Annotated in this window: 52 protein-coding genes and 1 pseudogene (2 of these 53 cut by a window edge); 23 read left to right on the top strand and 30 right to left on the bottom strand. The window is 70.4% G+C overall.

Features of this window, described 5'->3' with window-relative positions; genetic code table 11:
* Together ACFYPC_RS02295 and ACFYPC_RS02290 are read right to left on the bottom strand one after the other, a co-directional pair.
* Positions 1-61 carry the 5' end (the start) of an ATP-dependent helicase gene (locus ACFYPC_RS02295; protein WP_388669332.1) on the bottom strand. Its footprint begins 3524 nt before the window's first position, so the window shows 61 of its 3585 coding nt (coding positions 1-61); it begins with the start codon at positions 59-61; its stop codon lies beyond the left edge, outside the window.
* Positions 62-367: 306 nt separating this feature from the next.
* Positions 368-733, bottom strand: coding sequence for an MGMT family protein (locus ACFYPC_RS02290; protein ID WP_388669329.1), 366 nt, complete (start codon positions 731-733; stop codon positions 368-370).
* A 186-nt stretch (positions 734-919) separates the two neighbouring features.
* Between ACFYPC_RS02290 and ACFYPC_RS02285 the strand changes: the two genes are divergently transcribed.
* From ACFYPC_RS02285 to ACFYPC_RS02275, 3 genes are all read left to right on the top strand, one after another.
* Positions 920-3844 carry a lysylphosphatidylglycerol synthase domain-containing protein gene (locus tag ACFYPC_RS02285; protein WP_388669326.1) on the top strand — a complete coding sequence of 975 codons (2925 nt, stop codon included), beginning with the start codon at positions 920-922 and terminating at the stop codon, positions 3842-3844.
* A 202-nt stretch (positions 3845-4046) separates the two neighbouring features.
* Positions 4047-5591 carry an alpha/beta hydrolase gene (locus ACFYPC_RS02280; RefSeq protein WP_388669323.1) on the top strand — a complete coding sequence of 515 codons (1545 nt, stop codon included), beginning with the start codon at positions 4047-4049 and terminating at the stop codon, positions 5589-5591.
* Positions 5592-5705: 114 nt separating this feature from the next.
* Positions 5706-7259 (top strand): alpha/beta hydrolase, encoded by a 1554-nt coding sequence (locus ACFYPC_RS02275; protein ID WP_388669319.1) that lies wholly within the window; start codon positions 5706-5708, stop codon positions 7257-7259.
* Positions 7260-7333: 74 nt separating this feature from the next.
* Here the strand turns inward: ACFYPC_RS02275 and moeZ are convergent, their stop codons facing one another.
* The 7 genes from moeZ to ACFYPC_RS02240 form a co-directional block, all read right to left on the bottom strand.
* Positions 7334-8512, bottom strand: a complete 1179-nt coding sequence (gene moeZ / locus ACFYPC_RS02270; RefSeq protein ID WP_388669316.1) for an adenylyltransferase/sulfurtransferase MoeZ — start codon at positions 8510-8512, stop codon at positions 7334-7336.
* Between the two features lie 63 nt (positions 8513-8575).
* A complete protein-coding gene (locus ACFYPC_RS02265; RefSeq protein WP_388669314.1) occupies positions 8576-9325 on the bottom strand; it encodes a spherulation-specific family 4 protein in 750 nt (249 codons plus the stop codon).
* Positions 9313-10272: an NAD-dependent epimerase/dehydratase family protein gene (locus ACFYPC_RS02260; RefSeq protein ID WP_388669311.1), complete on the bottom strand. Its 960-nt coding sequence runs from the start codon at positions 10270-10272 to the stop codon at positions 9313-9315. Before ACFYPC_RS02260 ends, ACFYPC_RS02265 begins: the two co-directional genes overlap by 13 nt.
* Before the next feature lie 430 nt (positions 10273-10702).
* Positions 10703-12214: a hypothetical protein gene (locus ACFYPC_RS02255; protein WP_388669308.1), complete on the bottom strand. Its 1512-nt coding sequence runs from the start codon at positions 12212-12214 to the stop codon at positions 10703-10705.
* Positions 12214-14067, bottom strand: coding sequence for a DUF3492 domain-containing protein (locus ACFYPC_RS02250; protein ID WP_388669305.1), 1854 nt, complete (start codon positions 14065-14067; stop codon positions 12214-12216). The genes ACFYPC_RS02255 and ACFYPC_RS02250 overlap by 1 nt, the downstream gene beginning before the upstream one ends.
* A 530-nt stretch (positions 14068-14597) precedes the next feature.
* A complete protein-coding gene (locus ACFYPC_RS02245) occupies positions 14598-16103 on the bottom strand; it encodes a DUF3152 domain-containing protein (protein WP_388669302.1) in 1506 nt (501 codons plus the stop codon).
* An 8-nt stretch (positions 16104-16111) separates the two neighbouring features.
* Positions 16112-17149 (bottom strand): alpha/beta fold hydrolase, encoded by a 1038-nt coding sequence (locus tag ACFYPC_RS02240; RefSeq protein ID WP_388669299.1) that lies wholly within the window; start codon positions 17147-17149, stop codon positions 16112-16114.
* Positions 17150-17534: 385 nt separating this feature from the next.
* Between ACFYPC_RS02240 and ACFYPC_RS02235 the strand changes: the two genes are divergently transcribed.
* From ACFYPC_RS02235 to ACFYPC_RS02220, 4 genes are all read left to right on the top strand, one after another.
* Positions 17535-17759, top strand: coding sequence for a hypothetical protein (locus tag ACFYPC_RS02235; protein WP_388669296.1), 225 nt, complete (start codon positions 17535-17537; stop codon positions 17757-17759).
* A gap of 291 nt (positions 17760-18050) precedes the next feature.
* Positions 18051-18692: a TetR/AcrR family transcriptional regulator gene (locus ACFYPC_RS02230; RefSeq protein WP_388669293.1), complete on the top strand. Its 642-nt coding sequence runs from the start codon at positions 18051-18053 to the stop codon at positions 18690-18692.
* A gap of 155 nt (positions 18693-18847) precedes the next feature.
* Positions 18848-19075 carry a DUF3107 domain-containing protein gene (locus ACFYPC_RS02225; protein WP_028801993.1) on the top strand — a complete coding sequence of 76 codons (228 nt, stop codon included), beginning with the start codon at positions 18848-18850 and terminating at the stop codon, positions 19073-19075.
* A gap of 212 nt (positions 19076-19287) precedes the next feature.
* Positions 19288-19557 (top strand): hypothetical protein, encoded by a 270-nt coding sequence (locus ACFYPC_RS02220; RefSeq protein ID WP_388669290.1) that lies wholly within the window; start codon positions 19288-19290, stop codon positions 19555-19557.
* A 105-nt stretch (positions 19558-19662) separates the two neighbouring features.
* On the opposite strand, the gene ACFYPC_RS02215 is transcribed toward ACFYPC_RS02220, so the two are convergent.
* Positions 19663-20529, bottom strand: coding sequence for a ferritin-like fold-containing protein (locus ACFYPC_RS02215; RefSeq protein WP_388669287.1), 867 nt, complete (start codon positions 20527-20529; stop codon positions 19663-19665).
* A gap of 463 nt (positions 20530-20992) precedes the next feature.
* Here ACFYPC_RS02215 and ACFYPC_RS02210 point away from each other — a divergent pair, with 463 nt between their 5' ends.
* Both ACFYPC_RS02210 and ACFYPC_RS02205 read left to right on the top strand, forming a co-directional pair.
* Positions 20993-23218 carry a DEAD/DEAH box helicase gene (locus tag ACFYPC_RS02210; protein ID WP_388669284.1) on the top strand — a complete coding sequence of 742 codons (2226 nt, stop codon included), beginning with the start codon at positions 20993-20995 and terminating at the stop codon, positions 23216-23218.
* Between the two features lie 460 nt (positions 23219-23678).
* On the top strand, positions 23679-24548 hold the full coding sequence (locus tag ACFYPC_RS02205; RefSeq protein WP_388669281.1) for an alpha/beta fold hydrolase: 870 nt from the start codon (positions 23679-23681) through the stop codon (positions 24546-24548).
* 75 nt (positions 24549-24623) lie between these two features.
* On the opposite strand, the gene ACFYPC_RS02200 is transcribed toward ACFYPC_RS02205, so the two are convergent.
* Positions 24624-25520, bottom strand: a complete 897-nt coding sequence (locus tag ACFYPC_RS02200) for an NYN domain-containing protein (protein WP_388670021.1) — start codon at positions 25518-25520, stop codon at positions 24624-24626.
* A 215-nt stretch (positions 25521-25735) separates the two neighbouring features.
* Here ACFYPC_RS02200 and ACFYPC_RS02195 point away from each other — a divergent pair, with 215 nt between their 5' ends.
* On the top strand, positions 25736-25888 hold the full coding sequence (locus tag ACFYPC_RS02195) for a hypothetical protein (RefSeq protein WP_388669279.1): 153 nt from the start codon (positions 25736-25738) through the stop codon (positions 25886-25888).
* A 75-nt stretch (positions 25889-25963) separates the two neighbouring features.
* On the opposite strand, the gene ACFYPC_RS02190 is transcribed toward ACFYPC_RS02195, so the two are convergent.
* The 3 genes from ACFYPC_RS02190 to ACFYPC_RS02180 all read right to left on the bottom strand — a co-directional run bounded on the left by ACFYPC_RS02190 (position 25964) and on the right by ACFYPC_RS02180 (position 28421).
* A complete protein-coding gene (locus ACFYPC_RS02190) occupies positions 25964-26569 on the bottom strand; it encodes a MarC family protein (protein WP_388669276.1) in 606 nt (201 codons plus the stop codon).
* A gap of 145 nt (positions 26570-26714) precedes the next feature.
* Complete coding sequence (locus tag ACFYPC_RS02185; protein WP_388669273.1) at positions 26715-27581, bottom strand: PHP domain-containing protein; 867 nt, start codon at positions 27579-27581, stop codon at positions 26715-26717.
* 183 nt (positions 27582-27764) lie between these two features.
* The gene (locus ACFYPC_RS02180; protein ID WP_388669270.1) at positions 27765-28421 is read right to left on the bottom strand and encodes a DUF6758 family protein; all 657 of its coding nucleotides are present in this window, start codon (positions 28419-28421) and stop codon (positions 27765-27767) included.
* Between the two features lie 174 nt (positions 28422-28595).
* Between ACFYPC_RS02180 and ACFYPC_RS02175 the strand changes: the two genes are divergently transcribed.
* Positions 28596-29894, top strand: a complete 1299-nt coding sequence (locus ACFYPC_RS02175; RefSeq protein ID WP_388669267.1) for an MFS transporter — start codon at positions 28596-28598, stop codon at positions 29892-29894.
* A gap of 51 nt (positions 29895-29945) precedes the next feature.
* Here the strand turns inward: ACFYPC_RS02175 and ACFYPC_RS02170 are convergent, their stop codons facing one another.
* Positions 29946-30530 (bottom strand): suppressor of fused domain protein, encoded by a 585-nt coding sequence (locus ACFYPC_RS02170; RefSeq protein ID WP_388669264.1) that lies wholly within the window; start codon positions 30528-30530, stop codon positions 29946-29948.
* A 581-nt stretch (positions 30531-31111) separates the two neighbouring features.
* Here ACFYPC_RS02170 and ACFYPC_RS02165 point away from each other — a divergent pair.
* The gene (locus ACFYPC_RS02165) at positions 31112-32224 is read left to right on the top strand and encodes a magnesium and cobalt transport protein CorA (RefSeq protein WP_388669261.1); all 1113 of its coding nucleotides are present in this window, start codon (positions 31112-31114) and stop codon (positions 32222-32224) included.
* Positions 32225-32249: 25 nt separating this feature from the next.
* The gene (locus ACFYPC_RS02160; protein WP_388669258.1) at positions 32250-32792 is read left to right on the top strand and encodes a hypothetical protein; all 543 of its coding nucleotides are present in this window, start codon (positions 32250-32252) and stop codon (positions 32790-32792) included.
* 37 nt (positions 32793-32829) lie between these two features.
* Here ACFYPC_RS02160 and ACFYPC_RS02155 read toward each other — a convergent pair whose 3' ends face one another.
* A complete protein-coding gene (locus ACFYPC_RS02155; protein WP_388670018.1) occupies positions 32830-33549 on the bottom strand; it encodes a hypothetical protein in 720 nt (239 codons plus the stop codon).
* 225 nt (positions 33550-33774) lie between these two features.
* Here ACFYPC_RS02155 and ACFYPC_RS02150 point away from each other — a divergent pair, with 225 nt between their 5' ends.
* The 3 genes from ACFYPC_RS02150 to ACFYPC_RS02140 are packed head-to-tail and all read left to right on the top strand — an operon-like array spanning position 33775 to position 36813.
* The gene (locus ACFYPC_RS02150; RefSeq protein ID WP_388669255.1) at positions 33775-35058 is read left to right on the top strand and encodes a magnesium transporter MgtE N-terminal domain-containing protein; all 1284 of its coding nucleotides are present in this window, start codon (positions 33775-33777) and stop codon (positions 35056-35058) included.
* Positions 35048-35632, top strand: coding sequence for a DUF1003 domain-containing protein (locus tag ACFYPC_RS02145; RefSeq protein ID WP_388669253.1), 585 nt, complete (start codon positions 35048-35050; stop codon positions 35630-35632). Before ACFYPC_RS02150 ends, ACFYPC_RS02145 begins: the two co-directional genes overlap by 11 nt.
* A 47-nt stretch (positions 35633-35679) precedes the next feature.
* On the top strand, positions 35680-36813 hold the full coding sequence (locus tag ACFYPC_RS02140) for an Mrp/NBP35 family ATP-binding protein (RefSeq protein WP_388670015.1): 1134 nt from the start codon (positions 35680-35682) through the stop codon (positions 36811-36813).
* Positions 36814-36954: 141 nt separating this feature from the next.
* On the opposite strand, the gene ACFYPC_RS02135 is transcribed toward ACFYPC_RS02140, so the two are convergent.
* From ACFYPC_RS02135 to sigE, 5 genes are all read right to left on the bottom strand, one after another.
* On the bottom strand, positions 36955-37611 hold the full coding sequence (locus ACFYPC_RS02135; protein ID WP_388669250.1) for a hypothetical protein: 657 nt from the start codon (positions 37609-37611) through the stop codon (positions 36955-36957).
* A 205-nt stretch (positions 37612-37816) separates the two neighbouring features.
* The gene (locus ACFYPC_RS02130) at positions 37817-38260 is read right to left on the bottom strand and encodes a sec-independent translocase (RefSeq protein ID WP_388669247.1); all 444 of its coding nucleotides are present in this window, start codon (positions 38258-38260) and stop codon (positions 37817-37819) included.
* A gap of 192 nt (positions 38261-38452) precedes the next feature.
* The gene (locus tag ACFYPC_RS02125; protein ID WP_388669244.1) at positions 38453-39967 is read right to left on the bottom strand and encodes a trypsin-like peptidase domain-containing protein; all 1515 of its coding nucleotides are present in this window, start codon (positions 39965-39967) and stop codon (positions 38453-38455) included.
* A gap of 138 nt (positions 39968-40105) precedes the next feature.
* Entirely contained in the window at positions 40106-41086 is a 981-nt protein-coding gene (locus tag ACFYPC_RS02120; RefSeq protein ID WP_388669241.1) for a zf-HC2 domain-containing protein, read from the bottom strand.
* Positions 41083-41784, bottom strand: a complete 702-nt coding sequence (sigE, locus tag ACFYPC_RS02115; protein WP_388670012.1) for an RNA polymerase sigma factor SigE — start codon at positions 41782-41784, stop codon at positions 41083-41085. The genes ACFYPC_RS02120 and sigE overlap by 4 nt, the downstream gene beginning before the upstream one ends.
* A 214-nt stretch (positions 41785-41998) precedes the next feature.
* On the opposite strand from sigE, the gene ACFYPC_RS02110 reads away from it, so the two are divergent.
* Positions 41999-42700 carry an O-methyltransferase gene (locus tag ACFYPC_RS02110; RefSeq protein ID WP_388670009.1) on the top strand — a complete coding sequence of 234 codons (702 nt, stop codon included), beginning with the start codon at positions 41999-42001 and terminating at the stop codon, positions 42698-42700.
* Positions 42701-42845: 145 nt separating this feature from the next.
* On the opposite strand, the gene ACFYPC_RS02105 is transcribed toward ACFYPC_RS02110, so the two are convergent.
* Positions 42846-43013 (bottom strand): DUF3117 domain-containing protein, encoded by a 168-nt coding sequence (locus ACFYPC_RS02105; RefSeq protein WP_003966491.1) that lies wholly within the window; start codon positions 43011-43013, stop codon positions 42846-42848.
* A 372-nt stretch (positions 43014-43385) separates the two neighbouring features.
* On the opposite strand from ACFYPC_RS02105, the gene ACFYPC_RS02100 reads away from it, so the two are divergent.
* A complete protein-coding gene (locus ACFYPC_RS02100) occupies positions 43386-44192 on the top strand; it encodes an enoyl-CoA hydratase/isomerase family protein (RefSeq protein ID WP_388669238.1) in 807 nt (268 codons plus the stop codon).
* Positions 44193-44286: 94 nt separating this feature from the next.
* Here the strand turns inward: ACFYPC_RS02100 and ACFYPC_RS02095 are convergent, their stop codons facing one another.
* Together ACFYPC_RS02095 and ACFYPC_RS02090 are read right to left on the bottom strand one after the other, a co-directional pair.
* Positions 44287-44868 carry a DNA-3-methyladenine glycosylase I gene (locus ACFYPC_RS02095; RefSeq protein WP_388669235.1) on the bottom strand — a complete coding sequence of 194 codons (582 nt, stop codon included), beginning with the start codon at positions 44866-44868 and terminating at the stop codon, positions 44287-44289.
* Positions 44865-45221: a DivIVA domain-containing protein gene (locus ACFYPC_RS02090; RefSeq protein WP_388669233.1), complete on the bottom strand. Its 357-nt coding sequence runs from the start codon at positions 45219-45221 to the stop codon at positions 44865-44867. Before ACFYPC_RS02090 ends, ACFYPC_RS02095 begins: the two co-directional genes overlap by 4 nt.
* A 197-nt stretch (positions 45222-45418) precedes the next feature.
* Here ACFYPC_RS02090 and folP point away from each other — a divergent pair, with 197 nt between their 5' ends.
* Entirely contained in the window at positions 45419-46279 is an 861-nt protein-coding gene (gene folP / locus ACFYPC_RS02085) for a dihydropteroate synthase (protein WP_388669230.1), read from the top strand.
* Between the two features lie 127 nt (positions 46280-46406).
* Here folP and ACFYPC_RS02080 read toward each other — a convergent pair whose 3' ends face one another.
* Positions 46407-47165 (bottom strand): TIGR00730 family Rossman fold protein, encoded by a 759-nt coding sequence (locus ACFYPC_RS02080; protein ID WP_388669227.1) that lies wholly within the window; start codon positions 47163-47165, stop codon positions 46407-46409.
* 141 nt (positions 47166-47306) lie between these two features.
* On the bottom strand, positions 47307-48386 hold the full coding sequence (gene dapE, locus ACFYPC_RS02075; protein ID WP_388669224.1) for a succinyl-diaminopimelate desuccinylase: 1080 nt from the start codon (positions 48384-48386) through the stop codon (positions 47307-47309).
* Positions 48387-48481: 95 nt separating this feature from the next.
* Between dapE and ACFYPC_RS02070 the strand changes: the two genes are divergently transcribed.
* Entirely contained in the window at positions 48482-49471 is a 990-nt protein-coding gene (locus ACFYPC_RS02070; RefSeq protein WP_388669221.1) for a heavy metal transporter, read from the top strand.
* 352 nt (positions 49472-49823) lie between these two features.
* Complete coding sequence (locus ACFYPC_RS02065; RefSeq protein ID WP_388669218.1) at positions 49824-50324, top strand: ATP-binding protein; 501 nt, start codon at positions 49824-49826, stop codon at positions 50322-50324.
* A 259-nt stretch (positions 50325-50583) separates the two neighbouring features.
* Here ACFYPC_RS02065 and ACFYPC_RS02060 read toward each other — a convergent pair whose 3' ends face one another.
* Together ACFYPC_RS02060 and fdxA are read right to left on the bottom strand one after the other, a co-directional pair.
* On the bottom strand, positions 50584-51681 hold the full coding sequence (locus ACFYPC_RS02060) for a bifunctional succinyldiaminopimelate transaminase/glutamate-prephenate aminotransferase (protein WP_388669215.1): 1098 nt from the start codon (positions 51679-51681) through the stop codon (positions 50584-50586).
* Positions 51682-51856: 175 nt separating this feature from the next.
* Positions 51857-52177 carry a ferredoxin gene (gene fdxA / locus ACFYPC_RS02055; RefSeq protein WP_019058397.1) on the bottom strand — a complete coding sequence of 107 codons (321 nt, stop codon included), beginning with the start codon at positions 52175-52177 and terminating at the stop codon, positions 51857-51859.
* Between the two features lie 140 nt (positions 52178-52317).
* Here fdxA and ACFYPC_RS02050 point away from each other — a divergent pair.
* Together ACFYPC_RS02050 and ACFYPC_RS02045 are read left to right on the top strand one after the other, a co-directional pair.
* Positions 52318-53301 (top strand): annotated as a pseudogene (locus ACFYPC_RS02050) (GNAT family N-acetyltransferase); the annotation flags it as partial.
* A gap of 326 nt (positions 53302-53627) precedes the next feature.
* The gene (locus ACFYPC_RS02045) at positions 53628-54479 is read left to right on the top strand and encodes a tetratricopeptide repeat protein (RefSeq protein ID WP_388669212.1); all 852 of its coding nucleotides are present in this window, start codon (positions 53628-53630) and stop codon (positions 54477-54479) included.
* A gap of 89 nt (positions 54480-54568) precedes the next feature.
* On the opposite strand, the gene ACFYPC_RS02040 is transcribed toward ACFYPC_RS02045, so the two are convergent.
* Both ACFYPC_RS02040 and ACFYPC_RS02035 read right to left on the bottom strand, forming a co-directional pair.
* Positions 54569-55183, bottom strand: coding sequence for a response regulator transcription factor (locus ACFYPC_RS02040; RefSeq protein ID WP_388669209.1), 615 nt, complete (start codon positions 55181-55183; stop codon positions 54569-54571).
* A protein-coding gene (locus tag ACFYPC_RS02035) for a sensor histidine kinase (protein ID WP_388669206.1) crosses the window boundary here: on the bottom strand, positions 55180-55652 show its final stretch. 721 nt of this gene lie beyond the right edge of the window; 473 of the gene's 1194 nt are visible here — the last part of the coding sequence; the start codon falls outside the window, past its right edge; the stop codon is at positions 55180-55182. The genes ACFYPC_RS02040 and ACFYPC_RS02035 overlap by 4 nt, the downstream gene beginning before the upstream one ends.

The following is a 55652-nucleotide window of genomic DNA, read 5'->3' as shown; positions in this document are numbered from 1 at the left end:
CGCGGGCCCCCTGTCGCACATTGGGGTGCGACAGGCGCCTGGTGGAGGAAGGGGAGCTCACGTGGTTCGCCGGTCCTGGTGGTTGTGCTGGGGATCGTCACTGTCGGCGCTGAGCGCCGTCGTTACGGGGGTGGTGATCGGGCGACGGGTGGGAGGACTGCCACGCGTTCGGGGCGGTGGCCGCGGGGTGAGAGGGATCCGCGTCGACGACGCTACGCCGGTGAGCACCGTGGAAGGAGGGCTTCCCCTTCTTCCCGCCAGCCCCTTGCGTCCCCCGTTCCTCGAACGTACGGCATGTCACAGATGTGCCTCACTTCCCCCGTACGGGCCACACGTTCCCCCTCCGCCCGTCCGATACCGGAAGCTGTCAGGTGTGACTCTCCGCGCGTTCACCGCCGTCCCATCGCGCCCGTCTCATGTCGACACGCGGCAGATGGTCCTCGGACGCCCTGCTCGCCTCCTTGAGGGGAGTCCCCTCGACGCGGTAGTGGCCCAGCGCCTCGAGCTCGTGGCCCGGGAGCAGCACACCGTCCGCGCGTATGACACGCCACCACGGAACCGCTCCCCCATAGAGGGCCATCACGCGGCCCACCTGGCGCGGCCCGCCCTCCTCCAGCCACTCGGCGACATCCCCGTACGTCATCACACGCCCGGGCGGGATCAGCTCGGCAACCCCAAGGACCTGCTCCGCGTACTCCGGCAGGTCGTCCGCCGGAAGGCTCTCCTCGCTCATCCGCCCCATCCTGCACCACCCCACCGACAATGTGGCGGGGTGAAGACTGTGCGTATTCCTCGCTCCGAGGCGGCGCTTCGGGCAGACTGTGCGCCCCCGCATTTGCACCCTGATGCCCCCGTGTGTCGGTGGGGCATGCCACCATCGGGCGGGCGGTGACCGGTGATACGAGATCAAGAAGAGTCCATGAGGCAGCAGGGCGTGCACCCCGAAAACGCGGAGGGCACCTCCGCGGCTTCGTCGCGCCCGGACTCCGGTGAAGCAGACGAGAAGGAGACGGGCGAGAGGACCACCGAGCCCACTTCCAGGACTGACGAAACGCCCGGTACCGAGTCGCACACAGAGCCCTTCACCGAGCAGGCGGAGCGCCTCACCAAGACGGACGACGATCTCGCCCCCAAGACATCCAAAACGTCCGAGTCATCTGAGTCATCTGAGTCGTCCAAAAAGACAGACGACGCCGAGAAGAAGCAGGTCGAGCGAGACGCCGAATGCGTGGACGAAGTCCACAACGACGAGGTCGAGGGCGACGAACCGCTGCTCCCCGCGCGCGTGCACCGTCCGTCCGATCTGATGCGCCTCCTGGTCGGGATCCTCGCGATCGTCCTGCTGCTCGCCATCGCCGCGTTCGCGCACGGCACCACATCGGGGCTCGAACAGGACATCAACAAGGGCACGGGCCAGGCACCCGATCTACTGATCAAGATCGCGGGTCTGGCATCAAGCATCGCGATCCTCCTGGTGCCGGTCGCGTTCGCGATCGAACGGCTGATCAAGCGGGACGGGCTGCGCATCGCCGACGGCGTCCTCGCCGCGGTCCTCGCGCACGGAGTGACACTCGCCACCGACCTGTGGGTCGCGAAAGCCGCCCCTGACTCCATCAAGGAAGCGCTCACCCAGCCCTCACCGGGCGACATCCACGCCCTCACCGACCCGGTACACGGCTATCTCGCGCCGGTCATCGCGTACATGACGGCCGTCGGCATGTCCCGCCGCCCCCGCTGGCGCGCGGTGCTGTGGGTGGTGCTGCTCCTCGACGCCTTCTCCATGCTGGTCACCGGCTACACGACACCGTTCTCGATCGTCCTGACGGTGCTGATCGGCTGGGCCGTCGCCTACGGGACCCTGTATGCGGTCGGTTCGCCGAACGTACGGCCTACCGGGCGGACGCTGATGGCGGGCCTACGGCACGTCGGCTTCCGCCCGGTGACGGCAGCCCGCGAGGAGGCGCATGAGGTAGCCACCGAGAACGGCGACCGCGGCCGACGCTACTTCGTCACCCTGGAGGACGGCCCGCCACTGGACGTCACGGTGGTCGACCGAGAGCAGCAGGCGCAGGGCTTCTTCTACCGCGTGTGGCGACGGCTCACGTTGCGCGGCATCACCACCCGCCGCAGCCTCCAGTCCCTGCGCCAGGCTCTCGAACAAGAGGCCCTTCTCGCGTACGCGGCCATCGCGGCCGGGGCCAACGCCCCCAAACTGATCGCGACCTCCGAACTGGGCCCGGACGCTGTGATGCTCGTCTACGAGCACACCGGTGGCCGCACCCTCGACTCGCTGCCCGACGAGCTCATCACCGACGACCTCCTGCGCGACACCTGGCATCAAGTGCAGGCGCTGCAGTCCCGGCGCATCGCACATCGCAGGCTCGCGGGAGACGCGATTCTGGTGGATCGTTCCGGCACGGTGATCCTCACCGATCTGCGCGGCGGCGAGATCGCCGCCGGCGACCTGTTGTTGCGCGTGGACATCGCTCAGCTGGTCACCACGCTGGGGCTTCGCGTGGGCGCCGAGCGGGCGGTGGCCTCGGCGGTCGGCGTACTCGGCCCGGACAAGGTCGCCAACTGTCTGCCGATGCTTCAGCCCATTGCGCTGTCGCGTGCCACGCGCGCGACGCTTCGCAAACTCGCCCGGGAGCGCGCCCAGCGCGAGCGCGATGCGGTTCTGGAGGCCTCCAGGCAGGACAGGCTCGCCCGCGCCGAGGAGGCCAAGGAAGACACCGCCGCGCCCACGCTGGAAAAGCCGGACAAAAAAGCCGTACGCGCGGAGCAGCGGGCCGAGAAGCGGGCGATCGACGACGCTCTGGACGAGGCACGCGAGGAGGATCTGCTCACCCAGATCCGCCATCAGGTGCTGCTGATCAGGCCGCAGGCACCGGTCGAGCCCGTCCGCCTGGAGCGTGTCCGGCCGCGCACTCTGATCAGTTTCATCGCGGGCGCGATCGGCGCGTACTTCCTGTTGACGCAACTCACCCATATCGAGTTCGGCACCCTCTTCGAGAGCGCCGAATGGGGCTGGGTCGCCGCCGCGGTGCTGTTCTCGGCGCTGAGTTATTTCGCGGCGGCGATGAGCCTGCTCGGCTTCGTGCCCGAGCGCGTTCCGTTCCTGCGCGCCGTGGCAGCGCAGGTGGCGGGCTCGTTCGTGAAGATCGTGGCCCCCGCGGCAGTCGGCGGCGTGGCCCTGAACACGCGCTTCCTGCAGCGCGCCGGCGTACGGCCGGGGCTCGCGGTCGCCAGCGTCGGCGCGTCGCAACTGTTCGGGCTCGGCTGCCACATCCTGATGCTGCTCTCGTTCGGCTACCTGACCGGCACCGAGAAGACACCCTCCCTGTCGCCGTCCCGCACGGTCATCGCCGGTCTCCTCACCGTCGCCGTACTCGTTCTCGTGGTGACGTCGGTGCCGTTCCTGCGGAAATTCGTCTCCACGCGCGTGAGGTCGTTGTTCGCGGGCGTCGTGCCCCGCATGCTCGACGTGCTGCAGCGGCCGCAGAAGCTGATCACCGGCATCGGCGGCATGTTGCTGCTCACCGCCTGCTTCGTGATGTGCCTGGACGCGTCGATCCGCGCGTTCGGCCACGAGGAGCCCACCACCCTCAGCCTCGCCAGCGTCGCCGTCGTCTTCCTCGCCGGCAACGCGCTCGGCTCGGCGGCGCCTACCCCTGGCGGCGTCGGCGCGGTCGAGGCGACCCTCACGGTCGGTCTGATCGCCGTCGGCCTTCCCAAGGAGGTCGCGGCGCCCGCCGTACTCCTGTACCGGCTGTTGACACTGTGGATTCCGGTGCTGCCGGGTTGGCTGTTCTTCAACCACCTGACGCGCAAGGGCGCGCTCTGATCCGACACGCCGGGCCGTCTCGTACGGCGACACGACACACCGTAGGCGCCGTCTCGACGGGCGACACGACACACCGGACGGGCCCGTCTCGTACAGCGACACAACGCACCATAGACGCCATCCCGTACGCGACAAGGCGCTTCCTCACCCACACGGCTCGCGCCCCGAGCGCCCCGCCCCGCACGACCGCAGGATGGGGAACATGCCGAATCCTCCCCAGCTGCGCGCCGCCGCCCTGACCGTCAGCGCCGTCCTGTTGTCCTCCCTGATGACAGGCTGCGGCGACGACTCAAAGGACGAGGATCTGACGGCCCAGAAGCTGAGCTGGAAGGACTGCCCGGCGCCGTCCGAGTCCGAGGGCGGCGGGGATGCTCCCTCGCCTCTTCCAGGCGGCACGCAGTGGCAGTGCGCCACCCTGAAAGCGCCCCTCGACTGGGCCGAGCCCAAGGGCGACACGATCGGACTCGCGCTGATCCGGGCGACGACGAGCGGCGACCAGAGCAAGCGCGTCGGCTCGCTCGTCTTCAACTTCGGCGGCCCCGGAGGCTCCGGCGTCACCACGCTGCCCGCCTTCGGTGAGGACTACGCGAAGCTGCGCACCCGCTACGACCTGGTGAGCTTCGACCCGCGCGGGGTCGGCCGCAGCGCCGGTGTGAAATGCGAGAGCGACGACCAGCTCGACGAGTACTTCCAGCAGGACGCCACGCCGGACGACACCGCCGAGCAGCAGAAACTGCTGGAGAACACCAAGAGCTTCAACGCGACCTGCGAGAAGAACTCCGGCAAGACCCTCCCGCACCTGCGCACCACCGACGCGGCCCGGGACATGGACCTGATGCGCCAGGTTCTCGGCGACGACAAGCTGCACTACTTCGGCATCTCTTACGGCACCGAACTCGGCGGCGTCTACGCACACTTGTTCCCCAAAAACGTGGGACGTGCGGTGTTCGACGCGGTCGTCGACCCGACACAGAACGCGGAGCAGGGCTCACTGGGGCAGGCGAAGGGTTTCCAGCTCGCGCTGGACAATTTCGCCGAAGACTGCACTTCGAAGGCCGAGGACTGCCCGGTCGGCGACACGGCGCAGGACGTCAAGGACCGCATCGCGAAGCTCCTCACCGACCTCGACAGCAAGCCGATCCCCGGCGTCTTTCCGCGTCAGCTCACCCAGACCGCCGCGACCAACGGCATCGCACAGGCCCTGTACTCCAAGGACTTCTGGGAGTACCTGACGGAAGGCCTGGAGCAGGCGTACGACGGTGACGGCAAGGTGCTGATGCTGCTCTCGGACTCGATGAACGGGCGCAACCAGAACGGGCAGTACAGCAACATCACGGCAGCGAACATCTCCATCAACTGCGCGGACGACAAGCCGCGCTACACCCCGGACTACGTGGAGTCGAAGCTTCCGGAGTTCCGGGCCGCCTCGCCGTTCTTCGGCGACTATCTGGCCTGGGGCATGGTCAGCTGCACCGACTGGCCGGTGGCGGGCGCCGCCGACCACCCCGACGTGAGCGCTTCCGGTGCGGCGCCGATCCTCGTCGTCGGAAACACCGGCGATCCCGCGACGCCGTACGAGGGGGCGAAGAAGATGGTGAACGCGCTGGGCAAGGGAGTCGGCGTCGAGCTGACGTACAAGGGCCAGGGGCACGGCGCGTACGACAGCGGGAACAAGTGCGTGCAGGACGCGGTGAACGGCTATCTGCTGGAGGGGGCCGTACCGTCGGCCGGGACCGTCTGCTCCTAGAAAGCCACAGGTCAAAGGGTTATCCACAGGGCGCGGCGGTCGCAGCCCGTCGACGCCTAATATTGCCCGCATGTGATCCGCGACTTCCGGCGGATCACGGCGAGGGGGGAGCTCATGACGCGATTCATCCGGTGGACGGCCGCGGCCGCCGCCGCGTTGCTGGTGGCCGGCTGCAGTGAAGGCTCGTCCGGTGACGGCGAGGATGAGGGGAAAAACAGCGACAGCCCGTCGGTCGCCGTGCCTTCTTCGGCCCCACCGTCCGGGCTGCCCGCGTCATTCACCTCGCAGAAGCTCGACTGGGGCCGCTGCAAGGCCACGTCGAACTCCCCCGCGCCGGGCGGCAGCTGGCAGTGCGCCACTCTCAAGGTGCCGCTGGACTACGCGAAGCCGGACGGCGAGACGATCGGCCTCGCGCTGATCCGATCGCAGGCGACCGGCGGCAAGAGCGACCGCATCGGCTCGCTCCTGTTCAATTTCGGTGGTCCCGGCGGCTCGGGCGTCTCCACAATGCCTGCGTACGAGAGTGCCGTCGGCCAGCTCCACCAGCGGTACGACCTGGTGAGCTGGGACCCGCGCGGGGTCGCCGCCAGCGAGGGCGTGCGCTGTCGCAGCAACAAGGAGATCCAGGCCGCCGAGTCGGTGGACGCCACACCGGACGACGCGGCTGAGGAGGCGGCCTACTTCAAGGACGCCACCGACTTCGGCAAGGGGTGTGAGAAGGCCGCAGGCAAGCTGCTGTCACACGTCTCGACGACCGACACAGCCCGCGACATGGACCTGATGCGTCAGGTCCTCGGCGACCAGAAGATGCACTACTTCGGCATCTCTTACGGCACCGAACTCGGCGGTGTGTACGCACATCTGTTCCCGAAGAACGTGGGACGCCTGGTGCTGGACGCCGTCGTCGACCCGAGCGCCGACACCGTGGGCCATGCCAAGAACCAGGCCCTCGGCTTTCAGCGCGCCCTGGACAACTACCTCACGTCCACAGGCCAGGACGCCAAGCAGGGCTCCCAGAGGATCACCGAGCTGCTGGACCGGATCGACGCAAGCCCGCTGCCGACCTCTTCCGGGCGCGAGCTCACCCAGACGCTGGCCCTGACCGGGATCGTCCTGCCGCTCTACAGCGAGCAGGGCTGGCCGACACTGACCAGCGCTCTGAACGCCGCCGAGGACGGGGACGGTTCGGAGCTGCTGGCGCTCGCCGACGGCTACAACGACCGCGACTCCTCGGGGAACTACGGCACGATGACGCATTCACAACGGGTCATATCGTGCTTGGACGACAAGCAGCGGCCGACTCCCGAGGAGACGAAGAAGCAGCTGGCCGAGTTCGAGAAGATCTCGCCCGTCTTCGGCGACTTCCTGGGCTGGGACACGGCGGGCTGGTGCCACGACTGGCCGGTGGCCGGTCAGTACGACAACCCGGAGGTCAGCGCGCCGGGAGCCGAGCCCGTCCTGGTCGTGGGCAACACCGGGGACCCGGCGACGCCCTACGAAGGCGCCCGCAAGATGGCCGACGAGCTGGGCAAGGATGTCGGCGTGGAGCTCACCTGGAAGGGCGAGGGACATGGGGCGTACGGCAGCGGCAGCGACTGCGTCGACTCGACGGTGAACAGCTATCTGCTGAACGGGACGGTGCCGAAGGACGGCAAGGTCTGTTCATGACGGTGGCGGGGGTTCCGGGCACCCTCGGCGCCCGGAACCCCCGCCATCGAAAGAGCGGCTGCTCAGTGGTTCGATCAGTACACGGGCTTGTCCGGCTCGATCTGGTGGACCCAGCCGATCACGCCGCCGCCGACGTGCACCGCGTCCGCGAAGCCCGCGGACTTCAGGACAGCGAGAACTTCCGCACTGCGGACACCCGTCTTGCAGTGCAGGACGATCTTCTTGTCCTGCGGAAGGCTCTCCAGGGCGGTGCCCATGAGGAACTCGTTCTTCGGGACCAGCTTGGCGCCGGGGATCGAGACGATCTCGTACTCGTTGATCTCGCGGACGTCGATGATCTCGATGTTCTCGCCGTCGTCGATCCACTCCTTGAGCTGCTTGGGAGTGATCGTCGAGCCGGCGGCCGCCTCCTGGGCCTCCTCGGACACGACGCCGCAGAAGGCCTCGTAGTCGATGAGCTCGGTGACTGTCGGGTTCTCACCGCAGACCGCGCAGTTCGGGTCCTTGCGGACCTTGACCTGGCGGTACTGCATCTCCAGGGCGTCGTAGATCATCAGGCGGCCGACCAGCGGCTCGCCGATGCCCGCGAGAAGCTTGATCGCCTCGTTGACCTGGATGGAGCCGATGGACGCGCACAGCACGCCCAGCACGCCGCCCTCGGCGCAGGAGGGAACCATGCCGGGGGGCGGGGGCTCCGGGTAGAGGCAGCGGTAGCAGGGGCCGTGCTCGGACCAGAAGACGGACGCCTGGCCATCGAAGCGGTAGATCGAGCCCCACACGTACGGCTTGTTCAGGAGCACGGCCGCGTCGTTGACCAGGTAGCGGGTCGCGAAGTTGTCCGTACCGTCGACGATCAGGTCGTACTGGCTGAAGATGTCCATCACGTTCTCGGCTTCGAGCCGCTCTTCGTGAAGGACCACATTCACGTACGGGTTGATGCCGAGGACGGAGTCGCGGGCGGACTGGGCCTTGGAGCGGCCGATGTCCGCCTGGCTGTGGATGATCTGGCGCTGCAGGTTCGACTCGTCGACCTCGTCGAACTCCACGATGCCGAGCGTGCCCACGCCTGCGGCGGCCAGGTACATCAGCGCCGGCGATCCGAGGCCGCCGGCGCCCACACAGAGCACCTTGGCGTTCTTCAGCCGCTTCTGCCCGTCCATGCCCACGTCGGGAATGATCAGGTGGCGGGAGTACCTGCGGACCTCGTCTACGGTGAGCTCGCCGGCGGGCTCGACCAGGGGTGGCAGCGACACGGGGACTCCGTTGGTCGGTCAATCACTACAGTTGTTCTCCCCGTAACACTGCCACGCCCTTCTTCATTCCGAGACACCCGTTCCGATCCGCGAGACGATTTCGTCCCAGTAGCCGGGCAGGTTCTCCCAGGGGTCGACGCGGCCGCTCCGGTCCGTGCGGTCGGTGAAGTAGATCGTCGAGGCGCCCTGCCAGCGGGCGATGCGCAGCGCCTCGTCGAGATGGCCGCGCGGCACGCCGTGCACGAAGTGGCAGAAGCGTTCGGGCGGATAGTCGGCGGTCCACTCGGCGACCTGCGACCAGCGGTAGTCGCTCCAGGGGCCGGCGAAGGTCACCAACTGGTCGGCGTTCTCGGCATATCCGGGATACGGGTGGCTGCCGTGGCCCAGCACGATGTGCGCCCCGTCCAGGAGCGCGCGGAGTGTGGTGACCGTGCGGCGGACCTCGGGGAGCGCGGCGCGTTCGGTGGGGCAGCGGTCGAGCAGGAACCCGTCGACCTGGTACCAGTCGAGATAGCGGTGCGTGTCGGAGACCAGCTCACCGAAGGTGCGTGCGCCAAATGCGGCGTCCAGGTTCCCGAGCACCCGGACGCCCGCGTTGCGCAGCCGTCCGGCGGCCTCCAGGCAGTGCGGGTCGGGGCGGCTACCGGGGCCGTTGGCCACATTCAGGACGACCCAGTGCAAGGGGGTGCCGGGGCGGGTGAGTTCGCTCCATTCCACGGGAGCGACGAGGGGGTGCGCATAGCCGGGGATACCGAAGCCGAGGCCTAAGTCGGTGCTCGCGGTGCCCGTTGCGGTGCTGGTCAGATACGGCATGCCGCCTCCATCCAGATGTCTGCGAGGGATTCTTCGAGGTTGATCCGGGGCCGCCAGCCGAGCCGGTCGCGTGCCGTGCGCACGTCGGCCTGCTGCCAGCTGCCGCAGCCGTCCGGATAGGGGTACGCGGCTGGGGCCGCGTGGTCCGGTTCGGTGCGGGGGTGGCCGATGGTGGGCCTGATGGGGCTGGAAGGTCCGTCGAGTTCGTGCAGCGCGCCTCCGTAGCCGGCGACGCGGGCGAGGACGGCGGCGGCGTCGCGGAGGCGTACGGCGCGGCCCGAGCCGATGTTGATGACGCCCTGGGCGGCGGAGAGCGAGGCAGCGTGGACGGCGCGGGCGACATCGCGGACGTCGATGAAGTCGCGCTGGACGCCGAGTCCGCCGAGCTTGAGTTCGCCGTCGCCGGACTGCATGGCGCGGCGCAGGCCCTCGGCGAGGCGGCCGAGCGGAGAACCTGCCGGGGTGCTGGGCCCCGCCGGCGAGAAGACCCGCAGTACGACGGCGTCCAGGCCGGATCCGAGGACGAGTTCGGTGGCGGCGAGCTTGCTCACGCCGTACGGGCCACCCGGGCGTGGCACGGCGTCCTCGGCCGTGGAGGAGCCGGGCTGACTGGGTCCGTACTCGGCACCGCAGCCGATCTGCACCAGGCGCGCTCCGCAGCCGCTGCGGCGCAGGGCCTCGCAGACGGTGGCGACGGCGACGGTGTTGTGCCGGGTGAGTTCGCGTGCGCCGCCGCGGGTGGCGCCGGCGCAGTTGATGACGACTCCGGGATGCACCGCGTCCAGGAAACGGGTGAGCGCGCCGGGGCTGCCGGAGGCGAGATCGAACCGTACGTCGGCGTCGTCGCCCCGGCCGAGCGCGGTGAGCTGCACGGCCGGGTCGGCGAGCAGTCTGTCGGCGACGAAGCGGCCGAGGTATCCATTGGCTCCGATCAGCAGGACCCTCATCGGGCAGCTCCCGGGGCGGATTCTCCGGTTCGGGAGGTGATCATCTGGCGTTCTCCTTCGGGGTGATGCCATGGGTCAGGGAGAGGGCCCGCGGTGTCGGCCCCGCGGGAGCAATGGGCCCGGTACGGGGAACGAACCCCGTCCGCCGGGCGGGGCTCACGGCGCTGGGTGCCACCGTGAGCCAGATTTCGGGTCGCGGCCCAGAGCAGCGATTGCGGTGAGGCGGTCGTGAGGTCTGCGCGCGAGCTGGTCCTGACGTCCGTGCGCGAGCCGGTCCTGAGGCCCGTGCGCAAGCGGGTCCTGCCGTCCGCGCGCGAGCCGGTCTTCAGGGCTGCTTGTGCGCCGGCCTTCGAGGTTGCCCGGGGGCCGGTCCTCAGGTCTGCCCCTGCGCCGGAGTTCGGGGCTCGGCGCTTCCCGCCCCGTCGGCTGCTCATGCCGCCCCGCAGGGCAGGGCGTGGGCCGAGGCTCGGGTCAGAGTGCGGGTGGAGTGGATGAGGAGGACGAGGGTGGCCGCGCCGCACACCAGGGCGGGGACGGCGGCCGGTCCCCACGCGGCGACGACGGCGTCGACTGGTACGGACAGGAACGCGCAGCCGGGGAGGCGGCCCGCGAAGACGGTGGCGAGGGCGGTCGCCTCGACGACGCCCGTGGTGGCGAGGACGACGGCCGGGGCGTGAGTGAAGCCGCGCGCCGCTAGCAGCCGGGCGAGCAGGAGCAGTGCGCCGAGGGCGCCGGCGCCGGAGTAACCGGCGGGCTCGTCGAGAGCCGCCCCGCACAGTGCGAGCAGCCCGCTGAGGGCGCAGAGGAAGAGCGCGAACACACCGAGGAGCAGGGGTTGTACGGCGGAGGCGAACTCCTCCAGACCACGGCTGGCGGTCAGCCTGCGACGGGCGCGTACGGCAAAGAGGTGGGCGCACCAAGCGGCCGGAGCGCAGGCCAGTGTGAGAGCAAGGACGGGTGCGGTGGCCAGGGGCCACGGGCCGTCGGGGCCACCTTCGACACCGGCGCTCAGAAGTCCGTCGCCAAGGAGGGCGTACGCGATCAGCCAGCATGTCCACGCACGGGTGCCGCTCGTCGTGTGGTGCGTGATGCGCAGGGGCCCGCGACGGAGGGCGACGCGCAGGCCGAGTGCCACGGCGAGGGCGCCGACCGCAGCGACCGCCAGGCGCGGCTGTCCTTCGGTGTGCCGCAGCCCGATCACGGCTGTCGCGCACAGGGCGCCCGGCAGTAGGGCGAGCGCGGCCCAGTCGGCGCGCACCCCCGGACGCCCGAGGGGCGCCGAGCGCTGCGTGGGCTCCCCGTCACGGGGCACGCGCGCGTACAACTCCTCGGCGAGCGAGAACACGTCCCGGTGCCGGAACCGCGCGGCGGTCCGGTCGGTCAGGCCGTGCGCCTCGAGGCCTGCCGCGATCTCCAGTGGGTCCACGGCCCGTTCGCAGAGCTCCCGGTGCCGGTGCATCAGGGCTTTCACCGGGTCCACGGCACCGCGTCGAGTGCCGGCTTTGCGCGCGGCGCCACCTACACCATCACGCGCCGCGCCGAATGCCTCACGAACGTCCCCCAGCGCATCACGAGCCTCCCCACGCGCATCACGAGCCTCCTCAAGCACGTCAGGCGCCTCGTCAAGCACGTCAGGAGCCTCGTCAAGCACGTCAGGAGCCTCGTCAACAGGCTCGCTCACGCCACCCGCGCCCTCGCGTACTCCCCGCGCTTCCGCGTCTGCGTCCGCGTCTGCGCCGTCCGCACCCTCGTGCGCCCCGCGCGCAAGCGCCCCCGCCGGGATGGCCTCCGCCTCTGCCTCCGCCGCCGACTCCCTCTCATCGCTCTCGACCCGTAGGCCCATTTCGCCAACCCCCGTCACAAGCCACTCCTCCGACCGCGCGTCCCAGGCGCCCGGGCTGCTCGGCCGCCCCGGCCGGTCCAGTTCTCCGAGTTCGCTCATCACGCGCCCTCCCCGGCGGGAACAGGAACCGTCGCGCGCACCGGAGCGCCCGCTGCCCAGCGCGGCCGGCCCGTGGGCATCAGGCGGGCCTCGGTCCAGCGGCCGGGCACGTGGGCCTCCGCGGGGACACCGAAGGGGAGCGGCTCGCCCGCCTCGTCCACGACCACGCGTCGTACCGGGGAGTGCGAGACGATCTCCAGGTAAATGCTGTGAAATGCTGTGATGTTCTGCTCGACGGTGAACAGTTCGAGGGCGCGTGCGCGGGCGGCCGCACCGAGGCGCTCACGGCGCTCGGGGTCGCGCAGCAGCGCCACGCACGCCTCGGCGAGCGCCCGCGGATTGCGCGGCGGCACCACAAGCCCCGTACCGCCGATGACCTCGACGACCGCGCCCACGTCCGTGGAGACGGTGGCGCGACCGCAGAACATGGCTTCCACGAGGCTGATAGGGAAGCCTTCCACCACGCTGGACAGGACGACCACGGCTCCGGAGGCGTATGCCTCCGGGAGGCCGGGGACCTCCGGGCCGCCGATCTCCTCGAACGACACCGGGTTGTCCCCGACGGCGTGCACGCCTTCCGCCTCGTCGGGAAAGAGCTGTGCGGCCAGCGCCTTGCAGTGGGCAAGGTAGGTCGCTCCGTCCGCTCCGTCGGCGGGCGCTCCGACGATCCGCAGCCGCGTCTTCGGCTCCTCCTTGCGAATCTCGGCGAAGGAGTGAAGCAGCGAGATCAGGTCCTTGGCGGGTTCGATGCGGCCGACCCACACGAGCGTGTCGGGGTCCGCGTACCCGGCGGCCTCGGTGTTCTCCCCCACCTCCGCGAAGCGGGAGGCCTCCATGCCGGGGTAGACGGTGCGCAGTTTGGTGCGGTCGGCGCCGCACCGCTCCTGCCAGCGGCGGGCGTGCGTGTTCCCGGGCGTGATGAGAGCGGCCGCGCGGTACACCTCGCCGGTGAGCCTGCCGTGGAACGCGGCGAGCAGGGAGCGCACGGCGGGGGCGTCCCCGACGGAGGCGGACGCGAGGTAGTGCGCCCGCAGTTGCACCCCGTACTCCGTGACGAGCAGGGGCACACCGGAGAAGTACCGCGCCAGGAGGCCGGGCAGAGCTGCGGTGCCGCCTGCCGTGGCGTGGCACAGGTCGACCGAGTCGAGCCCGTCGCCCTCGTACCAGTCCAGGGACAGGGGGCGCAGTGCCCGTTCGAAATGGGCTGCGGCAGACAGCAGATCGGGCACACGTGCGGTCCGCGCGGCTCGAAGTGCGCCGGGTGCACGGCACGCGCGCTCCAGCGCACGCACGGCACCCTCGGAGCGAAGCGCCCCGATCAGGCCGCCCTCGTCGCGGGCGAGTTCGGCGAGCTCGTACAGCGCGCTGCCGAAACGGTCCGCCTCAGGTCCGGCAGGAGCCCCCGTGCCACCAGAAATCCCCGTGCCACCGCCAGGAGCCCCCGCGCCACCGGGAATCCCCATGCCGCCGCCAGGAACCGCCGTGCCACCAGAAATCCCCGCACCACCGCCAGGAACCGCCGTGCCACCAGAGGCCCCGGCGTCGGCGACCGCCACCCCCGGCCCCTCACACACCGCGGCGGCCAACTCCCCGTACGCCTCGGCGAACCGCCGCCGCGCCCGTCGCCCGTACACCACGCCGTCGTCCTCAGCCATCCACAGCGGCGCCGTCCGTACCCGGCTTACCTGCGGCGGCAGTTGGATCCAGCCCTCGTCCTCCTGGCGCTCACTACGGCTGAGCGCGTAGATGTCGAACTCGTGCTGCCCGAGCCCGCGTACGAGCCGGTCGCACCAGAGCCTGGCGTCACCGCTCACATACGGATAGCCACCCTCCGTAAGCAGTCCGATGCGCACGTGTGCACCCCCGATCTCCCTTGTGGGGAGCCGCCGTTGACCCGGCGGCTCGCAGCGGGACGAACGTATGCGGATATGGCGGTGGCGCGACGGACGGTTGTCCATCGCGCCACCAAAAGGGGTGAACGGTCGTAACTTTCCCGCGCAGGTCGCGTTCCTGCGCGCTAAGAGATCAAGCAGTTACGTTTCGCTAGACCGTGGCCAGTGCCCGGTGAGCGGTTCGGCGTCGTGCCGCGATCTCCGGATCGAGCACAGGTACGGCGGCCGGCAGCTGGTGGCTGTGATGCGGCGCGCACGGACCGTCGAACACGGACCCGTCGACGAGGTGTACGAATCCCCGGGGGCCCCGCACAGAGAGCAAGGGCACTGGGCCGCTGCCCTCTCCTGATCACCGCTCGCGGGCCGCAACTGCCCGCACACGGCGATCATCAGCACCAGGCCGAACCGGGCCGATGACGAAGAGCCGATGACGAAGAGCCGATAACGAAGATCGGCGCGGCTGTGTCGGCGTAACCCCCTGGCGCTCCCGATCAACTCCCGGGATATGGCCAGGGGTTGGCCTTGCAGCGGATCCCGTCATGGTCGAGGAATTTGGTCTGCTGCTGCATCACGGGGGCGAGTTCGCCGTCCTTGTCGCAGGTGACGTGGCTGTAGCCGAGCCGGTGGCCGATCTCGTGATTGATCAACATCTGCCGATATGCCTGCATTTGGTCACCGTAGGTCTCGGAGCCCTGCGCCCAGCGGTACGCGTTGATCATGACCCGCTCGGTCGACGCGGAGTCGCACGACACATTGTCCTCGGTCGTGTCGAGCCCGGACATGGCGCACCATTCGGCGGTGGTACCCGGGCTCGCCAGCGTAATCACGAAGTCGGGCTTCCCGGAGGAAATCCGCTCAAAGGTGCGGCCGCCGTTGTGGGCCCAGCTCCGGTCGTCGTTCAGCGTTTTCTGCACGGCCTCCGCGAAGAGTGCGGCGTCGAGACCGAGCCCCTGTTCCACGTCGACGCGATAGGTGAACTTCTGCCCCTGCCCGGGCGCCTTGGCGAGCCCGAGGACGGCGTCGAACTCCCCCGATCCGTCGAGCGTCGCGCCGAGCGTGTACTTCTTGGCCATCTTCTGGTCGTACGTCAGTGGCGTCGCGCTCGGTGCCACCGAGGGGGCCGGCGCCGCCGAGACGTCGAGGACTGCGCGGTCGCCACCGCTGGTGGACTGCGCGCGCACCCCGCTGTCCTGACTCCCGTCGCCCTCCCGCCCGCTTGCCACCTGCCCGGCCACGATGACGGCGAGCACGGTGGTGACGGCGGCTGCGGCGATCCCGGTGAACGTCCGCCCCTTGCCTGCCTTTTCCTTCCCCGGTACCCCGAACTCCGGCAGTGGCTTCGCGCCGACGTCCGTGTCCCAGTCGGTGACGTCGGTGACGCCGGTGACGTCGGTGACGGAGCCGTAGTGGTCGCCGCGGCGCGGGGCGCCGGTGCGGTGAGCGAAGAGGTCGTCGTCCTCGCCGGGTTCGCCGCCGAAGGCGTCGATGTAGGCCTGCCGAACACTCGGCGCGGACATGTGACGCTGTGGTGGTATCCGCGGGCCGTAATACCCCGGATACCCGGGCTCACCGCCCTGCGGAACGCCTGCCGCCACGCCCTGAGGAGCGCCGGACCTCAACTGCCCCCAGGCACCGCCCAGTTCATGCGCCTCGGGATGACCTCCGCGCACCTGAGGGAGATCGTCCGCGGGCATCTCGTCCGGAAAGCGGGGCAGACCGTGCGCGGGCGTCCCGTCCGGGAGCCGGGGGATACCGCGAGCCGGTGCCCTGCCGGTGGGAGACATCGGGCCGAGCGCGCCAGGACCGGCGACCGGCGGCCCGGCCGACCTCGAGGCATCCTCCCCGGACGCCCTGCCGACACTGCCGACACTGCCGACACTGCCGCCGCTGCCGCCGCTGCCATGGCTGTCGGCGCTGCCATGGCTGTCGGCGCTGTCGGCACCCCTGGCCTTGTCGGCCCGCTCGTCGGACCGCCCTCGACGGCTATGACGTCCCACGACTCCCCTCAGCTCCCCGCACCGGCGACGAACGACGATGGACTGGACGGACCCGATGGAGGAGGCAACTCGCCGGTATCCGTGAGGAGTTCACGGAAGGCCGTGGCCACCGTCTCCGGATACTCCATCATCGGGACATGCCCCGCGTCCGGCAGCGTCAACAGCCGGGAGTCCCGGAAGGCACGGGCCGCTCGCTGGGCCATGCGGTAGGAGACGAGCTGGTCGCGACCTCCGTAGACGAGGAGCGTCGGCGCGAGGACCCGCTCGGCCTGGCGCCACAGCCCGTGCTGGCCGCCCAGCGTGTACGCGTTCACGATGCCCCGCGCCGACCGCGCCATGGCATCCCAGAAGTACGGGAGGGCGAGCCGCCGTTCCATCTCCTGGACCGCCTCGCGGAACCCCTCGGGCGTCACCATGCCGGGATCCCCGTAACAGAGCGACAGAACCCCACGTACGCGCTGCTCGGCGCTCCACTCCTTGGTGAGCTTGGTGAACAGTCCCGCCACCCCGGGCAGCGCGATCATCACCGTCGGCCACGCGGTGCGCTGCGCCCGGAGCTCCGGCAGCGCGGGCGCGACCAGCGTCAGTGTGCGGACGAGGTCGGGCCGTACGGCCGCGACGCGTGTGGTGATGGCGCCGCCGAGCGAGTTCCCGAAGAGGTGCACGGGTCCGCGCCCGGAGGAGTCGAGGTAACGGATGACCGCGCGCGCGTGCCCGGTGACCGAGTAGTTCCCGTCGTCCGGCGGCGGCGAGTCCCCGAAGCCCGGCAGATCGAGGGCCTCGCTGTCCACGAGGTCGTCGAGCAGCGGCATCAGCGCCGACCAGTTCTGCGAGGAACCGCCGAGGCCGTGCACGTACAACGCGGGCGGCAGCCCCGCACGCACCGGCGGCCGCGACCGCACCGTCAGCGTGATCCCGGGCAGGCCGACCGATCTCAGCCGCTCCCCCTCCGCGACCCTGACGGCGCCGACCTTCGGTGTGACGGTGGCGGCCAGCACAGAGGGCAACTCGGAGGGCAGCTCGGAAGGCAGCTCGGTCGAAGACATGCGGCAATGTTACGAGACGATCACGCAGTGGTTCGTGTGTTCGCCATCACAGATCCGTGCGGCGTCACAAGTCGCCCACATTCGGCGTCACAGATCGCCATCATTCGCCGTCGGAGACCGGCGGCCGAACGGTGGCGACCGGCGGCCGAACGGCGATCGGATCACATCGCGCCCCGATCGAGTGTCTCCTAGGCTCAGACGGGGGCACTCGCATCTCGTACAGGAGCGAATCTCGTACAGGAGCGCACGCGCACCGCTCGGGAATCCCGCGCACAGCTCGGGAATCCGGCGCACAGCTCGGGAATCCGGCGCACCGCTGGGGAATCCGGCGCACCGCTCGGGACCACGCGCACCGCTCGGGAAGAGAAATTCGGGAAGAGGAATCATGACAGTCGACCCCACAGACCCCGAGACATTCGCGAACGAGGACGAGGACGAGCTTGAGGAGCTCGACCCCGAGGCCCCGGAGGCCGACGCTGCCGAACAGCGCACGGACCTGGAACAGCAGGAGGATGATCCGGCGGCGGTCGGGGACCCGGCCGACGCGGACGAAGGGGATCTCGCCGAGCAGGCCAGAGTCGTAGCACTCGACGAGGACGACTACCGGTGACGGCCCACCGGTGACCCCGCCGCCGCGGGAACTGTCGCCATGGCCGCCGCGGGAGCTGTCGCCATGGCCGCCCTTGACGCGGTCGCCCCGGAAGCGAGCCGCTGATCAGCCCGCTCACCAGGGCACCGGAAGGTCCAAGCGCCCGCCTCGCCCCTGTTCGGCACCGTATATGCCGTTGTTGCTCGGCGTCCGGTACGTGAAATTGTGCGCTCGCACCGCGCACACCACGGTTACCGAAAAGTACGATGGCGGCGCGGCGCTCACCGCATGTGGACAATTTTGGGAGGCGGCGTGACAGCCATCGAGCAGACAGAGGCGGCGCGCCCGCGGGGCACTCGCCTGCCGCGCCGTGCCCGACGCAACCAGCTCCTCGGCGCCGCCCAGGAAGTATTCGTTGCGCAGGGGTACCACTCGGCCGCCATGGACGACATCGCCGAGCGCGCGGGCGTCAGCAAGCCGGTTCTCTACCAGCACTTCCCGGGCAAGCTCGACCTGTACCTCGCCCTGCTGGACCAGCACTGCGAGTCCCTGCTCCAGTCCGTACGGACGGCACTCGCCTCCACCTCGGACAACAAGCTGCGCGTACGGGCGACGATGGACGCCTACTTCGCGTACGTCGAGGACGACGGCGGCGCCTTCCGGCTGGTCTTCGAGTCCGACCTGACGAACGAGCCCGCGGTCCGCGAGCGTGTGGACAAGGTCACGCACGAGTGCGCCGAGGCGATCTGCGAGGTCATCGCGGAGGACACCGGCCTGTCGCGTGACGAGTCGATGCTCCTCGCCTCGGGCCTCGGCGGCCTGGCCCAGGTGGTGGCCAGGTCCTGGCTGCACAGCGACCGCAGCGTCCCGCGTGAGCACGCGGTCCAGCTGCTGGCCTCGCTGGCCTGGCGAGGCATCGCCGGTTTCCCGCTGCACGGCACGGATCACCACTGACCCGCACCGGCCGGTACCGGCCGTCCATTTGTTCCCGCCCACTGTTCGCTCCTGGCGTTCTTGGGCGGAGCATGCGCATCCCCTCACCGGGCTAATGTGTGCTGCGTACGGCGCGGACACACGCGCACATCACTGACCGTCGGAGGGACAAAGCCGTGGAGGTCAAGATCGGCGTGCAGCACGCGCCCCGCGAGATCGTTCTGGAGAGCGGTCAGACCCCGGAAGAGGTCGAGCGCGCGGTGTCCGAAGCGCTGGCCGGCAAGTCACAGCTGCTGAGCCTCGTGGACGACCACGGCCGCAAGGTCCTGGTTCCGGCCGACCGCCTCGCGTACGTGGAGCTCGGCGAGCCCACCCAGCGCAAGGTGGGATTCAGCGCGCTGTAGTTCTGGCGAGCGGACGAGGAGGGGCCCGGTGGCAGCGCCACCGGGCCCCTCCTCTGTCCACTGACAGCGGTGACCGGATGTGCCTCTGTCCGATTCAGATGTTCACCACAGATGGAGCACAGATCCACCACAAAGGAGGGTTGTATTCCGCACGTCAGGGGTAGGACCGGCTACGACCGAATCGCACCGGCCGTCCGGGAGGGACCCCCACCATGCTCTTGGAAACGCTCGGCTCCGCGATGCTCGGTCTGGCACTGGCATGGGCGGCCGCGTACCGCCTGCCGCACCGCCTGCCGAGTCGCACACTGGTCCTGTCGACCGGTGTCGCCGGAGCCCTGTTCGGCGCCTTCCTGACGCACACCGCGCTGGACGCCGGCCATCTGCTGGTGATCTTCATCGGCGCTGTCGCGGTCTCCACAGCCTTGCTGTCCCTGCTGCTGCGGCCGGCAGAAGGATTTCGCCGCCGCTCGGCGACGGCGTAACCCGCTGCGTAACCGACTGCGTAACCGACTGCGTAACCGACTGCGTAACCGACTGCGCGAGATCCGCCGGACCGACCGCCGTGCGAGGCGCCGGGCGAGGCGGCGTTAGGCAGCCAGCCCCAGTGCCGCCATTCGCTTGGTGTGCGCCTCGGTGATCCGCGAGAACATCCGGCCGACCTCCGCGAGGTCGAACCCGTCCGCGACGCCGCCCACGAGCATGGTCGACAGGGCGTCACGGTCGGCGACCACCCGCTGCGACTGGGACAGGGCCTCGCCCATCAGCCGTCGTGCCCACAGCGCAAGCCGGCCGCCCACCCGCGGGTCCGCGTCGATCGCGGCCCGGACCTTCTCGATGGCGAAGCTCGCGTGCCCGGTGTCGTCGAGGACGCCGAGTACGAGGCTGCGGGTGTCCGAGTCGAGACGGGCCGCGACCTCACGGTAGAAGTCACTGGCGATCGAGTCGCCGACGTACGCCTTGACCAGTCCCTCCAGCCAGTCGGAGGGCGCTGTCTGGCGATGGAAGCCGTCGAGCGCGGCGACGAACGGCTCCATCGCCTGCGTCGCGTCCGCGCCGACCGCCGAGAGCCGGTCACGCAGCTGCTCGAAGTGGTGGAACTCGGCCGAAGCCATCTTCGCCAGCTCGGCCTTGTCGCCCAGCGTGGGCGCCAACTTGGCGTCCTCCGCGAGCCGCTCGAACGCCGCCAGCTCGCCGTACGCGAGCGCTCCGAGCAGATCCACGACCGCCGCGCGGTACTGCGGATCGACGGAGGCCGTCTCCCAAGCCTGAGCAGCGATTCCGGTGGCCGCGGGAGCGGTGTCGTCCGAGGCTCCGGGAGCGGTGCCGTCCGAGGCTGCGGGAGCGGTGTCGTCCGAGGCTCCGGGAGCGGTGCCGTCTGTGGCTCCGGGGGCGGTCTCGTCCGCGGCCTCGGCGGGCGTGTCAGCGGCGTTGTCGGGCGTCGTCATGAAGCGCACAATAGCCCGCTCACCAGAACACGGAAGTCCCTGGTCAATCACTGTGACGACCACTACGTGACCAAATCGGCCATCGCATGTGCGCGATTCCGGGGTATGGTGGTAATGCGCCCGGCGACTATTCGACGGGCCGCATGAATGAGGATGCCCGGTCGGTGGCCCGATCGGCTCCGACCTGACAGCCCTCCAAGTCGGTACGTCACATTGCGTACGACACCCGGAGGGAACCCTCAGTGGTACGAGAGCTCGAGCGTCGGCAGTGGTCCCATGCCACTCGGCCCGCCCGTCAAGAGCGGCCGACGTCCCCGGCACGGTCCCGACACGACCCCCCGCGCTCGCCTCGCACCGCGTACACAGAACAGGCAGCACCCTGACTACCACTTTTCGAGAGCTCGGAATTCTTGCCGAGACCGCTGAGGCCCTTGAGGCCGTCGGCATCATCAATCCCTTCCCCATCCAGGAGATGACTCTCCCCGTTGCCCTCTCCGGCAGCGACGTCATCGGCCAGGCCAAGACCGGCACCGGCAAGACGCTGGGCTTCGGCCTCCCGCTCCTCGAGCGCGTCACCGTCCCCGCGGACGTCGAGGCGGGCCGGGCGAAGCCCGAGCAGCTCACCGACGCCCCGCAGGCCCTCGTCGTCGTCCCGACGCGCGAGCTGTGCCAGCAGGTCACGAACGACCTGCTGACCGCGGGCAAGGTCCGCAACGTACGCGTTCTCGCCATCTACGGCGGCCGGGCGTACGAGCCGCAGGTCGAGGCCCTCAAGAAGGGCGTCGACGTGATCGTCGGCACCCCGGGCCGGCTGCTCGACCTCGCGGGCCAGAAGAAGCTCGACCTCAAGCACATCCGGGCGCTCGTCCTGGACGAGGCCGACGAGATGCTCGACCTGGGCTTTCTGCCCGACGTCGAGAAGATCATGAACATGCTGCCGGCCCGCCGTCAGACGATGCTGTTCTCGGCGACCATGCCGGGCGCGGTCATCGGCCTCGCGCGCCGCTACATGTCACAGCCCACCCACATCCGCGCCACCTCGCCGGACGGCGAGGGCGCGACGGTGGCGAACACCGCGCAGTACATCTACCGCGCGCACAACATGGACAAGCCCGAGCTCGTCGCACGCATACTGCAGGCCGACGGCCGCGGTCTCGCGATGGTCTTCTGCCGCACCAAGCGGACGGCGGCGGATCTCGCCGACCAGCTCCAGCAGCGCGGCTTCGCCTCCGGCGCGGTCCACGGCGACCTCGGCCAGGGCGCCCGCGAGCAGGCGCTGCGCGCCTTCCGCAACGGCAAGGTCGACGTCCTCGTCTGCACCGACGTGGCCGCCCGCGGCATCGACGTCGAGGGTGTCACCCACGTCATCAACTACCAGTCCCCCGAGGACGAGAAGACGTACCTGCACCGCATCGGCCGTACGGGCCGCGCGGGCGCCAAGGGCATCGCCGTCACCCTCGTCGACTGGGACGACATCCCGCGCTGGCAGCTCATCAACAAGGCGCTGGACCTCGGCTTCCCGGACCCGCCGGAGACGTACTCCACGTCCCCGCACCTCTTCGAGGAGCTGAGCATCCCGGTCGGCACCAAGGGTGTCCTGCCGCGCTCCGAGCGCACCCGCGCCGGCCTCGCGGCCGAGCAGGTCGAGGACCTCGGCGAGACCGGCGGCCGTGGCGGACCGCGCGGCCGCGGTGGCCGTTCGGCCGCCCCGGCGTCGGCACCGGCCGCCGAACGTGAGCGCCCGGCGCGCACGCCGCGCAGCCGTCGACGTACGCGCAACGGCGCACCGATGGACGAGACGGCCACGTCTCCCGAGGTGACGACCGAGGCCGCCGAGGCACCGGCGCGCGAGGCCCGTACCCCCCGCCGCCGTCGCCGTACACGCAACGGCGCGGCGGAGCTGGTCGCCGTGCCCGAGGCCGCGGAGACCGCCGTCGCGACCGCCGAAGGCATCACGGACGAGTCGGCCGAGCCGGCCAGGCAACGTCGCCGCCGCACCCGCAAGACCGTGGAGTCGGTGGAGTCGGTGGAGTCGGTGGAGTCGGTGGAGTCGGTGGAGTCGGTGGAGACGCAGCTCACGGCCGAGACGGTCGTCGCCGAGGCTGTCGCCATCACAGAGGACGCCGCCGAGGCTCCCGCCGCACCGCGTCGTCGCACCCGCAAGGTGGCCGAGACCGCGGTCGACACGGCCGAGAGCGTCACGGAGGCCCCGGCCAAGCCGCGCCGCACCCGCGCCACGAAGGCGACCACGGTCACCACCACCGAGGCGGCCGCCGAGGCCGCTGTGGACACCGCCGAAGCCGTCGAGGCCCCCGCCGCACCGCGCCGTCGCACCCGCAAGGCTGCCGCCGCGACCGTCGAGGCCGGGATTCCGGCCCAGACGGCCGAGGAGCCCGAGGCCCCCGCCGCACCGCGTCGTCGCACTCGCAAGGTGGCGGAGACCGCGGTCGACACGGCCGAGGGCATCACGGAGGCCCCGGCCAAGCCGCGCCGCACCCGCAAGGCCGCCGTCCCCACGGTCGAGGTCACGCCCGACGCGGAGGTGACGCCCGACACGGAGGCCAAGCCGCGCCGTGCCCGTGCCGCGAAGGCCACCGTCGTGGCCGTCGACGCCGAGATTCCGGCTCAGACGGCCGAGTCGAAGCCGCGTCGTCGCACCCGCAAGGCCGCGCCCGCCGCGGAGCCCTCCGAGGGCTGAGCCCCTGCCCCACCCGATGGCCCGGTCCCACCACCCGTGGGGCCGGGCCATCGGCGTTCCCCGCCGACGCCGGCCCCGGCTCCTTTCGCCCCCCTCCGCCCCTACCCGTCCCGTACCTGGGGACTGCCGCCCCCAGCCTCCCGCGCCCCCACCATCGCGCTGAACGCGCTCGTCCTCAAACGCCGGACGGGCTGAACATCTCTCCCCAGCCGGATGGGACGTGGCTGCCACCCGCCCCGCACCCGAAAGGCGGCGGAAGGGGCCGGGGGCCGGTACATCACATGCCCGTCGCGTACGTCCGCGTCACCGGACCCCCGCGTCCTGCCCCACGTCTGATCCGGCGGCGACGGGCGGATGTACCGGCCCCCGGCCCCGACTCACCCACCCACCCACCGGGCGCACCCGGCGGCAGCAGCCACCCACCCTGCGCATCACGACCAACGACGGATAGCCTCAAGAAATGAGCAGGCCCGCCACCTTCACCCCTCCCCCCGGCGTCCACGCCCACCGCCTCCACACCGCGCGCGGCGACTTCGCCGCGCTCGAAGCGGAGGCGCAGGGCCGGCGCAGGGGCACCGTGCTGTTCCTGCCCGGGTTCACCGGCAGCAAGGAGGACTTCATCTCGCTGCACGAGCCGCTGGCGGCGGACGGCTACCGCACGGTCGCCGTGGACGGCCGGGGCCAGCACGAGTCCTCCGGCCCACAGGACGACGAAACGCCGTACGCGCAGGACGAGTTGGCAAGGGACGTACTCGCGCAGGCGGACGCCGTCGGCACCCCCGTGCACCTCGTCGGCCACTCCCTCGGCGGCCAGATCGCCCGCGCCGCCGTACTGCTGAACCCGTCCCCCTTCGTCTCCCTCACGCTCATCGCCTCCGGCCCCGCCGAGATCTCCGTCTCCCAGCAGCAGCGCGTCAAACTGCTCCGGGACGCACTCGCCGTAATGGACATGGCCCAGGTGTGGGAAGCCATGCAGGCGATGGAACCGCCGGAGGACACCGACACCGGTGGCCTCGACAAGGGGCTGGACGACCGCGCCGACCTGCGGCGCCGCTGGCTCGGCAACAGCCCGGCGCAGCTCATCGCGACCGGCCGCCAGCTCTGCACCGAACCCGACCGCGTCGCTGAACTGGCAGCGCTCCCCCTGCCGAAGCATGTCCTGTCCGGCGACGAGGACAACACCTGGCCGCTCCCGCTCCTCGACGACATGGCGGTACGCCTCGATGCGCGCCGCACGGTCATCCACGGCTCGGAACACTCCCCGAACACGGACCGCCCCGAGGAAACAGCCCGCGCCCTCGCAGACTTCTGGAACGCGATCGACCACTAGGACCACCAATCGGACCCCTCTGGCCCCAGCATTGGCCCTAGTAACTGGCCCTAGTACTGGCCCTAGTACTGCGCCCTAGTACTGCGCCCGAAGATGTTCCCAGAACCCGTCCCGGAGCGCCCGCCGCAGATCCGCCTGCCCCCGCAGGGAGTACTGCAACAGCCCCTCGGCCTCGACCAGCAGATCCTGGTCGACCGAGCCGGGCAGATACGGATGCCCGGGCAGCAGGTCGACGAGCGCCTCACGCCCCCGCGCGGCGAGCCACTTCGCGGCGACCTGCGCGCCCACGAACCGCACGTCGTCGCGGGTGGGCCGGGCCGCCGCCGTCGCGTCATACGTGGCGGCGGTCCTCCGCGCGACGTACGGCTTGAAGAAGTCGAGGTCGAAGGTGCGCTGGCTGTCGACCTCCCAGAGCAGCGGTTCGGCCTGGTTGCGGCCCTCCGGCGCCTCGATGCCCCACAGGTGGACACGCGCCCCGTACCCCTGCGCCGCCTCGACCGCCGACACCAGGTCCTCGTCACCGCCGAGCAGCGCGGCGTCACTGATGGCGCGGTGCCGGGCGAGGGACTCCAGGTCGGACCTGATGAGTGAGTCGACGCCCTTCTGCTGGTTGTTGGCGTTGAGGTTGCCCAACCGCACCTTCACGTCCGGCAGTTCGGCGATCGACTGCTGTTCCGCGGTGTGGATGCGGCGCCGGGCGCCGTCGTACCAGTAGACGCGCAGCAGCCTGCTGTCCGCGAAGATCGTGCGGGCCCGGTCGATGAGAGCCTCGATGAGTCCCTCGGTGTCCAGATCGAAGGAGCGGCGGTCCTCGGTGCCTGCGACGAGCCGTCCGGCGGCCGCGTACAGATACCCGGCGTCGACGAAGATCGCATGGGTCGAGGGCGTCTTGGCCACCTCGGCGAGCATGCGCTGGAGCAGCTCGTTCGTGCGGTCCATGCGGGCGCCGAGCGCCTCCAGGTCGTCGTTCATCGCTTCCATTGTCACGGTGGTCACGCTTCGAACACAACCGGTCCCAATCAGTCCGCTACCGGCAAGTAGTTAGCGACTCGAAAAATTTCCTTAGCGTAGGGAATGTTTGTAACACGCAACCCGTTGAATCCGTAGGGAGCGAGGGACACCGAAGCCCCACGCGCCACTCACAAGTAGTTCTCCTCAGGAGGATGACCAGACGAAGGGAGAAGCCAATGCGCTTCGAAATCATGCGACTCGACGATGTCGACGGAACCGCCGTGGACAGCACTGTCGTAGACGCCGCCTCCGTCAACCGGATCGTTCAGCAGGCTGCCGCCACAGGTCAGCGGCTCTGGATCCGCCCGGCCGACTCATCCGCTTCATAACACGCGGACAGACTTCAGAGCCCCGTACGGCACCCATGCCGTACGGGGCTCTGCTCTTGGCCGGTGCAGGGCGGTTCAGCTCCCCTGCACCACCTGCGTCACCCCGTTGATGATCTGCTGGACCGCGATCGCCGACAGCATCATGCCCGCGAGCCGCGTCACCAGCACCACACCGCCGTCCTTGATGACGCGGATGATCAGCAGCGAGTACCGCATCACGATCCACAGCACGACGTGGATGGCGAGGATCGCGGCCCACACGGACACCTGCGTGGCGACGCTGTCGGCCTTCTGCACGGCCAGGATCACCGACACGATCGCGCCGGGTCCGGCGAGCAGCGGCATGCCGAGCGGTACGAGGGCGACGTTGACGTCCTTGGTCTGCTTCGGCTCGTCGGTCTTGCCGGTGAGCAGGTCGAGGGCGATCAGCAGGAGCAGCAGACCGCCCGCGATCATCAGCGCAGGCACGGACACATGCAGGTAGTCCAGGATCTGGTGCCCGAGCAGCCCGAACACGGCGATCACTCCGCCGGCCACACAGACGGCCTGGAAGGCCATCCGCCGCTGGACCTTGGCGGGGCGCCCCGAGGTGAGCGCGAGGAAGATCGGAGTGATCCCGGGGGGATCCATGATCACGAAGAGGGTGAGGAAAAGGGAGCCGAAGACGGCGACGTCGAACACAACTGAGGCCTTGCAGATATCGGGGCGGGAACGAAAACAGGAACTGAGCAACCAGGAAGCGCGAGCCGGGAAACCAGGACGAGGAACCGAGCAACCAGGAAGCGTGAACCGGGAAACCAGGACGAGGAACTGGGCGACCAGGGACCTACCGGCCCTGGCCCCCGCCCGCCCCAGGCACCGGAAACGCCCCGGTCGCCCGCCGGGTGATCTCGCCGTACACCTCGGGATCGGTCGTGTACTCCCCGAGCACGCACGTCTTCCGGCTGCCGTGGTAGTCGCTGGACCCGGTGGTCAGCAGCCCCAGTTCGGCCGCCAGTCCGCGCAACCGCGCCCGGGTGGCCGGTTCGTGGTCCATGTGGTCGACCTCGATGCCGTCGAGACCCGCGGCCGCGAGCTCGGCGATCGCGGAGTCCGGCACGGTACGGCCCCGCTTGGCGGCCGCCGGGTGCGCGAAGACGGTGACGCCACCCGCGCCCTTGACCAGCCGGATCGCCTCGAAGGGGTCGGTCTCGTGCTTCTCGACGAAGGCCCGGCCGCCGTCGGACAGCCACTGCTCGGTGAAGGCGTCGTCCACGGTCGGTACGACGCCGAGTTCGACCAGGGCGGAGGCGATGTGGGGCCGCCCCACCGAACCCTCGCCCGCGATACGCGCCACCTGCGTCCAGGTGATCGGCACGCCGAGCTCCTGGAGCCGGGCGACCATGCCCTTGGCGCGCGGCACCCGGTCGTCCCGTACGAGCTCACGCTCGGCGAGCAGCGCGGGCTCCTCGGGGTCGAAGAGGTAGGCCAGCATGTGCATGCTGATGCCGTCCAGACGGCAGGAGAGCTCGGCCCCGGTGACCAGCGTCAGCCCGGCGGGCAGCGCGTCGATCGCCTCGGCGTGCCCGCGGGTCGTGTCGTGGTCGGTCAGCGCGACGACGTCCAGACCGGCGGCGGCAGCGTTGCGGACCAGCTGGGCCGGGGTGTCCATCCCGTCGGACGCGGTGGAGTGGGCGTGCAGATCGATGCGCACTACGCGGACTCCAGACGGTGACGGGACGAAGGGGCTCCCCCACGGCAGGGAAGGGGACACCCAAGGGTAACGGTCGGCCGACCTCTCCCTGTCACACCCGCACCCGCCCAGCGCCCCCTACGAACTACCTGTGAGCCCCTACGGCTGTGAGCCGTACGACAGAGAGCCGTACGGCAGGGAGCCCTACGACTGGGAGCCCTCAGGTTCCAGGATCCGCGGCGACAGCGCCCCGCACGGCAGCAGGTCCGCCTCGGCGCCCGCGTCCCGCAGGTCCGTCAGCACCAGTTCGTCGTACATCAGCAGCCCCGACTGCTCGGGCCACACGACCGCCCACAGCCACAGCCCACGCGCCTCGCCCGCGAAGACGGCGCGGTCGTCGGGGGCGCCGGCCACATGCCAGAGGGGGGTGGGGCGGCCGGCCGCGAGGACCTTGGCCTCCGGCGGTTTCTCGACGCTCATGTACGGGCCGGGGTCGGGCCCGTCCACTCCCGCGTACCGCGCGCCGAGACCGACGCCGAGCTCCTCGGCGATGAGGATCAACTCCCCTACGCCGCCGAGCGGTCCGGGTCCGGAACAGGCGACGGCGGTCGCGCGCCCGCCGCTGCGGTCGTCACCGGCGAAGGCTGCACCGGTGAACAGCCAGCCGACCGGCAGCGGCCACGGCATCCACACGGGCACCCGGGCACGGTGCACCACCACGCCGAGGGCTTCGACGCTGGGCGGGATCACGGGCTGCAGCGGATGCACGGTGCCGTGCAGATCGCACTGCCAGGAGTCGGCAAAGAGGCCGGGAGCCCTGACCCGGCCACCACACTTCGGGCAACTGGGTTCGCCCCTCATAAGGCCCAACGGTCCTCCCCGTCCTTCGCCGCGTCAAGGACGATCACCCGTCCGGCGCCCGCGCGCCTCACCCGGGGCCACTCGGAGAAACTAGATGTGGCTTGCATTATTTAGCCGACCTAACTTATTATGTGTATACGTCAACGATCTGGTCGAGGACTGCGAGGCCCACATATGCGCACCACCACCCCAGGAAAAGCCGCCGAAACGGACTCGATCCCGGTCGACGATCCTTTCGGCGACCCTTCCGACGATCCTTTCGACGCCGGAGCCGGCAGCATCCTGCGCCAGCCGAAGGCGGTCTGGGCGACGGCCGGGGCGTCCGTCGTCGCCTTCATGGGCATCGGGCTCGTCGACCCGATCCTGCCGTCCATCGCCAAGGGCCTTGACGCCACCACCAGTCAGGTCTCGCTCCTCTTCACGTCGTACTTCCTGATCACCGCCGTCGCGATGCTCGTGACGGGCTTCGTCTCCAGCCGCATCGGCGGCAAGAAGACCCTGCTGCTCGGCCTTGCCCTCGTGGTCGTCTTCGCGGGCCTGGCGGGCACGTCCGGATCGGTCGGCGAACTCGTCGGGTTCCGGGCCGGCTGGGGCCTCGGCAACGCGCTGTTCGTGTCCACGGCCCTCGCCGTCATCGTCGGCGCGGCGGCCGGCGGCAGCGCCGCGGCGATCCTGCTGTACGAGTCGGCCCTGGGCCTCGGCATGGCATGCGGCCCCCTGCTGGGCGCACTGCTCGGCAACGCGAGCTGGCGCTACCCGTTCTTCGGCACCGCGTTCCTGATGGCGGTCGGCTTCCTGTGCATCACGGCGTTCCTGAAGGAGCAGCCGAAGCCCGCGAAGAAGACCTCCCTGCTCGACCCGATCCGGGCACTGGGCCACGGCGGTCTCGCCTCGGCGGCCGTCTCGGCGTTCTTCTACAACTACACGTTCTTCACGGTGCTGGCCTTCACCCCGTTCGTGCTGAACATGACCCCGTACAAGTCGGGGGCCGTCTTCTTCTGCTGGGGCCTGCTGCTCGCCCTCTTCTCGGTGATCGTCGCGCCGCGCATGCAGGCCCGCTTCGGCTCGCTGAAGGTGCTCGGCGGCTCGCTGGTCCTGCTCGCGGTCGACGTACTCGTCCTCGGTTACGGCAGTCACACCACCGCTGTCGTGTGCACGATCCTGTCCGGCGCCTTCATCGGCGTGAACAACACCGTGTACACGGAACTGGCCCTGGGCGTCTCGGACGCGCCACGCCCCGTGGCGAGCGCCGGGTACAACTTCGTGCGCTGGTTCGCGGCCGCGGCGGCGCCCTACTTCGCGCCGAAGATCGAGGAGTGGAGCGACATCCACATCCCGTTCGTGGTCGCCGCCGTCACCGCGGTGATCGGCGCCGCGGTGGTCTTTGTACGACGGGACGCGCTCACGCACGACGCCGAGGAGCTGGAGCCTCGGCACGGGACAGAAGACAGTGTCAGCGTTTTTGCCAACTGACTGATTTCGGCCAGGGTCTGACCTGGGATCAGCCAGAGTCAGAACGAGACCTCAGTCCAGCGGAACGGACCTGCGCAGCGGATCGCGCAGGTCCGTTCCGCCGCTGAGCCAGCGCTCCTGAAGGGCGCCCGCGCCGTGCACCCGCTTCCACGCGGCCTCGTTCGGCGTCATGGGGAGCAGGGGCAGAAAACGTACCGGATCGGCGGGCTCGTCCAGGTCGAGGTCCTCCACCAGACCACCCGGCTCGGCGACCAGCACAGAGGTGAACGGCGCGCCCGGCCAGAGGGGTTCGCCCACGTCGAGCGAGGCGCCGGGAGCCACGATCAGGCCCTCGACCTGCGGAGACGCGGCGAGTACGGCGAGCGGCCGGAGCACCTTGTCGGTGTCGGCGGCGCCGGCGCGCACGGAAAGGACCAGCTCGGCGCGCGGGCCTTTCACCGGGTCGGCGACGACCGACGCGGGGTCCGCCATCGGCTGGGCGGACATGCCGAGCGTCGCGTAGCGGACGATGTCGCCCTCGGTGAAACGGAGCACCTCGACGCGGTCGGTACCGAGGAAGGTGACCGCGGCCCGCGCGTCGGGCTCGCCCAGCGCGGAACGTATCCGGGCCTCGACCAGAGGGAGAACATCAGCCATGAGCCGAGCATAGAACTCGTTAGGACGGGGCAAAGCGGCGCCTTGACGCTTCGGTGCGCTGATACTCTGGGCCCTCGGCCGGGGCAGCACGCAGAAGCGTCGCTCTCAAGTCCCGGCCCTCTGAGGCTGATTTCCCCCACGGGGGAACCGTCCGACTCCCCTGTGGAGGGAGCTGGACCCCCTACGGGGGATGGATCGTCCCCCACGGGGGACCGACCGGAGGAGGTGGGGCTGCAATGGACCGAAGTCACCCGTGCAGTACTACCCGCTCTTCCGGTCGCTGACTTCCCTGGCCGGCTCTGTAGCCCTGCTGGCTGTCGCCTCCTGCGAACGTGTGCATGCGTGTCAGCGTTGCCCGGTGCACCACGGAAGAGCGCTTCGTTCCCACCTGATCCGTTCGATCCGAACGCGATCCGTCTGATCCAGACGTGATCTGCCTGATCTGAATCAGTAGCGAAGCTGCCATCGCGACGGTGCGGTGCTCCCCGCTTTGTGGACGTGCCAGACATCCGCAGTCAGGACGTCCCCATTCCGGGCAGTTCCAACCGTCGCCGGCCGCCTCCGTTGCGAAGGAGCCTGCCATGTCGATGATCCGTGATCTCCGTGCCGCGGTCCGCCCCCGTCCCTCGCTCCGCAAGGACAGCGGCTCGTACGACACCACCCGTGACCCCGGGACCCCCTCCGCCGTGGTCGACTGCGCCATCTACCGCGACGGCGCCCGGGTGGAGACCCGCGAGCCCCTGACGCCGCACCAGGCGGTGCGTCAGGTGCACCGTGACGGCGGTTTCGTGTGGATCGGTCTGCACGAGCCGACCGAGGCCGAATTCTCCGGTATCGCAAGCGAGTTCGGGCTGCACCCGCTCGCCGTCGAGGACGCCGTACAGGCCCACCAGCGGCCCAAGCTGGAGCGGTACGACGACTCGCTCTTCACCGTCTTCAAGACCATCCACTACGTCGAGCACGACCAGCTCACCGCCACCAGCGAGATCGTCGAGACCGGCGAGGTCATGTGCTTCACCGGGCGGGACTTCTTCATCACCGTCCGGCACGGCGGGCAGGGTTCGCTTCGATCGCTGCGGCACCGGCTCCAGGACGACCCCGAGTTGCTCGCCAAGGGGCCCTCCGCCGTACTGCACGCCATCGCCGACCATGTCGTCGACGGGTACATCGCGGTCGCGGACGCCGTGCAGGACGACATCGACGAGGTCGAGACCCAGGTCTTCTCCCCCGGCCGCAAGGGCTCCCCGCGCGGCACGGACGCCGGGCAGATCTACCAGCTCAAGCGCGAGGTGCTGGAGTTCAAGCGGGCGGTGTCGCCGCTGCTGCGCCCCATGCAGCTGCTGAGCGAGCGGCCGATGCGACTGGTCGACCCCGACATCCAGAAGTACTTCCGCGATGTCGCCGACCACCTCGCCCGGGTCCAGGAGCAGGTCCTCGGCTTCGACGAGCTGCTCAACTCGATCCTCCAGGCCAACCTCGCGCAGGCGTCCGTCGCGCAGAACGAGGACATGCGCAAGATCACCTCCTGGGCCGCGATCATCGCCGTACCGACGATGGTGTGCGGGGTGTACGGCATGAACTTCGAGCACATGCCGGAGCTTCACTGGAGATACGGCTACCCGGTGATCATGGGCATCACGGTGACCCTCTGCGTGGGGATCCACCGCACGCTCAAGCGCAACGGCTGGCTGTGAACCCGCCCTGGTTAGGCTTGGCCCCATGACGCAAGAGCTGCTCGACCAGGCCCTCGTCGAGGAGGCCACCAAGAAGTCCGGGCTGATCTGGGTGCGGGGCAGCGAGGTGCCGGTACTCCAAGGGCAGGCCCGCGGTGTGCCCACCCGCGCCCTGTGGCATGTGTGGCACGAGGGCGCGGCCTGTCTGATCGGCGACGGGCCCGGCGAGCAGCCGCTGCCCGGCCTGGTCGACGGGGGCGACGCGCTGGTCACCGTACGCAGCAAGGACAAGGGCGGGCGCCTGGTGGCCTGGACCGCGAAGGTCGTGGAGCTGACGCCAGGAACGCCGGAGTGGGAGGCGGCGGTCGACGAACTCAAGGGCAAGCGGCTGAACGCCCCCGACGGTGAGGCGATGGCGGAGCGCTGGGCCCGCGAGTGCCGGGTGGTCCGCCTTGAGCCGACGGGCGGCACCTCCGAACTCCCCGACGGCTCGCTCTCCGCGCCGCCGCTGCCCACCCCCGCCACCACCCGACAGCCGGCGCCCGCGGGCCTCCCCCGCCTTCTCTTCAAGAAGCGCAAACGCCGCTAGGCAGGCGGGAATCTGAACGACAGGGTCCGGCTGAGGCCTACGAGGACGGCAGCTGCTGCCCGTAGTCCACCGTCTCCTTCTTGGTGGGCTCCGTCAGGGCGAAGTCCTTGCCCCAGTCCGTGAGACGGAGGGTGCCGGCGTTGCCCGCGCGGACCAGAAGGAGGGGGTACGCCGTTCCCTCCAGGGAGACGTCCAGGGAGCCGCCCGAGCCGTCGCCGCCGGTGATGCGGAAGGTCCGGACGCCGGACTGCTCGTGGTAGCCGTCGGTGGCGAGGGTGCCCTGCAGGGTGAGCAGGCCGTCGAGGAGGACGTCCTTGTCGGTGAAGCCGCTGAAGCGCTTGTAGGTGGGGTCGTCGGTGGGGACCTTCACGTACATGCCGCTGAGCTTGTCGGCGACGTCCGTGTCCGTGTCCGTGTCCGTCGAGCTCGCGCCGCCCGAGCCGTCCTGGTGGCTCCAGAAGTCCGCGTCGGCCTTCAGATAGAGGTGCTCGCCGACCCTCAGCAGCCGGAAGGTCGAATCCTTCGAGGTGACCGACCCGGTGCCGCCGTCGTCCTTGAGGCTCATGTCGAGGGTGTAGGTGGTCCCGTTGGTCACGACGGTTCCGGAGAGCCGTACCGTCTTCGCGGCCTCGGCCGCCTGTTTGGTCTTCGTCTGGATCTGGGCGGCGGTCAGCTTGCCCACTCCGTTCGTGCCCGCGTCCGGGTCCTCACTGCTGCACCCCGTCAGTCCTGTCCCCGTCACGACCAGTGCGCACATCGCGCTCACCAGTGCGGTCCTGTGGGTACGGCCCTGGAGAATTGCAGTCACAGGTGGGGCGCCTTTCGAGCGGGGGTCCGGCGGCGGCGTACGGCAGCGTACCGGTGCTTCCCCGGCCCGACGGAAGGGGTCCGTCCGGACCGCCCACCAGGGCGTATCCGACCGGGACGGGCTAGCCTGAAGCCCACCCGAGCGGACAATACGGCAGGAACAGGAGGCGCGCGCATGGTCGCAGGCGCCCCCCGGATCTTCGTCTCGCACCTCGCCGGCGTCGCCGTCTTCGACCCGAACGGCGACCAGGTGGGCCGCGTGCGTGACCTGGTCGCCATACTGCGTGTCGCGCGACGGCCGCCCCGGATCCTCGGCCTGGTCGTCGAACTGTCCACGCGCCGCCGCATCTTCCTGCCCATGACCCGGGTGACCGGCATCGAGAGCGGCCAGGTCATCACCACCGGAGTCCTCAACGTGCGCCGCTTCGAACAGCGGCCCACCGAGCGGCTGGTGTTCGGCGAACTGCTCGACCGGCGCCTCACGCTCGTCGAGACGGGCGAGGAGGTGACCGTGCTCGACGTGTCCGTCCAGCAGCTTCCGGCGCGACGGGACTGGGAGATCGACCGGGTCTTCGTCCGCAAGGGCCGCAGCGGGGCGTTCAGGCGCACCAAGGGGGTGACCCTGACCGTCGAGTGGTCCGCCCTCACCGGGTTCTCACTGGACGAGGAGGGACAGGGCGCCGAGAGCCTCCTCGCCACCTTCGAGCAGCTGCGCCCGGCGGACCTCGCGAACGTCATGCACCACCTGTCGCCGAAACGGCGCGGCGAGGTGGCCGCGGCGCTGGACGACGACCGCCTCGCCGACGTGCTCGAACAGCTCCCCGAGGACGACCAGATCGAGATCCTCGGCAAGCTCAAGGAGGAACGCGCGGCCGACGTACTGGAGGCGATGGCCCCGGACGACGCCGCCGACCTGCTCGCCGAACTCCCCGAGGACGACGTGGAGCGGCTGCTGAAACTGATGCGGCCCGGCGACGCGGCCGACGTACGGCGGCTGATGGCCTACGAGGAGCGGACCGCCGGCGGTCTGATGACGACCGAGCCCATCATTCTGCGGCCCGACGCGACGATCGCCGAGGCACTCGCCCGGGTCCGCAGCCCCGACCTCTCCCCCTCGCTCGCCGCCCAGGTGTACGTGTGCCGCGCGCCGGACGAGACACCCACGGGCAAGTACCTGGGCACCGCGCACTTCCAGCGGCTCCTGCGCGACCCGCCGTACACCCTGGTCAGCTCGATTCTCGACGACGATCTGCAGCCCCTCTCCCCGGACGACGCGCTGCCCGTCGTCGCCGGGTTCTTCGCGACGTACGACATGGTCGCGGCGCCCGTCGTCGACGAGAGCGGCTCGCTGCTCGGCGCGGTGACCGTGGACGACGTACTGGACCACATGCTGCCCGAGGACTGGCGCGAGACGGAGTTCCACCTCGACGAGGACGAGGGGGTGGCCGATGGCGCCTGAACGCGAGACGCGTGAGCGCGCCGTCCTGGGGGCGACCGCGGCCCCCCGGCCGCGCAACCGGCTCGACCAGCCGAAGCCGACGCGCCGCAGACTGCTGCCGGAGTGGGACCCGGAGGCGTTCGGGCGGTTCTCGGAGCGGATCGCGCGCTTCCTGGGCACCGGGCGGTTCATCGTCTGGATGACCGTCGTCGTGGTCGTCTGGGTGCTGTGGAACGTCTTCGCGCCCCGGGACCTGCGCTTCGACAACTACCCGTTCATCTTCCTGACCCTGATGCTGTCGCTCCAGGCCTCCTACGCCGCCCCGCTGATCCTGCTCGCGCAGAACCGGCAGGACGACCGCGACCGGGTCAACCTCGAACAGGACCGCAAGCAGAACGAGCGGTCGATCGCGGACACCGAGTACCTCACCCGCGAGATCGCCTCGCTGCGCGTGGGCCTCGGCGAGGTCGCCACCCGGGACTGGATCCGTTCCGAGCTCCAGGACCTGATCAGGGAACTGGAGGATCGGCGTCCGGACGGCCGCGTCGTCTTCCCGTCCGAGCGGCCTCGGGGACGTGACACAGACGACCTGTGACGGGGCTTTCCTGGGGACATGGGGAGCCCCGTACCATCGACAGCATGGTGGCTACGGAAGACGCGGTGCGCGAAGCACTGGCGACGGTGAACGACCCCGAGATCCAACGACCCATCACCGAACTGGGGATGGTCAAATCGGTTGAGATCGGTGCGGATGGTGCGGTCGCGGTCACTGTCTATCTGACTGTCTCCGGCTGCCCGATGCGCCAGACCATCACGGACAGTGTGACGGCGGCGGTCGCGGCGGTCGCGGGCGTCACGCACGTCGACGTGACCCTGGACGTGATGGGCGACGAACAGCGCCGCGAGCTCGCGGCCGCGCTGCGCGGCGGGACGGCCGAGCGCGAGGTCCCCTTCGCCCAGCCGGGCTCGCTCACGCGCGTGTACGCGGTGGCCTCCGGCAAGGGCGGCGTCGGCAAGTCCTCGGTGACGGTGAACCTGGCTGCCGCGATGGCGGCCGACGGCCTCAAGGTCGGTGTCGTGGACGCCGACATCTACGGCCACTCCGTGCCCCGCATGCTCGGCGCCGACGGGAAGCCGACCCAGGTCGAGAACATGATCATGCCGCCGTCGGCGCACGGCGTGAAGGTCATCTCGATCGGCATGTTCACGCCCGGCAACACGCCCGTCGTATGGCGCGGCCCGATGCTCCACCGCGCCCTCCAGCAGTTCCTGGCGGACGTCTTCTGGGGCGACCTGGACGTGCTGCTCCTCGACCTCCCGCCGGGCACCGGCGACATCGCGATCTCGGTCGCGCAGCTCGTCCCGAACGCCGAGATCCTCGTCGTGACGACGCCTCAGCAGGCCGCCGCCGAGGTCGCCGAGCGCGCGGGCTCCATCGCCGTGCAGACCCACCAGAAGATCGTCGGCGTCGTCGAGAACATGTCGGGTCTGCCGTGTCCGCACTGCGGCGAGATGGTCGACGTCTTCGGCAGCGGCGGCGGCCAGTCCGTCGCCGAGGGCCTGACCCGCACCACCGGCGCCACCGTCCCGGTTCTCGGCAGCATCCCGATCGACGTCCGCCTCCGCGAGGGCGGCGACGAGGGCAAGCCCGTCGTCCTGACCGACCCGGACTCCCCGGCGGGCGCCGCGCTGCGTGCCATCGCAGGCAAGCTGGGCGGCCGGGCACGCGGTCTTTCGGGCATGTCGCTGGGCATCACACCGAGGAACAAATTCTGAGTACGTGACTGGAGGCGCCCCTTTTTAGGGGCGCGGGGAACTGCGCGAGCAACCACGACGCACCCGCAGGCAAAAATGCTCCAGGCAAAGAGGGGGGCGCCGTCTTGACTGACGGCGCCCCCCTCCCCGTATGCCCGCCGCTTAGGCGTACGCGCCGATGTCCTTGATCATCGAGAAGCCCAGCCCGTAGGCGCTCATGCCCCGTCCGTACGCGCCCACGTGGACGCCCTCCTGGGTGGAACCCGCGAGGACCCAGCCGAACTCGGACTCGCGGTAGTGGAAGGGCGTGGGTACGCCGTCCACGGGGAGGGACAGGGAGGACCACTCGGAGCCGCTCAGGTCGTCGGCCAGGACCCACGCCGTCTCCGTCTGCTGGTCCAGCCAGTCGTCCCGCAGAGTGTGGTCCATCTGGCCGGGCCAGGTGAAGGACAGCAGCCCCACTCCCGCGAGCCAGGCCGCGGAGGAGACCGAAGTGGCCTCCAGCAGACCCGTACCGTCCGCGCTGCGGCGTACGGGGCTGGCCGCGACCGTCACCACGACCGCGAAGCGCTCCTTGTCCTCGGTCGTCTCGCCACGCACGGTGGGCTCTTCGCCGTGTCCGATCGAACCGTGCTCGACGGCACCGTCCGCCGAGGTACCGACCTGCATCAGCCAGCGCGGTCCCGTGAAGGCCTCGTCGAGGCCGTACCACGGGAAGGGCGCCAGCAGGTAACCGTCGACCGTACGCCGGGCGGAGGGGACCTGTTGTCCGCCCTCCGCGGCCGGCGCCTGCGCGCCTACCCGACTTGTCGTCTCCATCTGCCGGACGCCTCCTAGCTCTCGTCGGACCGGTGGGCCCACCCCCCTCGGGGGTCCTTTCGGTCCGCACAACAACTGGGCAGCATAGCCACACCACTCCGAGCAGCCGGGAAAGCGCCCGGCGCGTGGGGACGTTTTGGGGCCGTGTGAGACTCAGGTCACGTACGGCGAAGGCCGTCCACGGCTCGGGATGTGTCCGTACGGCTCAGGTGGCGTCCGAGTCGAAAGGCGGGCGCTCGTCCTTGGCGAGGTCGAGCTTCTCGCGCTTCTTCGTCATGTCGACGGAGCCACCTGAAGGGCCGGCCGAGCCGGCGGACGCTTCGGGCTCACGGCCGTGCACCGCGTCCGTGACCTCGGCCATCTCCTTCTTCAGGTCGAAGCCGTTGCGGATTTCCTTGAGCCCCAGCTCGTCGTTGTCGAGCTGCTTGCGGATGAACGTCTTGGGGTTGAGGTCCTCGAACTCGAAGTCCTTGAACTCCGGGCCGAGTTCCTGGCGGATGTCCGCCTTCGCGCTCTCCGAGAACTCGCGGATCTTTCGAATGGTGCGGGTGACGTCCTGGATCATCTTCGGGAGCTTGTCCGGACCGAAGACGAGCACGGCGAGGACAACGAGCGCCACCAGCTCGAGCGGTCCTATGTCATTGAACACCTGAAGCTCCTTGCGATGTCCTCGGTCCTCGGGCCCTCGGCGGTTCTTCCGTGGTCCGGGCCGTGTCCACGGTACCCGGCCATCCCGTCCGTCCGGAACTGTCCCGGGGCTTGTGGGTTCATGTACACGCCGGGTTTTCCGCGATGTTTGCCGTTCAGGGCGGACCTCCGCCGTCTTTCGGCGAGGTTCCCGTCAGTCACTGTCGGCCGAACCCAGGACCAGGGTGAGCTGTTCCTCCGTACCGCCACGCAGGAGGGTCAGCCGCAGGGTGTCGCCGGGACGGTGCGCCCGGACCCGCACGATGAGCTCCTCGCCGGAGTGCACGCGCCGACCGTCGACCTCGGTGATGATGTCGCCCGACTTGATGCCCGCCCGGGCACCCGGGCCGCCCGCCGTGACCGCCGGACCGCCATCGCCGCCCTGCGTCCCGACCTTGGCGCCGTCGCCCGCGTACTCCATGTCGAGCGTGACACCGATCACGGGGTGGGTCGCCCTGCCGGTGTTGATGATCTCCTCGGCGACGCGCTTGCCCTGGTTGATGGGGATGGCGAAACCGAGCCCGATCGAGCCAGCCTGACCGCTCTCCAGGCCGGAGCCGTTGTCCGCGGAGCGGATGGCGCTGTTGATGCCGATGACCCGGGCCCGGGAGTCGAGGAGGGGGCCGCCGGAGTTGCCGGGGTTGATCGGAGCGTCGGTCTGCAGTGCGTCCACGTACGAGACGTCGCTGCCGTCACCGCTCTCCCCGCCCGCCGTGATGGGCCGCTCCGTGGCGCTGATGATGCCGGAGGTGACGGTGTTGGCGAGGTCGAAGGGCGCGCCGATGGCGACGACCGGGTCGCCGACCTGGACGTTGTCGGAGTTGCCCAGCGGCATGGGGTCCAGGCCGCCGACGCCGGACACCCGGACGACGGCGAGGTCGTATCCGCTGTCGCGCCCCACGACCTTGGCCTTGGCGGTGTCGCCGCTGCTGAAGGTCACGGATATGTCGCCGCCGTCGGCGGCCGGTTCGACCACGTGGTTGTTGGTGAGGATGTTTCCCTGGCCGTCGAGCACGAACCCGGTGCCGGTGCCCTCCTGTTCGTCCCCGCTCACATGCAGGGTGACGACGCTGGGCAGCGCCTGCGCGGCGATCCCGGCCACGCTGTCCGGGGCGCGTCCGGGCGCCTCCTTCCCGGCCTGCGGCAGCTCTACGTCACTCACCCCGCCGTTCCGCTCCAGGTACACGCCGACGACGCCTCCGACGCCTCCGGAGACGAGCGCGATCAGCACGGCCCCGGCGACCAGGGCCTTCTTCGTACGCGTGCGCTGCTGGGCTTTCGTGGCGACGGCCGCGCCGTTCTGCTGGAGGGGGCCGCGGGCGGCCCAAGGGTCGTAGTTCTGCCAGGGGGCCGAGGCCGGGGGTTCATACGTGCCGTGAGCCGGTGTCGGCGGAGGGGGAGGCGGAGTCGCTGGGAGCGCCGGGAACGCCGCTGGGACGTGGATGCCGTGCGCGGGCGTGGCCGCGGGGTGCTGGACGGGCGGCGCGGACGCCCAGGGGCCTGGTTCGCCGTAGGGCGGGGTGCTGTGGGGGGCGGGGTCGTGGAGGGGCTCCGGACGGTCGACGGGTATCCGTACTCCCTCGGACGGGCCCGCCTCGTCAGTTCCCGGGGCGACCGGCGGCCGGGGCCGGCTCCACCACTTCGCCTTCGTGGGCTTCCCCTCGTTCATGCTCTCCCCACACCTGGCCCCCGGGCACAACTCGCCGACGGTTGCCGCAGATTGTCGACTCCGCGCCCGGGATCCCTCCTGCGAACGCGGCCCACTCCGGATTCAACCAGGTTCACGGGCCGCCGCGCAGAGGGCGGGTCAGCGGATGCGGCCGGAGGAGGGGGCGGAAGGGGCCGCGGAGGAGGAGGAGGGGGACGGGAGAGGCCCGGGGGCCGCGAGCAGGCCCGGAGTCGTGATGTCCGGCGCCGTGGACCATGAGGTCAGCGCGACTGGGTCGACCTCGGTGAACGGACGTATGAGCGGGGACATCACTGCGGCACCCGCGACCACGGGAGCCGTCAACGCGTGCATGACCTCCGGGGCACGGCCGGCCGGAGCGGGGACTCCGGGCAGCAGCGGCGCCGACACCTCGGCGGGCGCCCCCGTGTTCTGGCCGAGCGTCCGCTCGTCCTGCGCGAGCAGCGGACCCACGGACCGGCGCCGCTGTGACTCAGGAGCCGTCGAAGCTCCTGCGCCCTGCGTACGCGTGGGCGTGACGTTGCTTCCCGTACCGGACTCGCCCCGCGCGGCCGTGGTGTCAGCGGTGGTCCCGGTCGACACCCCGCCGAGCGCGACCGCGGCCAGCGACACGGCGCCCGCCGCGGCGAAGGCGAAGCGCCGCCCGCGCGAGGCCGACCGCTCAGCCTCGTGACGGCTGACGTCATGGATACGGAAGCCGCGTCCCTGAGAGGGAGGCAGCACGTCGGCGTGACGTTCGGAAGGGACGTAGCCGAAGGGCTCACCCCTCACTCCGAAGATGCCGGTGTCGCCGGAGCCGCCGGGGATTCTTCCGCCGAAGGCTCCCCCACCCAGCGGCGAGCCGGTGCTTCCGCTGGAGTCACCTCCGCCGGGGAGCCCCTGGAGACGGGCCAGGAAGCTCTCGGAGGGCGGTGGCGGGGCCATCTCCGCGAACACGTTCTTCAGTCGGCGCTGGGCTGCCGCCTCGGCCTTGCACTTCGCACAGGTGGCGAGGTGGGCCAGGACGCGCTCGCGCGACTCATGACCGAGCTCTCCGTCCACGAGGGCGGACAGCCGGTCTCCCAGGTGCTGCTCAGCAGGTGTAGGACGTGATCCACTCACGCGGACGCGCCCCCTCCCCCCAGCACGGGCACACCGGTCACCGCGAAGCCGCGGCGCTCGGCACGTGCCTCGGGAGACCTGTGCGAGAGGGCCTTGCGCAGCTGCGAGCGGCCACGGTGGATCCGGCTGCGGACCGTGCCGAGCTTGACGCCCAGGGTCGCGGCGATCTCCTCGTACGACAGTCCCTCGATGTCACAGAGGACTACCGCGGCGCGGAACTCGGGCGCGAGGGTGTCCAGCGCCTGCTGGACGTCCGCGTCGAAGTGCGCGTCGTTGAAGACCTGCTGCGGGGACGGCTCACGGCTGGGCAGACGCTCGGCCGCGTCGTCGCCGAGGGCGTCGAAGCGGATGCGCTGCTTGCGGCGCACCATGTCGAGGAAGAGATTCGTGGTGATGCGGTGCAGCCAGCCCTCGAAGGTGCCGGGCGTGTAGGTCGACAGGGAGCGGAAGACACGGACGAAGACCTCTTGTGTCAGGTCCTCGGCGTCGTGCTGGTTGCCCGTCAGGCGGTAGGCGAGCCGGTACACCCGGCCGCTGTGCGTGCTGACGATCTCCTCCCAGGTGGGCGGAGTCCACGCCTGCGACTCCGCGTCGGTGGAGAACGTCGCGGTCTGCCCGGAGTCGGCACTGTGGAAACGGTCAGCGGTGTTGGTCACGGATTTCGGCTCACCCGCCGACCTGAGAAAGCGCCGCAGCACTCCTCCCCGATCCACAGGCGCAGCCGCACCTCCCCTGTCGGCTCTGGTGGTGTCCAGCGGAGCCCCTACCATAGCCACCTCGCCCGTTAGCTCCGGATAAGCGGTTTTACGAGATTGTGATACGCGCTCATATCGCCGCGTCAGCACTTGCTCGGTGTCCTGATCCATGCGCTTCCCCCAGTGCGTTTCCCCACCCCTCTAAACGCCTGGTCCCATCTGCGGGTTCCCGGCGCCAACGGATACAGTCACGGCCAGGCATCTACGGGGACAGGAGAGCGTCATTACCGGCAACCGGCAGCCAAGCTGGGCGGCGTTCGCCGACGCCTTTGCCGCCGAGGACGAAGCGGTGCTCTGGGCCCGGGACCGGGCCCAGGACGCAGGGCTGCGCTCGGTGTCGCCCGGTACCGGCGCCGCGCTGCGGTTGCTCGCCGCCACGGTGGGCGCCAAAGCGGTGGCGGAGATCGGGACCGGGACGGGGGTGTCCGGAATCCATCTGCTCAACGGCATGCGGCCGGACGGGGTACTGACCACGGTGGATCCCGAGCCGGAGCGCCAGCAGTTCGCCCGCCAGGCCTTTCGAGCCGCCGGCTTCGCGAGCAACCGCGCCCGCTTCATCCCGGGCCGCGCACTCGACGTTCTGCCCCGGCTCGCGGACGCCGGATACGACCTCGTGTTCTGCGACGGCGACCGTCTGGAGTGCCTGGACTACTTCGCTGAATCGTTGCGCCTGTTGCGTCCGGGCGGGCTCGTCGTCTTCGAAGGCGTCTTCGCGGACGGCCGCACGGTGGACTCGGGACCGCAGCCCGCGGAGGTCGGGCGGCTGCGGGAACTGCTGCGCGCCGTGCGCGAGAGCCAGGATCTGATCCCCTCGCTGCTGCCGGTGGGCGACGGCCTGCTGTGCGCGGTCAAGCGCTGACCATGGCTCTTGGCCAGCACCCGTTGACCAGGGGTTTCATCAATGTCGCACCCCTCGGAGCACGCCTCGACGCACCCCTCGAAACAGCTGCCCCGGCACCGCTTACGATGCCGGGGCAGCTGAAAGGGTATGGTCGCGTCCCGCGTCAGCCGACGACCTTCTTGAGGGCGTCGCCAAGAGCGTCGGCCTCGTCAGGGGTCAGCTCGACGACGAGCCGACCGCCGCCTTCGAGCGGAACGCGCATGACGATGCCCCGCCCCTCCTTGGTCACCTCGAGCGGGCCATCGCCCGTCCGCGGCTTCATGGCCGCCATGCTCGTTCCCCTTCCTGAAACCAGCTCATCGTCGCCGACGGCCCCTTAGAAGGGCACGCCCGTCCCCTCATAGGACACGCGTCACCGGCATCGAACACATTGCTTCCAGGCCATTATCCCGCATCTCAGGACCCGATGACCAACATCAGTCGGCATCGCTTGCGCAACGCGCTTGAGCAAAACCACTCAATTCGGCGATGTGACTGCGATACTGCGCCGTCGCATGAGCTTCCGGCGCCACGAATTCTTTGACGCAGGTCACATGTCCGAACGGCTCCGCTGTCGGTGATCTCCGTCATGCTGTCCTCGGAAGCAGGCGTACCGGCGAGTAGGCAGGTACGACGGAGCCGCGACACCGGAGGGGAACCCACCATGGCCGACACCGTGCTCTACGAGGTGAGCGACGGACTCGCGACGATCACGCTGAACCGCCCCGAGGCGATGAACGCGTTGAACACCGAGCTCAAGGTCGCCTTCCGGGACGCGGCACAGGCCGCCGCGTCCGATGCCTCCGTACGGGCCGTGCTGCTCACAGCCGCCGGTGACCGGGCGTTCTGCGTGGGCCAGGACCTCAAGGAGCACGTGGGCGGGCTGCTCGCGCCACGAGAGTCGGGCGCGGGCAAGGGCGTCATGAGCACCGTGAATGACCACTACAACCCGATCGTGCGCGCGCTGACCGGCGCGGCGAAGCCGGTGGTGGCCGCCGTGAACGGCGTCGCGGCCGGGGCGGGATTCGGTTTCGCGCTCGCCGCGGACTACCGCGTCGTGGCCGATACCGCCTCCTTCAACACGTCCTTCGCCGGGGTCGCACTGACCGCCGACTCCGGCATCTCCTGGACGCTGCCGCGGGTCATCGGCCCGAGCCGCGCCGCCGATCTGCTGCTCTTCCCGCGCAGCATCACGGCCCAGGAAGCCTTCGACCTGGGGATCGCAAACCGGCTCGTGCCCTCGGGCGAGTTGCGCACCGAGGCGGAGAAGGTCGCCCGCGCGCTGGCCGAGGGGCCGACCCTCGCGTACGCCGCGCTGAAGGAGTCCCTCGCCTACGCCCTGTCCCACTCGCTGGAGGAGTCCTTGGAGAAGGAGGACGAGCTCCAGACCCGGGCGGGCGAGTCGGAGGACCACATGATCGCTGTGCAGGCGTTCGTGAACAAGGAGAAGCCGAAGTACCTGGGGCGGTGACGGTTCGGCGTCGACGGTTCGACGGGGAACTGCGGGCCGGGTGTGGCTGGTCGCGCCCACGAAGCGGAGCCGCATGATGTGGCGGCCCGCTCCCCTACGGGGCGCTCCTGAACGCGCAATCCGCCAAGTGGTCGTCGACCAGGCCGCATGCCTGCATCAGGGCGTACGCCGTCGTCGGGCCGACGAAGCGGATGCCGCGCTTCTTGAGGGCCTTGGAGAGGGCGGTCGACTCGTCGGTGACGGCCGGCACCTCGGCGAGCCTCTTCGGGACCGGGCGGGTGGCCAGGGCTGGGGCGAAGGACCAGATCAGCTCGTCCAGCTCACCCGGTGCCCAGTCGGCCAGCACGCGGGCGTTGGCGACCGTCGCCTCGATCTTGGCGCGGTTGCGGATGATGCCCGGGTCAAGGAGCAGGCGCTCCTTGTCCGCGTCGGTGAAAGTCGCCACCTTGGCGATCTCGAAGCCGGCGAAGGCGGCGCGGAACCCCTCACGGCGCCGAAGGATCGTGATCCAGGAGAGGCCTGACTGGAAGGCCTCCAGGCACAGCCGCTCGTACAGCACGTCGTCGCCGTGGACCGGGCGGCCCCACTCCTCGTCGTGGTACGCCACGTAGTCCTCGGTCGACAGCGCCCAGGGGCAGCGCAGCGCGCCGTCCTGGCCCGCGAGTGCCTCGGTCACTGATGGTCCTCCTCGGCGGGCTTCCGCAGCGAGGTGGAGGTGGCCGAAGCCGACATGGCACCTTCGAGTGCCGCCTCCAGGTCGGCGATCCGGGCGTCCCGCTCGCCGATCTCGGCGCCGAGGCGACCGAGGGCGTCATCGACGTCCGCCATGCGGTAGCCACGTACGGCGACGGGGAAGCGCAGGATCTCGACATCCTCCCGATTCAGGGGGCGGTCCGGCGGAAACGGGTCCACCAGCCGCTCAGGCCCTGCCTCGGGGAGGGGCGCGCTCTCGCCGCCGCCCACCACGGCCACCGTCACCGCGGCGACCACGACGGCGAGCGCGACGACCAGGAACAAGAACATGAACATCGCTGAGGTCCCCACGCTCTGGTGCCGACGCGGGCGCGCCGGCGTGGATAGCGCTGCAGCGGACTGTGCTGAAGCGGACTCTGCTGAAGCGGTTGGTGCTGATGCTGACAGTGTCGGGTCCGATCGTGCCATGCGAGTCTGACAGTTAAGGTCGCAGGCGGCTTATCAGCGGGACTTACTGGGAGAGGTCACAGGGGATGCTCAGGCTGGGCAGGCACGAATTCGACCCGCACGAGCCGGTGATCATGGCCATCGTCAACCGGACCCCCGACTCCTTCTACGACCAAGGGTCCACGTTCCGCGACGAGCCCGCGCTCGCCAGAGTGGAACAGGCCGTGTCCGAGGGCGCTGCGATCATCGACATCGGCGGGGTCAAGGCGGGGCCGGGAGAAGAGGTGACCGCCGAAGAGGAGGCGCGTCGCACGGTCGGGTTCGTCGCCGAGGTGCGGCAGCGTTTCCCCGACGTGATCATCAGCGTCGACACCTGGCGGCACGAGGTCGCCGAGGCGGTCTGCGAGGTCGGGGCGGATCTGCTCAACGACGCGTGGGGCGGGGTTGACCCGGGGCTGGCCGAGGTGGCCGCGCGGTACCGGGTGGGGTTGGTGTGCACCCACGCCGGGGGTGCCGAGCCGCGTACGCGTCCGCATCGGATCGCGTACGACGACGTCATGGCCGACATTCTCCGGGTGACCCTCGGGCTGGCCGAGCGGGCGGTGTCGCTGGGCGTGCCCCGGGAGTCCGTGATGATCGACCCCGGGCACGACTTCGGGAAGAACACTCGGCACAGTCTGGAGGCGACGCGGCGGCTCGGCGAGATGGTGTCCACCGGGTGGCCCGTCCTCGTCTCCCTCTCCAACAAGGACTTCGTGGGCGAGACGCTGGACAAGCCGGTGAAGGAGCGGGTGGTGGGGACGCTGGCGACGACCGCCGTCTCGGCGTGGCTGGGGGCGCAGGTGTACCGCGTCCACGAGGTCGCGGAGACCCGCCAGGTGCTGGACATGGTGGCGTCGATTGCGGGGCATCGGGCACCGGCCGTGGCTCGGCGGGGGCTGGCGTAGAGGCGGTTTTCGCCCCCTCCTCCGCCCCTACTCGCCCCGTATCTGGGGGCTGCCGCCCCCAGACCCCCGCAATCGCGCTGAACGCGCTCGTCCGCTCGTCCTCAAACGCCGGACGGGCTGGATTCGGCTACCGCCCCGCCTCCTTCGACACCAGCGACACCGCCTCGTCCACGTCGTCCGTCAGATGGAACAGCAGCAGGTCCTTCTCCGAGGCCTTGCCCTGGGCGATGAGGGTGTTCTTGAGCCAGTCGACCAGGCCGCCCCAGTACTCCGTGCCGAAGAGGACGATGGGGAAGCGGGTGACCTTCTGGGTCTGCACCAAAGTCAGCGCCTCGAAGAGCTCGTCCAGGGTGCCGAGTCCACCGGGGAGGACCACGAAGCCCTGCGCGTACTTGACGAACATCATCTTGCGGACGAAGAAGTACCGGAAGTTGAGGCCGATGTCGACGTACTGGTTGAGGCCCTGCTCGAAGGGCAGCTCGATGCCGAGACCGACGGAGATGCCCTTGGCCTCGCAGGCGCCCTTGTTGGCGGCTTCCATGGCGCCGGGCCCACCGCCCGTGATCACGGCGAAGCCAGCCTCGACGAGACCGCGACCGAGCGCCACTCCCGCCTCGTACTCGGACGAGTCCGCCTTCGTACGGGCGGATCCGAACACGCTGATCGCGGGCGGGAGTTCGGCCAGTGTGCCGAAGCCCTCGATGAACTCCGACTGGATGCGGAGCACCCGCCAGGGGTCGGTGTGCACCCAGTCCGACGGCCCGCCCGCGTCCAGGAGGCGCTGGTCCGTGGTGCTCGCCTGCACCTGACCCCGCCTGCGCAGCACCGGTCCCAGCCGCTGCTCCTCCGGTGGCCGCTTCTTGCCCTCGGGGTTGCCAGTAGCCATGTGCGCTCCCTCCGCTTGCGGTAGTTCCACCCCAGCGTAGATCTACGCCGGTTACGGAGGGGGGACGCGAGCATGTCCGCCGGACACCAGCACAGCTCAGCCGCGTCTCCAGGCCCCGTGCAGGCCCCTCTCAGGCCCTTCTCAAGCCGTCAGCCAGGCCCGCAGCCGCTCCTCGGCCTCCGGGATGGCGGAGGCCTTGACGCGCTCGTCCACCTTGTGGGCCAGCAGCTGGGCGCCGGGGCCGTAGTTCACCGCGGGCACCCCGAGCGCGCTGAAGCGTGCGACATCGGTCCAGCCGAACTTGGGGCGGGCCTCACCGCCGACGGCCGCCATGAAGGCCGCTGCTGCCGGGTGGGTGAGGCCGGGGCGAGCTCCGCCGGTGTGGTCGTCGACGATGAACTCGTCGACGCCGCAGTCCGCGAAGTAGTCGCGGACGAAGGCCTCCGCCTCGGCCTCGCTGCGGTCGGGCGCGTAGCGGAAGTTGACGACCAGGGTGCAGGCGTCGGGGATGACGTTGGTGGCGACACCGCCCTCGACGCGGACGACGTTGAGCCCCTCGTGGAAGCGCAGCCCGTCCACGACCGGCGTACGCGGCTCGTACGCGGCCAGCCTGGCCAGGGCAGGCGCCGCCGCGTGGATCGCGTTCGAGCCCATCCACGCGCGCGCGGAGTGCGCCCGCTCCCCCTTGAACTTCAGAAACACCCGGAGAGTGCCCTGGCAGCCGCCCTCCACCTGCCCGTCCGTCGGCTCCAGGAGGATCGCGAAGTCGCCCTCCAGCCAGTCGGGATGGGCTTCGGCCACATGCTTCAGACCGTTCAGGTGTGCGGCGACCTCTTCGTTGTCGTAGAAGACGAAGGTGAGGTCGCGGTTGGGGGCGGGCACCGTGGCCGCGATGCGCAGTTGGACCGCCACCCCGGACTTCATGTCGCAGGTGCCACAGCCCCACAGCACGCCGTCCTCGTCGAGCCGGGAGGGGACGTTGTCCGCGATGGGGACCGTGTCGATGTGGCCGGCGAGGACGACGCGCTCGGCTCGGCCCAGATTCGTCCGTGCGACGACGTTGTTGCCGTACCGGTCGACCGTCAGATGCGGCAGGGCGCGCAGCGCGGTCTCGACGGCGTCCGCGAGGGGCTTCTCGCTGCCGCTCTCCGAGGGGAGGTCGACGAGCTGCGCCGTCAGCCCGGCGGCGTCCAGCGTGAGGTCAAGGGGGGTATCGGCCATGCCGCCGACCCTAACGCTCCGGGCTGCACCCGCTCCAACCCAGTTATCCACAGCCCCACACGTCTCCGACAGTGACCTCCAGTACCTTGTACGACGTGTCAGAGCCGTCCCCCACCCCCGTCCGGCGCGGCCGCCTCCTCCGTTTCGGAGGGGCCGTCGTGGTCCTGCTCGCGCTTGCCGCCTATCTCACCGTGCAGTACCTCACCGGGGGGCCGGGCGTTCCCCGCTGCACGGTCGTCTCGGGCAAGAGCGATGGCAAGTCGTACGAGTTCACGCCGGAGCAGGCGGTGAACGCGGCGACGATCTCGGCGGTCGGCACCAACCGCGACATGCCCGAGCGGGCCGTGACCATCGCCCTCGCGACCGCCCTCCAGGAGTCGGGACTGCGCAACATCGAGCACGGCGACCGGGACTCGCTCGGCCTCTTCCAGCAGCGGCCCTCGCAGGGCTGGGGGACGACGGCGGAGATCATGGACCCGACGTACGCGGCGGACATCTTCTACGAGCACCTGGCCAAGGTCGACGACTATGCGCAGCTCCCGCTCACCGTTGCCGCGCAGCGCGTGCAGCGCAGCGCCTATCCGGACGCGTACGCGAAGCACGAGCCGGACGCCACGCTGCTGGCAGCAGCTCTGACCGGCCACTCGGCAGCCACCCTGACCTGCCAGGGCCCCGCCGGGTCCACCACGGCAGGCGGCCCGGACGCGGTGCGGTCCGCGCTCGTACGCGACTTCGGGCGCGATGTGCTCCAGGAGGCCGGAGCGGATGTGAGCGCCGGAGAGACCTCGGCCCCGCCGACCGCCTCAGCCTCCCCCTCGGGGACCACCGCGAGCGGGACCGTGACCCTTCCGGTGTCCACGGAGGCCTCGGGGAGCACCACCGCGGCCACCGTCCGGCAGCGTGGCTGGGAGCTGGCGCACTGGGCCGTGGCCAACTCCTCGGTACTGCACATCGACCGCGTCTCGTACGCGGGGCGGGAGTGGACGGCCGGCAGCACCGACAGCAGTTGGCGCACCTCCGACGCGACCGGGGGCTCGGCCGCGGAGACCTCCACCGCCGAGGTCCGAATCGTCACCGGGCAGTAGTACGGGTCCTCACCCTTTGGGGGGACCCCGAGCGAGTGCCGACGGCGATGGGCGCGGGTTTTCGCGCGGTCGCCGTCGTTTCCGCCGAATCCCTTGGAAACAAAGGGCGGTAAGGATTCGGCAGACTTTCCGACCGGGTGTTTTTTGCCCGCTTTTATCCGCAGATGATTATGCGACGCATTACCAACTCTTTACGTCGGGCCACCGCAACCTTCGCGGGCTTCGAGCGGTAATCACTGCGTCCGAGTCCGGAACGATCACCTTCGGTCGGTCGACGGTCGGCCGACAACCAGTCGGTCAACTGCCGGGCCTGGATGGACATTTCACCGTTCTCTTCCGTCTAAGGAGCATCATGTCCCTCCCCCTGACCCGTCGGATCGCCCGTGCCGCGCTGCTCGTCGCAGCGGGAGCGGCTGCCGGGGTCGGTGCGGCCGGCTCCGCCAGCGCGGCCCCCGAACTGCCGACCACCCCCAACCTCGGCGGACTGACCGCCCTGGACGGGGCGAGCGTCGGCAACACGGTCGACGGTGCGGCTCAGAACGTGACCGGGCTCGCGGGCAAGTCCGGCGGCGACGCGGTCAAGAAGACAGTGCCGGCCGCGGGCAAGGCCGGCGGCAAGGTCGCCAAGACGGCGACGCCGGCCGCCCAGCAGGTGGCCGGGGACACCGCGGGGCAGGCCGGCGGCCTGGTCGGTGACACCGCCAAGACAGCGGGGGGTGGGCTGCCGACGGACGCCGTTACCAAGGGCCTGCCGACCGACGCGGTCACCAAGGGTGGACTGCCGACCGACGGCGTCACCAAGGGTGGACTGCCCACGGAGCAGCTGCCGCTGAAGGGGCTGCCGCTCGGCTGACGCCGGGTCCGAACGGCGACGGGGGTCCAGGGAAGCTGTTTCCCTGGACCCCCGTTTCGCTTGCCCCCGTTGGGGCCGGGCCTTGCCGACACGGCACCCGGCGCTGTGGGCTGTGCCCACCCGCTCCGCCCTGCGGGACGACTGCCCACAGCGGTAGCGGCTCAAGCTCTCTGCCACCGGCAGCGACCCGGCAGCGTACGTCGGTGGTGGCGGGTCGGCTGCCCGTCGGCGTGCCTGTGGGAGCGCGCCTGCCGCATGGCTACCGTGACAAGCGGTCCGCCGCTGCCGCCACCCGTTCGTCCGTCGCCGTGAGGGCCACTCGTACGAAGTTGGCGCCCGCTGGGCCGTAGAAGTCGCCCGGGGCGACGAGGATGCCGAGGTCGGCGAGGTGGGCGACGGTGGTCCAGCAGGACTCGTCGCGGGTGGCCCAGAGGTAGAGGCTGGCCTCGCTGTGTTCGATGCGGAAGCCGTGCCGCAGCAGGGCGTCGCGCAGGGCCCTGCGGCGGGCTGCGTAGCGCTCGCGCTGTTCGCGGACGTGCGTGTCGTCGGACAGGGCGGCGATCACAGCCGCCTGGGTCGGCGTGGAGGTCATCAGGCCGCCGTGCTTGCGGATCTGGAGGAGGTCACCCAGGACGGCGGGGTCGCCCGCGAGGAACGCGGCGCGGTAGCCGGCCAGGTTGGACCGCTTCGAGAGCGAGTGGACCGAGACGATCCCCTCGTACGAGCCGCCGCACACCTCCGGGTGGAGGACCGAGACCGGGTCTGCCTCCCAGCCCAGTTCGATGTAGCACTCGTCGGAGAGGACGAGGATGTCGTGCTCGCGGGCCCAAGCGACGATCCGGGTCAGCTCGGCCTTCGACAGGACGCGGCCCGTCGGGTTCGACGGGGAGTTCAGCCAGAGGAGCTTCAGGCCCGTCGGGTCCAGGTCGGTGGGGTCGTCGTACGCCACGTGGTCCGCCTGGGCCAGGCGTGCGCCGACCTCGTACGTCGGGTACGCGAGGCGCGGGTACGCCACCTTGTCCCCAGGGCCCAGGCCGAGCTGGGTCGGGAGCCAGGCGACCAGTTCCTTGGAGCCGACGACCGGGAGTACGTGCTGGTGGGTGACGTCCCGTGCGCCGAGCCGGCGTTCCACCCAGCCCGTGAGCGCGTCGCGCAGCTCGGGGGTGCCCCAGACCGTGGGATACCCCGGCGAGTCCGCGGCCGCGACCAGAGCTTTCTGGATCAACTCGGGCACCGGGTCGACCGGCGTGCCGACGGACAGGTCGACGATGCCGCCCGGGTGAGCGGCGGCCGTCGCCTTGTAGGGCTCCAGCTTGTCCCAGGGGAAGGCGGGAAGCCGGTCGGTGACTGCGGACACGGGATGGGCTCACTTTCTGATACGTACGGCGACCTGGGGCCCGTACGTATCGCTGGTACTCACTGCACTCACGTGCAGCCGCTGTGCTCACCGGTACGGCAAACGCCTCGGTCCCGTACGGCGATCAAGGCGATCGGGCCGTACGGGACCGAGGCGGCGCGTGGGTGCGGGCCGCTTACTGGTTCTGCGGCGGCAGCGCTGCGACGAAGGGGTGGTCGCGCTCGATCAGGCCGAGCTTGCTGGCGCCGCCGGGCGAGCCGAGCTCGTCGAAGAACTCGACGTTCGCCTTGTAATAGTCCTTCCACTCCTCGGGAGTGTCGTCCTCGTAGAAGATCGCCTCGACCGGGCACACCGGCTCACAGGCTCCGCAGTCGACGCATTCGTCCGGGTGGATGTACAAGGACCGGGAGCCCTCGTAGATGCAGTCGACCGGGCACTCCTCGATGCACGCCTTGTCCTTGACGTCGACACAAGGCTGCGCGATGACGTAGGTCACGCTGTCGTTCCTCCTCGATAGGGCGCTGGCGGGCCTCCGTAGGCTCCGCCGCCTGGCGCGCGGAAGCGCGGCGTCGTCGATGCCCGCACCTAGTATCTCCGTTCTGGGTCCTGATCCGAACAGGAGGGGTGAACTGACCTGTGGAAATATCTGCGTCCGGCCGCCTTGAGGTTCGCATCACCGCTGCTGACGTGGGCAAACGCGTCTCCGTCCGGCGGCGGTACGCGGATGCCGCCCACGGGGAGAAATTCACCGACACGGTGGGTGTTCTCACATCATGGGACGGCGGTGTGTTGACGATCACACGGCGCACCGGCGAACGCGTCCGCATTTCGGAATCCTCGCTGGTCGCGGCCAAGGTGGTGCCGACTGCTCCGGCGCGGCGGCGGGGTCCCGCGGCCTCGTACGAGGAGCTGGTCCGGGTCGCCGCGCGGGCCTGGCGGCCGGTGGAGAGCGAGCGGCTCGGTGACTGGGAGCTGCGGGCGGCCTCCGGGTTCACCCGGCGCGCCAACTCGGTGCTGCCGCTCGGCGACCCCGGCCTGCCGCTGGACGAGGCGCTGACGTACGTACGGGGCTGGTACGCCGCCCGTGGCCTGCCCGCGTACGTCCAGACCGCCACCGGGGCCGAGGGCACGCAGGAGCTGCTGTGCGCCGAGCTGGAGGCGCGCGGGTGGGCACGTGAGGTGACGGCCGAGCTGTGGGTCGGAGCGCTCGCACCGGTCGGGGACCGGGAGGCTCCCGGGGTCGCGCTCTCCCGCGAGGCCGACGCGGCCTGGCTGGACCGCTACCAGCGCAAGGGGCTGAGCGAGGTGGCCCTGAAGGTGCTGATGAGCGGGCCCTCGGTGTGGTTCGCGACGGTGCCGGGGGCGGCGGGTGCTGCTCCGGCCGCGATCGGGCGGTGCGTGGTGGACGGGCGGTGGGCCGGTTTCGCCGCCGTCGAGGTCGACCCGGCGTACCGGCGCCAGGGTCTCGCGACGGCCGTGATGGCCGCGCTGGGCCGCCGCGCCCTGGACGAGGGCGCCTCGGCGGCCTGGCTCCAGGTGGAGGCGGACAACGCGGGGGCGCGGGCGCTGTACGGGGGTATGGGGTTCGGGGCGCATCACACGTATCACCACTATCGGTGGACGCCCGATGCCCTCGCGGCCCTCTCGGTGTCCGCCATCCCCGTGGCCCCTCCGGGGTCCGCCATCCCCGTGGCCCCGCTGGTCCCCACCGATCCCGCGGCTCCCTCGGTCCCCGCCGATCCCGCGACTCCCCCGGTCCCCACCGGACCCGCGGCTCCCTCGGTCCCCGGCGATCCCGACGCCTCCGGTGTTCCTGTCGATCCCGCAGCCCTCACTGGCCCCGGCGTTCCCGCCGCGCTCGACGACTCAGCGAAGGCTCGCCTCGCCGAGGCCGGTATGCGGCGCAGGGACCGGTATCGATCGTCGTGAACGGGCACGAGGCTGCTATGCGTCCCCCTCATCCCCCGGAGCCGGAGCGGGCCGCCGAGGTGCGGCGGCGGTTCGGGGAGGAGGCACGGGCCGAGCGGCCCGATCTGGCGGTGCTGTGTCTGCTGGTGGGGGCAGCGGCGGACCGCGGCCTGGACGAAGCCGGGATGGACGCGGCGCAGGTCGAGCTGGACCGGCTGGCGGGGCTGTTGCCGTTCAAGCCCGGCGGGCCTCGGTCCTGGGCCGCCGCGCTCGGTGAACTCCTCGGCGGACGCTGCGAGTTCCGGGGCTCGCCCGGGGACTACCAGCGGCTCGGTTCCTCGCTGCTCCACGAGGTGCTGCGGCGGCGGCGCGGGCTGCCCATTCTGCTCTCCGTGGTGTGGATGGAGGTCGCCCGGCGGGCCGGGGCGCCCGTGTACGGGGTCGCCCTGCCCGGGCACTTCGTCGTCGGCTTCGGGCCCCCCGAGCAGAAGGTCCTCGCCGACCCCTTCAACGGCGGACGCGTACTCACCGGCTCCGACGCGGAGCTGCTCGTCGCGGGGGCGACCGGGGCGCCGCTCGAAGCGGCGATGCTCACTCCCGCCGACCCGCTCGATGTCGTCCTGCGGATCCTGAACAACATCCGGGCGTGGGCTGCCGCCCGGCCCGAGCGGTCCGATGTGGCCCTGTGGGCCGTCGAGTTGTCCTTGGCACTGCCGTCGCATCCCGCACGGCTGCGCCACGAGCGGGCTCAACTTCTTGTCCAGCGTGGCGACTTCCTCGGTGGGGCGAGGGAGCTCGACGCTTATGCGGAGGTCGTGGCTGCCGTTGATGAAGCGGCGGCAGACCGTGTGCGGCAGCAGGCGCATGCTGCGCGGGCCATGCTCAACTGAGCCGCCCGAGCGCCGTAGGAGCTTTCGCCGTCGTGCGACTGCGGGTTCGCTGTGGCTGGTCGCGCAGTTCCCCGCGCCCCTACGGGGCACTACAGCCAGCCCTTCTCCCTCGCGATCCGTACCGCTTCCGCCCTGTTCCTGGCCGCCAGCTTCTGGATGGCCGTGGAGAGGTAGTTGCGGACGGTGCCCTGGGAGAGGTGGAGAGCGAGGGCCAGTTCGGCGTTGGTGGAGCCGTCGGCCGCCGCGCGGAGGACCTCGCGTTCGCGGTCGGTCAGCGGGTTGGCGCCCTCGGCGAGGGCGGCGGCGGCCAGGGTGGGGTCGATGACGCGCTCGCCGGCGAGTACCTTCCGTACCGCTTCGGCGAGTTGGGCGGCCGGGGCGTCCTTGACCAGGAAGGCGGCGGCGCCGGCCTCCATGGCACTGCGCAGATAGCCGGGGCGGCCGAAGGTCGTGAGGATCACCAGCTTGAGGCCGGGAAGGGCACGGTGGACCTCGGCTGCCGCCTCGATGCCCGTCCTGCCCGGCATCTCGATGTCGAGCAGCGCCACGTCCACGTCGTGCTCTCGCGCCGCTGCCAACACCTCGTCCCCACGGGCCACTTGGGCGACGACCTCGATGTCCGGCTCGAGCCCCAGCAGGGCGGCGAGTGCCTCGCGGACCATCGACTGGTCCTCGGCGAGCAGGACCTTGATCGTTCGGCTCATGCCCCGGATCCTACGGGTCCGTCGAGCCGGCCGGCCGCGTCCCCCGGCTCGCCCGTGGGCACCCGCGCGACCAGCAGGAACCCGTTCCGTACCCGCCCGGCCTCCAAGGTCCCGCCCGCCTTCTCCAGGCGTTCGGCCAGTCCCATGAGACCGTTGCCGGGGACATGGCCGGAGCCGCCCGAGCCCCCCGGCCCGTCGTCCTCCACGGACATTTCGAGTACCGGCCCGTCCAGCGTCTGGCGGCGTACGAGCCCCACCACGCAGCGCCGGGCCCCGCTGTGCCGTACGACATTGGTGACCGCCTCGCGCAGCGCCCAGGCCACCGCGGACTCGCTCTCCTCGGGGACCCCGGTGAGGTCCGGCTCGACGGGCAGGTCCGCGAGGATGCCGGCCGCCGTCAACGCGACCTTCGTGCCCGCGAGTTCACCGGCCAGCCGGGCCCGACGGTAGCCGGTGACCGCCTCGCGTA

Source organism: Streptomyces sp. NPDC005808, assembly GCF_042871385.1.
In the GTDB taxonomy this organism is placed as follows: domain Bacteria; phylum Actinomycetota; class Actinomycetes; order Streptomycetales; family Streptomycetaceae; genus Streptomyces.
Note: the sequence above shows the minus strand (reverse complement) of the source record. Positions and strands in the feature narration are given on the sequence as shown.

What these genes read in the sequence shown, in the direction of transcription:
- ACFYPC_RS02290 (WP_388669329.1), bottom strand. Translation starts at nt 733, where the DNA reads ATGAGCGAGGAGAGCCTTCCGGCGGACGACCTGCCGGAGTACGCGGAG.
- ACFYPC_RS02285 (WP_388669326.1), top strand. Translation starts at nt 920, where the DNA reads ATGAGGCAGCAGGGCGTGCACCCCGAAAACGCGGAGGGCACCTCCGCG.
- ACFYPC_RS02280 (WP_388669323.1), top strand. Translation starts at nt 4,047, where the DNA reads ATGCCGAATCCTCCCCAGCTGCGCGCCGCCGCCCTGACCGTCAGCGCC.
- ACFYPC_RS02275 (WP_388669319.1), top strand. Translation starts at nt 5,706, where the DNA reads ATGACGCGATTCATCCGGTGGACGGCCGCGGCCGCCGCCGCGTTGCTG.
- ACFYPC_RS02265 (WP_388669314.1), bottom strand. Translation starts at nt 9,325, where the DNA reads ATGCCGTATCTGACCAGCACCGCAACGGGCACCGCGAGCACCGACTTA.
- ACFYPC_RS02260 (WP_388669311.1), bottom strand. Translation starts at nt 10,272, where the DNA reads ATGAGGGTCCTGCTGATCGGAGCCAATGGATACCTCGGCCGCTTCGTC.
- ACFYPC_RS02255 (WP_388669308.1), bottom strand. Translation starts at nt 12,214, where the DNA reads ATGAGCGAACTCGGAGAACTGGACCGGCCGGGGCGGCCGAGCAGCCCG.
- ACFYPC_RS02240 (WP_388669299.1), bottom strand. Translation starts at nt 17,149, where the DNA reads ATGTCTTCGACCGAGCTGCCTTCCGAGCTGCCCTCCGAGTTGCCCTCT.
- ACFYPC_RS02235 (WP_388669296.1), top strand. Translation starts at nt 17,535, where the DNA reads ATGACAGTCGACCCCACAGACCCCGAGACATTCGCGAACGAGGACGAG.
- ACFYPC_RS02220 (WP_388669290.1), top strand. Translation starts at nt 19,288, where the DNA reads ATGCTCTTGGAAACGCTCGGCTCCGCGATGCTCGGTCTGGCACTGGCA.
- ACFYPC_RS02210 (WP_388669284.1), top strand. Translation starts at nt 20,993, where the DNA reads ATGACTCTCCCCGTTGCCCTCTCCGGCAGCGACGTCATCGGCCAGGCC.
- ACFYPC_RS02205 (WP_388669281.1), top strand. Translation starts at nt 23,679, where the DNA reads ATGAGCAGGCCCGCCACCTTCACCCCTCCCCCCGGCGTCCACGCCCAC.
- ACFYPC_RS02200 (WP_388670021.1), bottom strand. Translation starts at nt 25,520, where the DNA reads ATGAACGACGACCTGGAGGCGCTCGGCGCCCGCATGGACCGCACGAAC.
- ACFYPC_RS02195 (WP_388669279.1), top strand. Translation starts at nt 25,736, where the DNA reads ATGCGCTTCGAAATCATGCGACTCGACGATGTCGACGGAACCGCCGTG.
- ACFYPC_RS02180 (WP_388669270.1), bottom strand. Translation starts at nt 28,421, where the DNA reads ATGAGGGGCGAACCCAGTTGCCCGAAGTGTGGTGGCCGGGTCAGGGCT.
- ACFYPC_RS02175 (WP_388669267.1), top strand. Translation starts at nt 28,596, where the DNA reads ATGCGCACCACCACCCCAGGAAAAGCCGCCGAAACGGACTCGATCCCG.
- ACFYPC_RS02170 (WP_388669264.1), bottom strand. Translation starts at nt 30,530, where the DNA reads ATGGCTGATGTTCTCCCTCTGGTCGAGGCCCGGATACGTTCCGCGCTG.
- ACFYPC_RS02165 (WP_388669261.1), top strand. Translation starts at nt 31,112, where the DNA reads ATGTCGATGATCCGTGATCTCCGTGCCGCGGTCCGCCCCCGTCCCTCG.
- ACFYPC_RS02160 (WP_388669258.1), top strand. Translation starts at nt 32,250, where the DNA reads ATGACGCAAGAGCTGCTCGACCAGGCCCTCGTCGAGGAGGCCACCAAG.
- ACFYPC_RS02155 (WP_388670018.1), bottom strand. Translation starts at nt 33,549, where the DNA reads ATGTGCGCACTGGTCGTGACGGGGACAGGACTGACGGGGTGCAGCAGT.
- ACFYPC_RS02150 (WP_388669255.1), top strand. Translation starts at nt 33,775, where the DNA reads ATGGTCGCAGGCGCCCCCCGGATCTTCGTCTCGCACCTCGCCGGCGTC.
- ACFYPC_RS02145 (WP_388669253.1), top strand. Translation starts at nt 35,048, where the DNA reads ATGGCGCCTGAACGCGAGACGCGTGAGCGCGCCGTCCTGGGGGCGACC.
- ACFYPC_RS02135 (WP_388669250.1), bottom strand. Translation starts at nt 37,611, where the DNA reads ATGGAGACGACAAGTCGGGTAGGCGCGCAGGCGCCGGCCGCGGAGGGC.
- ACFYPC_RS02125 (WP_388669244.1), bottom strand. Translation starts at nt 39,967, where the DNA reads ATGAACGAGGGGAAGCCCACGAAGGCGAAGTGGTGGAGCCGGCCCCGG.
- ACFYPC_RS02105 (WP_003966491.1), bottom strand. Translation starts at nt 43,013, where the DNA reads ATGGCGGCCATGAAGCCGCGGACGGGCGATGGCCCGCTCGAGGTGACC.
- ACFYPC_RS02100 (WP_388669238.1), top strand. Translation starts at nt 43,386, where the DNA reads ATGGCCGACACCGTGCTCTACGAGGTGAGCGACGGACTCGCGACGATC.
- ACFYPC_RS02090 (WP_388669233.1), bottom strand. Translation starts at nt 45,221, where the DNA reads ATGTTCATGTTCTTGTTCCTGGTCGTCGCGCTCGCCGTCGTGGTCGCC.
- folP (WP_388669230.1), top strand. Translation starts at nt 45,419, where the DNA reads ATGCTCAGGCTGGGCAGGCACGAATTCGACCCGCACGAGCCGGTGATC.
- ACFYPC_RS02080 (WP_388669227.1), bottom strand. Translation starts at nt 47,165, where the DNA reads ATGGCTACTGGCAACCCCGAGGGCAAGAAGCGGCCACCGGAGGAGCAG.
- dapE (WP_388669224.1), bottom strand. Translation starts at nt 48,386, where the DNA reads ATGGCCGATACCCCCCTTGACCTCACGCTGGACGCCGCCGGGCTGACG.
- ACFYPC_RS02065 (WP_388669218.1), top strand. Translation starts at nt 49,824, where the DNA reads ATGTCCCTCCCCCTGACCCGTCGGATCGCCCGTGCCGCGCTGCTCGTC.
- ACFYPC_RS02045 (WP_388669212.1), top strand. Translation starts at nt 53,628, where the DNA reads ATGCGTCCCCCTCATCCCCCGGAGCCGGAGCGGGCCGCCGAGGTGCGG.
- ACFYPC_RS02040 (WP_388669209.1), bottom strand. Translation starts at nt 55,183, where the DNA reads ATGAGCCGAACGATCAAGGTCCTGCTCGCCGAGGACCAGTCGATGGTC.